This window comes from Myxococcus sp. MxC21-1, assembly GCF_032612255.1.
Taxonomy (GTDB): domain Bacteria; phylum Myxococcota; class Myxococcia; order Myxococcales; family Myxococcaceae; genus Myxococcus; species Myxococcus virescens.
The window spans coordinates 1,883,802-1,940,576 of sequence record NZ_CP123278.1 but is presented as its reverse complement, the minus strand read 5'-3'; the positions used below and the strand labels follow the sequence as shown (position 1 = coordinate 1,940,576).

General features: G+C 69.8%; 48 protein-coding genes and 6 pseudogenes (2 of these 54 running past the window's edge). 17 read left to right on the top strand and 37 right to left on the bottom strand.

What is annotated here, in order from left to right; translation table 11 throughout:
* The 5 genes in view from QEG98_RS09165 to QEG98_RS09145 are tightly spaced (at most 57 nt apart) and all read right to left on the bottom strand, a layout consistent with a single transcriptional unit that may run on beyond the window.
* A protein-coding gene (locus QEG98_RS09165; RefSeq protein ID WP_316566436.1) for an ArnT family glycosyltransferase crosses the window boundary here: on the bottom strand, positions 1-778 show its 5' portion. The gene continues 776 nt to the left of window position 1, outside the view; the window shows 778 of its 1,554 coding nt (coding positions 1-778); its start codon is at positions 776-778; its stop codon lies beyond the left edge, outside the window.
* Between the two features lie 57 nt (positions 779-835).
* Positions 836-2,134 (bottom strand): UDP-glucose/GDP-mannose dehydrogenase family protein, encoded by a 1,299-nt coding sequence (locus QEG98_RS09160; protein ID WP_316566435.1) that lies wholly within the window; start codon positions 2,132-2,134, stop codon positions 836-838.
* 23 nt (positions 2,135-2,157) lie between these two features.
* The gene (locus QEG98_RS09155) at positions 2,158-2,448 is read right to left on the bottom strand and encodes a glycosyltransferase (protein ID WP_316566434.1); all 291 of its coding nucleotides are present in this window, start codon (positions 2,446-2,448) and stop codon (positions 2,158-2,160) included.
* Positions 2,449-2,465: 17 nt separating this feature from the next.
* Entirely contained in the window at positions 2,466-3,230 is a 765-nt protein-coding gene (locus tag QEG98_RS09150) for a hypothetical protein (RefSeq protein WP_316566433.1), read from the bottom strand.
* A 13-nt stretch (positions 3,231-3,243) separates the two neighbouring features.
* The gene (locus QEG98_RS09145; RefSeq protein WP_316566432.1) at positions 3,244-3,957 is read right to left on the bottom strand and encodes a glycosyltransferase; all 714 of its coding nucleotides are present in this window, start codon (positions 3,955-3,957) and stop codon (positions 3,244-3,246) included.
* 26 nt (positions 3,958-3,983) lie between these two features.
* Between QEG98_RS09145 and QEG98_RS09140 the strand changes: the two genes are divergently transcribed.
* Entirely contained in the window at positions 3,984-4,160 is a 177-nt protein-coding gene (locus QEG98_RS09140) for a hypothetical protein (protein WP_316566431.1), read from the top strand.
* Between the two features lie 193 nt (positions 4,161-4,353).
* Here the strand turns inward: QEG98_RS09140 and QEG98_RS09135 are convergent, their stop codons facing one another.
* From QEG98_RS09135 to QEG98_RS09100, 9 genes and pseudogenes are all read right to left on the bottom strand, one after another.
* The gene (locus QEG98_RS09135; RefSeq protein WP_316566430.1) at positions 4,354-5,493 is read right to left on the bottom strand and encodes a glycosyltransferase; all 1,140 of its coding nucleotides are present in this window, start codon (positions 5,491-5,493) and stop codon (positions 4,354-4,356) included.
* Between the two features lie 20 nt (positions 5,494-5,513).
* Positions 5,514-5,648, bottom strand: coding sequence for a hypothetical protein (locus tag QEG98_RS41770; protein WP_410478107.1), 135 nt, complete (start codon positions 5,646-5,648; stop codon positions 5,514-5,516).
* A gap of 27 nt (positions 5,649-5,675) precedes the next feature.
* Positions 5,676-5,867 (bottom strand): annotated as a pseudogene (locus QEG98_RS41765) (glycosyltransferase); the annotation flags it as partial.
* A 290-nt stretch (positions 5,868-6,157) separates the two neighbouring features.
* Positions 6,158-6,613: pseudogene (locus QEG98_RS09125) on the bottom strand (glycosyltransferase family 4 protein); the annotation flags it as partial.
* Positions 6,614-6,638: 25 nt separating this feature from the next.
* Complete coding sequence (locus QEG98_RS09120; RefSeq protein ID WP_316566428.1) at positions 6,639-7,739, bottom strand: NAD-dependent epimerase/dehydratase family protein; 1,101 nt, start codon at positions 7,737-7,739, stop codon at positions 6,639-6,641.
* Positions 7,736-8,857, bottom strand: coding sequence for an NAD-dependent epimerase/dehydratase family protein (locus QEG98_RS09115; RefSeq protein WP_316566427.1), 1,122 nt, complete (start codon positions 8,855-8,857; stop codon positions 7,736-7,738). The genes QEG98_RS09120 and QEG98_RS09115 overlap by 4 nt, the downstream gene beginning before the upstream one ends.
* Positions 8,858-9,063: 206 nt before the next feature.
* Positions 9,064-10,857: an ABC transporter ATP-binding protein gene (locus QEG98_RS09110; RefSeq protein WP_316566426.1), complete on the bottom strand. Its 1,794-nt coding sequence runs from the start codon at positions 10,855-10,857 to the stop codon at positions 9,064-9,066.
* 95 nt (positions 10,858-10,952) lie between these two features.
* On the bottom strand, positions 10,953-11,735 hold the full coding sequence (locus QEG98_RS09105; RefSeq protein WP_316566425.1) for a Gfo/Idh/MocA family oxidoreductase: 783 nt from the start codon (positions 11,733-11,735) through the stop codon (positions 10,953-10,955).
* Between the two features lie 211 nt (positions 11,736-11,946).
* Positions 11,947-12,861 carry an MDR/zinc-dependent alcohol dehydrogenase-like family protein gene (locus QEG98_RS09100; protein ID WP_316566424.1) on the bottom strand — a complete coding sequence of 305 codons (915 nt, stop codon included), beginning with the start codon at positions 12,859-12,861 and terminating at the stop codon, positions 11,947-11,949.
* Positions 12,862-13,244: 383 nt separating this feature from the next.
* Here QEG98_RS09100 and QEG98_RS09095 point away from each other — a divergent pair, with 383 nt between their 5' ends.
* Positions 13,245-13,709, top strand: coding sequence for a dual specificity protein phosphatase family protein (locus QEG98_RS09095; RefSeq protein WP_244171461.1), 465 nt, complete (start codon positions 13,245-13,247; stop codon positions 13,707-13,709).
* Between the two features lie 3 nt (positions 13,710-13,712).
* Positions 13,713-15,476 carry a hypothetical protein gene (locus QEG98_RS09090; protein WP_316566423.1) on the top strand — a complete coding sequence of 588 codons (1,764 nt, stop codon included), beginning with the start codon at positions 13,713-13,715 and terminating at the stop codon, positions 15,474-15,476.
* Positions 15,477-15,482: 6 nt separating this feature from the next.
* Here the strand turns inward: QEG98_RS09090 and QEG98_RS09085 are convergent, their stop codons facing one another.
* Both QEG98_RS09085 and QEG98_RS09080 read right to left on the bottom strand, forming a co-directional pair.
* Positions 15,483-16,370 (bottom strand): beta-xylosidase, encoded by an 888-nt coding sequence (locus QEG98_RS09085; RefSeq protein WP_316566422.1) that lies wholly within the window; start codon positions 16,368-16,370, stop codon positions 15,483-15,485.
* Positions 16,367-17,104: a TIGR04290 family methyltransferase gene (locus QEG98_RS09080; RefSeq protein ID WP_316566421.1), complete on the bottom strand. Its 738-nt coding sequence runs from the start codon at positions 17,102-17,104 to the stop codon at positions 16,367-16,369. The genes QEG98_RS09085 and QEG98_RS09080 overlap by 4 nt, the downstream gene beginning before the upstream one ends.
* Positions 17,105-17,231: 127 nt before the next feature.
* Between QEG98_RS09080 and QEG98_RS09075 the strand changes: the two genes are divergently transcribed.
* Positions 17,232-19,208 carry an APC family permease gene (locus QEG98_RS09075; RefSeq protein ID WP_316566420.1) on the top strand — a complete coding sequence of 659 codons (1,977 nt, stop codon included), beginning with the start codon at positions 17,232-17,234 and terminating at the stop codon, positions 19,206-19,208.
* Between the two features lie 52 nt (positions 19,209-19,260).
* On the opposite strand, the gene QEG98_RS09070 is transcribed toward QEG98_RS09075, so the two are convergent.
* The 3 genes from QEG98_RS09070 to QEG98_RS09060 form a co-directional block, all read right to left on the bottom strand.
* Entirely contained in the window at positions 19,261-19,890 is a 630-nt protein-coding gene (locus QEG98_RS09070) for a GNAT family N-acetyltransferase (RefSeq protein WP_090484158.1), read from the bottom strand.
* Positions 19,891-20,059: 169 nt separating this feature from the next.
* A complete protein-coding gene (locus tag QEG98_RS09065; RefSeq protein ID WP_316564145.1) occupies positions 20,060-21,646 on the bottom strand; it encodes an IS1182 family transposase in 1,587 nt (528 codons plus the stop codon).
* A gap of 96 nt (positions 21,647-21,742) precedes the next feature.
* Entirely contained in the window at positions 21,743-24,343 is a 2,601-nt protein-coding gene (locus QEG98_RS09060) for a right-handed parallel beta-helix repeat-containing protein (protein ID WP_316566419.1), read from the bottom strand.
* Positions 24,344-25,057: 714 nt separating this feature from the next.
* Between QEG98_RS09060 and QEG98_RS09055 the strand changes: the two genes are divergently transcribed.
* From QEG98_RS09055 to QEG98_RS09040, 4 genes and pseudogenes are all read left to right on the top strand, one after another.
* Positions 25,058-26,311, top strand: coding sequence for a right-handed parallel beta-helix repeat-containing protein (locus tag QEG98_RS09055; protein WP_316566418.1), 1,254 nt, complete (start codon positions 25,058-25,060; stop codon positions 26,309-26,311).
* 447 nt (positions 26,312-26,758) lie between these two features.
* Positions 26,759-28,644 (top strand): annotated as a pseudogene (locus QEG98_RS09050) (glycosyl hydrolase family 18 protein).
* A gap of 343 nt (positions 28,645-28,987) precedes the next feature.
* Entirely contained in the window at positions 28,988-29,119 is a 132-nt protein-coding gene (locus tag QEG98_RS09045) for a hypothetical protein (protein WP_316566417.1), read from the top strand.
* A 153-nt stretch (positions 29,120-29,272) separates the two neighbouring features.
* Entirely contained in the window at positions 29,273-29,767 is a 495-nt protein-coding gene (locus QEG98_RS09040) for a hypothetical protein (RefSeq protein ID WP_316566416.1), read from the top strand.
* A gap of 139 nt (positions 29,768-29,906) precedes the next feature.
* On the opposite strand, the gene QEG98_RS09035 is transcribed toward QEG98_RS09040, so the two are convergent.
* Positions 29,907-30,455, bottom strand: coding sequence for an SMI1/KNR4 family protein (locus QEG98_RS09035; protein ID WP_316566415.1), 549 nt, complete (start codon positions 30,453-30,455; stop codon positions 29,907-29,909).
* 75 nt (positions 30,456-30,530) lie between these two features.
* The gene (locus QEG98_RS09030) at positions 30,531-31,142 is read right to left on the bottom strand and encodes a hypothetical protein (RefSeq protein ID WP_316566414.1); all 612 of its coding nucleotides are present in this window, start codon (positions 31,140-31,142) and stop codon (positions 30,531-30,533) included.
* A gap of 61 nt (positions 31,143-31,203) precedes the next feature.
* On the opposite strand from QEG98_RS09030, the gene QEG98_RS09025 reads away from it, so the two are divergent.
* Positions 31,204-31,857 carry a hypothetical protein gene (locus QEG98_RS09025; RefSeq protein WP_316566413.1) on the top strand — a complete coding sequence of 218 codons (654 nt, stop codon included), beginning with the start codon at positions 31,204-31,206 and terminating at the stop codon, positions 31,855-31,857.
* Positions 31,858-31,910: 53 nt separating this feature from the next.
* Here QEG98_RS09025 and QEG98_RS09020 read toward each other — a convergent pair whose 3' ends face one another.
* The 3 genes from QEG98_RS09020 to QEG98_RS09010 form a co-directional block, all read right to left on the bottom strand.
* The gene (locus QEG98_RS09020) at positions 31,911-33,332 is read right to left on the bottom strand and encodes a pitrilysin family protein (RefSeq protein ID WP_316566412.1); all 1,422 of its coding nucleotides are present in this window, start codon (positions 33,330-33,332) and stop codon (positions 31,911-31,913) included.
* A gap of 12 nt (positions 33,333-33,344) precedes the next feature.
* Positions 33,345-34,781: a pitrilysin family protein gene (locus tag QEG98_RS09015; protein WP_316566411.1), complete on the bottom strand. Its 1,437-nt coding sequence runs from the start codon at positions 34,779-34,781 to the stop codon at positions 33,345-33,347.
* A gap of 127 nt (positions 34,782-34,908) precedes the next feature.
* Positions 34,909-35,493: a hypothetical protein gene (locus tag QEG98_RS09010; protein ID WP_316566410.1), complete on the bottom strand. Its 585-nt coding sequence runs from the start codon at positions 35,491-35,493 to the stop codon at positions 34,909-34,911.
* Positions 35,494-35,810: 317 nt separating this feature from the next.
* Here QEG98_RS09010 and QEG98_RS09005 point away from each other — a divergent pair, with 317 nt between their 5' ends.
* Positions 35,811-36,029 carry a hypothetical protein gene (locus QEG98_RS09005; protein ID WP_002639318.1) on the top strand — a complete coding sequence of 73 codons (219 nt, stop codon included), beginning with the start codon at positions 35,811-35,813 and terminating at the stop codon, positions 36,027-36,029.
* 223 nt (positions 36,030-36,252) lie between these two features.
* Positions 36,253-36,918 carry a hypothetical protein gene (locus QEG98_RS09000; RefSeq protein ID WP_316568087.1) on the top strand — a complete coding sequence of 222 codons (666 nt, stop codon included), beginning with the start codon at positions 36,253-36,255 and terminating at the stop codon, positions 36,916-36,918.
* A gap of 22 nt (positions 36,919-36,940) precedes the next feature.
* Here the strand turns inward: QEG98_RS09000 and QEG98_RS08995 are convergent.
* Positions 36,941-39,345, bottom strand: a pseudogene (locus tag QEG98_RS08995) (DNA polymerase domain-containing protein); the annotation flags it as partial.
* A 138-nt stretch (positions 39,346-39,483) separates the two neighbouring features.
* Between QEG98_RS08995 and QEG98_RS08990 the strand changes: the two are divergent.
* Complete coding sequence (locus tag QEG98_RS08990; RefSeq protein ID WP_090486903.1) at positions 39,484-40,128, top strand: helix-turn-helix transcriptional regulator; 645 nt, start codon at positions 39,484-39,486, stop codon at positions 40,126-40,128.
* A 138-nt stretch (positions 40,129-40,266) separates the two neighbouring features.
* Here the strand turns inward: QEG98_RS08990 and QEG98_RS08985 are convergent, their stop codons facing one another.
* The 5 genes and pseudogenes from QEG98_RS08985 to QEG98_RS08965 all read right to left on the bottom strand — a co-directional run bounded on the left by QEG98_RS08985 (position 40,267) and on the right by QEG98_RS08965 (position 43,239).
* Positions 40,267-40,449, bottom strand: coding sequence for a hypothetical protein (locus QEG98_RS08985; RefSeq protein WP_011551729.1), 183 nt, complete (start codon positions 40,447-40,449; stop codon positions 40,267-40,269).
* A gap of 75 nt (positions 40,450-40,524) precedes the next feature.
* Positions 40,525-40,731 (bottom strand): cold-shock protein, encoded by a 207-nt coding sequence (locus QEG98_RS08980; RefSeq protein WP_011551728.1) that lies wholly within the window; start codon positions 40,729-40,731, stop codon positions 40,525-40,527.
* 351 nt (positions 40,732-41,082) lie between these two features.
* Entirely contained in the window at positions 41,083-41,727 is a 645-nt protein-coding gene (locus QEG98_RS08975; protein ID WP_316566409.1) for a hypothetical protein, read from the bottom strand.
* Positions 41,728-41,998: 271 nt separating this feature from the next.
* Positions 41,999-42,532, bottom strand: a pseudogene (locus tag QEG98_RS08970) (metallopeptidase TldD-related protein); the annotation flags it as partial.
* A complete protein-coding gene (locus tag QEG98_RS08965) occupies positions 42,421-43,239 on the bottom strand; it encodes a hypothetical protein (RefSeq protein ID WP_316566408.1) in 819 nt (272 codons plus the stop codon). The pseudogene QEG98_RS08970 and the gene QEG98_RS08965, both read right to left, overlap by 112 nt.
* Before the next feature lie 538 nt (positions 43,240-43,777).
* On the opposite strand from QEG98_RS08965, the gene QEG98_RS08960 reads away from it, so the two are divergent.
* Together QEG98_RS08960 and QEG98_RS08955 are read left to right on the top strand one after the other, a co-directional pair.
* Positions 43,778-44,323, top strand: coding sequence for a hypothetical protein (locus QEG98_RS08960; RefSeq protein ID WP_316566407.1), 546 nt, complete (start codon positions 43,778-43,780; stop codon positions 44,321-44,323).
* Complete coding sequence (locus QEG98_RS08955) at positions 44,224-44,808, top strand: metallopeptidase TldD-related protein (protein WP_316566406.1); 585 nt, start codon at positions 44,224-44,226, stop codon at positions 44,806-44,808. Before QEG98_RS08960 ends, QEG98_RS08955 begins: the two co-directional genes overlap by 100 nt.
* A gap of 22 nt (positions 44,809-44,830) precedes the next feature.
* Here QEG98_RS08955 and QEG98_RS08950 read toward each other — a convergent pair whose 3' ends face one another.
* The 7 genes and pseudogenes from QEG98_RS08950 to QEG98_RS08920 all read right to left on the bottom strand — a co-directional run bounded on the left by QEG98_RS08950 (position 44,831) and on the right by QEG98_RS08920 (position 50,093).
* Entirely contained in the window at positions 44,831-45,091 is a 261-nt protein-coding gene (locus tag QEG98_RS08950) for a hypothetical protein (RefSeq protein WP_316566405.1), read from the bottom strand.
* Positions 45,088-45,927: a hypothetical protein gene (locus QEG98_RS08945; protein ID WP_316566404.1), complete on the bottom strand. Its 840-nt coding sequence runs from the start codon at positions 45,925-45,927 to the stop codon at positions 45,088-45,090. The genes QEG98_RS08950 and QEG98_RS08945 overlap by 4 nt, the downstream gene beginning before the upstream one ends.
* Before the next feature lie 17 nt (positions 45,928-45,944).
* Positions 45,945-47,828, bottom strand: coding sequence for a hypothetical protein (locus QEG98_RS08940; protein ID WP_316566403.1), 1,884 nt, complete (start codon positions 47,826-47,828; stop codon positions 45,945-45,947).
* Positions 47,829-47,933: 105 nt separating this feature from the next.
* Positions 47,934-48,905: a cytochrome c gene (locus QEG98_RS08935; protein ID WP_316566402.1), complete on the bottom strand. Its 972-nt coding sequence runs from the start codon at positions 48,903-48,905 to the stop codon at positions 47,934-47,936.
* 14 nt (positions 48,906-48,919) lie between these two features.
* Complete coding sequence (locus tag QEG98_RS08930; protein WP_316566401.1) at positions 48,920-49,768, bottom strand: Rieske 2Fe-2S domain-containing protein; 849 nt, start codon at positions 49,766-49,768, stop codon at positions 48,920-48,922.
* A 20-nt stretch (positions 49,769-49,788) separates the two neighbouring features.
* Positions 49,789-49,836, bottom strand: a pseudogene (locus QEG98_RS08925) (hypothetical protein); the annotation flags it as partial.
* A gap of 86 nt (positions 49,837-49,922) precedes the next feature.
* Positions 49,923-50,093, bottom strand: a complete 171-nt coding sequence (locus tag QEG98_RS08920; RefSeq protein WP_143043095.1) for a Xan family putative trans-acting RiPP leader peptide — start codon at positions 50,091-50,093, stop codon at positions 49,923-49,925.
* 140 nt (positions 50,094-50,233) lie between these two features.
* Between QEG98_RS08920 and QEG98_RS08915 the strand changes: the two genes are divergently transcribed.
* The 3 genes in view from QEG98_RS08915 to QEG98_RS08905 are tightly spaced (at most 28 nt apart) and all read left to right on the top strand, a layout consistent with a single transcriptional unit that may run on beyond the window.
* On the top strand, positions 50,234-52,183 hold the full coding sequence (locus QEG98_RS08915; protein WP_316566400.1) for a hypothetical protein: 1,950 nt from the start codon (positions 50,234-50,236) through the stop codon (positions 52,181-52,183).
* 28 nt (positions 52,184-52,211) lie between these two features.
* Positions 52,212-53,027, top strand: coding sequence for a condensation domain-containing protein (locus tag QEG98_RS08910; protein ID WP_316566399.1), 816 nt, complete (start codon positions 52,212-52,214; stop codon positions 53,025-53,027).
* Positions 52,937-56,775 carry the beginning of a non-ribosomal peptide synthetase gene (locus QEG98_RS08905; protein ID WP_316567854.1) on the top strand. It continues 4,945 nt past the right edge of the window, so 3,839 of the gene's 8,784 nt are visible here — the first part of the coding sequence; it begins with the start codon at positions 52,937-52,939; its stop codon lies beyond the right edge, outside the window. The genes QEG98_RS08910 and QEG98_RS08905 overlap by 91 nt, the downstream gene beginning before the upstream one ends.

Here is a 56,775-nt window from a genome sequence, read left to right as displayed (position 1 = left end):
AGCGCCATGCGGAGTAGAAGCTCCATGGCGCGGCCAGGAGCACGGCCATGCCCACCATGGCCACCACCGTGCTGAACCTCGGCCCCGGACAGAAGCGCAGCCGGCTGAGCGCCCACAGCGTCGCCGCGATGCCCAGGGGCGTCAGCGCGAGCCCCGTCTTGCAAAGGAAGCCCAGCCCCACGGCCGCCCCTGCCGCCAGCCCCCACCGCCAGGAGTCCTGGCGCGTGGCGTGGAACAGGAGCGCCACCGCGATGGCGTTGCAGCCCGTCAGGGTGCAATCCGTCACATCGCCGAAGATGCGCCCCTGGACGAGCTGCCAGCCAAAGGGCATGGCGAGGAAGCCCGCCGCCCCCAGCACGGCCCAGAAGCGCCCGGCGGGCCTGCGCGCGATGAGATAGATGGACACCGCCGCGGCCAGATGCCCCAGGAGCGAGGCCAACCGCAACGCCAGCGGCGTCACGCCCACCACGTGCATCATCAGCGCGCCGAACCAGAAGGGCCCCGTGGGCTTGTGCATCCACACGTGCGCGGCCCACCAATGGCGCGGGTCCGCGGGGAAGACCGGGTCCTTGTAGATGTGCGGCGTGAAGAAGGTGTCGTGCGTGCCGCGCGCGGCGGCCTGGTGCATCGCCTCGTCCCAGATGTAGATGGCCGGATGCGCCAGGTGAGGCGCCAGTTGGGCCAATCCCCAGACGACGAGCGCCACGATGAGCAGTCCATCGAGACGCTTTTGAAAAGCATCGGGGGGCGCGGCGACAATCGGGGCGTCGGTGCTCATCGGGGCGATGCGCGGGGATAGCACCCCAAGCCCGCCAGAGCCACTCGGAGCCGTGCGTCAGTCGCGCCCGATGCCGATGTAGGTGAAGCCCTCGCTCCGGGCGAGCCGCGGGTCGAGCACGTTGCGTCCGTCGAAGATGATGGGGCGGCGCATCAATGCCCGGAGCCGCTTGAGGTCCGGGCGGCGAAACTCATTCCATTCCGTGACGAGGAAGATGCCATCCGCGCCCTCGGCGGCCTCGTAGCAGGTGGGCGCGTACGCCACCCGGTCACCGAAGTACTGCCGGGCCACCGGGCTGGCCACCGGGTCATGGCATTGCACGCGCGCGCCCTTGCCAAGCAACCCTTCGATGAGCTCCACGGAGGGCGCCTCCCGCATGTCATCCGTCTTCGGTTTGAAGGCCAGGCCCCACACGGCGAAGGTGTGGTCAGCGAGGCTGCCGTAGAGCTTCAACGCCTTGCCGAGCAGACAGCGCTTCTGCCGTGTGTTGGTGGACTCCACGGCCCGCAGCAGGTCCAGCTCCAGGCCCGCTTCACGCGCGGTGGACATCAACGCCCGCACGTCCTTGGGGAAGCAGCTGCCGCCATAGCCGATGCCCGGATAGAGGAACGCATAGCCGATGCGGCGGTCCGCGCCCATGCCCTTGCGCACCAGGTCCACGTTGGCGCCCACGCGCTCGCACAGCAGGGCCATGTCATTCATGAACGAGATGCGCGTGGCCAGCATGGCGTTGGCCGCGTACTTGGTGAGCTCCGCGGAGTGGGGGTCCATGAAGAGGATGGGGTTCTCCGTCCGCACGAAGGGGGCATAGAGGTCGCCCATCAGCTTCCGGGCCCGCTCGGACGTGGTGCCGATGACGACCCGGTCCGGCTTGAGGAAGTCGTCCAGCGCGGCGCCTTCCTTGAGGAACTCCGGGTTGGACACGACGTCGAAGGCCACATCCGTCGTGCGCGCCACCGCGGACCGCACCCGGTCCGACGTCCCGACGGGAACGGTGCTCTTGTTCACGATGACGGTGTAGTGGCGCAGGGACCGGCCAATCTGTTCCACGGCGACGAGCACGTGCTGGAGGTCGGCGTCTCCCCGCTCCGACTGGGGCGTGCCCACCGCGATGAACACCACCTGGGCCGGCGACACCGCCTCCGGCAGGTGTTCGGTGAAGCGGAGGCGCTGTGCGGCGACGTTGCGCCGGACCAGTTCCTCCAGCCCTGGCTCGTAAAGCGGAATCTCCCCGCGCCGCAGCACCTCCACCTTCCGCGCGTCCAGGTCCACGCAGGTGACGTCATGCCCTGACTCCGCGAAGCAGGTCCCCGCTACGAGCCCCACATACCCCGTTCCGATGATGGCGATCCGCATGGTGCTGTCTCTCCCAGACTTCGCTAGCCCCCTCGCTCCGCCTCCAGGACGTAGTCCTCCAACGTCCGCGCCCGGTGCTCCGCGGTGTGCTCCGCCAGCACGCGCTGCCGCGCTCGCTGCCCCATGGCCTGACGTTCCCGCTCGGGGACTTCCCGGAGGTAGCGCAAGGTCTCCGCGCCGGAGCGCGTGACGAAGAGCTCCCTCCCCGGCTCGAAGAAGGTCTCCAGGCCCGCCCAGTCGTCACTGATGATGGGCACGCCGCAGGCGGCGGCCTCGAAGAGGCGCACGCTGGGCGAATGGCCCGCACGCACCATGTCCGCGCGCGTGACGTTCAGGGTGTAGCGCTGGGCGTTGTAGAAGGCCGGGTGCTCCGGGGGCGCCGGTGCTCCACGCGCGTGACGTTCGCCGGCCAGCGGAGGCCTTCGGGATACTGGGGGCCCGCCACGGCGAAGCGCCCCTCGGGCCACGTCCGCGCGGCGTCCAGCATCAGCCGCTCCAGCACCGGCTGGCGGTCCTCGCTGTAGGTCCCCAGGTAGCCCAGCTCCCAGCGCGGCTCGCACGTCGCCGGGACGTGCAGCGCTGGGTCACAACTGCAGTAGAGCGGCCGCGCGGCGGGGGAACCCAGCTCCCGTTCGATGCGCTCCAGCGTGGGGCCGCCCGTGAAGGACAGGTAGAGCTGGTAACCCGGCACCAGCTCCGGCCGCAGGTACTCACAGGCTCCTCGCGCCAGCCGCGCGAGCGTCACCGGCGTGTCGATATCATAGAAGGCGGTGACGCCCCGCGCGGTCCGCTGCACCCACGCGCCTGCCTCCACTCCCTGGGGGACGTAGGAGCCCACCATGACCAGGTCCGCCTCACGCACGTGTGTCGTGAAGCGCTCGGTCAGGTCGTCCAGGCTGGCGTACAGCTCGGTGCGTCCGTGCGGCGGGTTCGGCAGGTCCCGGTTGGCGGCGTACCAAGGGACGTCCCGTTCGAGGAACCACACGTCGTGCCCGCGCCGCACCAGCCCACGCACCAGCCCGCGATAGGTGGTCGCATGGCCGTTGCCCCAGCTGGAGGTGATGGACAGGCCGAGGATGACAACCTTCATTCGCACGCCCTCCCCTTCCTCATGCGACGCACTCCCGCGTCGTGGTGGCGGACCCGGTCCGAAGCCCCAGGGCCGCCTCCACCTGGGAGACGCGATGCAGGTACGTGTGTCCGGCCAGCACGCGCCGGAGCGCGGCCTGACCGATGCGCCGGGCCTCCGCGTCCGTCAGCCGGCGGACATGCTCGGCCACCTCCTCCCCGGAGCGGGCCACGAGCACCTCGCGTCCTGGCTCCAGGAAGAGCTCCACGCCCAGGAAGGCATCGGTGATGAGGCATGCCCCCGCGCCGGCCGCCTCGAAGACACGCGTGGCGGGAGAGAAGCCGAAGCGCGCCATGCTGTCGCGGTGGATGTTGAGCACCGCGCGCGCCGAGCAGTTCAGCGCATTGTGTTCGTGCGTGTAGACGTGCCCCAGGCGCGTCACGTTGGAGGGCAAGGGGCGCGCCTCCCAGCCGCTGCCACCCAGCAGGAAGCGCGCGCCGGGCAAGTGCTCCGCGGCCTTCAGGAAGAAGGCCTCCACGCGGGCTTCGCGGTCCGGCAGCCGGTTGCCCAGGAAGGCCGGTCCCCGTGAAGCGGGCCTCCACCGGCGCCGGGTGGTGCGTGGAGGGGTCCAGCGCGTTGTAGATGGGGACGCACTGGCGCGCGCCCAGCGCCCGGTAGGCGGACACCACCGGCTCGCCCCCGCCGTAGGTGAAGACGTGGTCATACCGGGGCACGAGCGCGCGGAGCGGGTCATCCGGATGATGCTCCAGCCGCTCCAGCGTGGCGGGCGCGTCCACGTCCCAGAACACGACCTGGGTGCCAGGGCGCTTCAGGTCGAGCACCCGGGCCTCCAGCAGCGCATCGAACACGCCCACGCCGCTGGCCTTCACCACCACGTCCGCGTGGCGCGCCTCCTCCAGGCACCGCTCCACGTCGGCCGTTCCCTGCTCGGTGTAGACGACCACGCGCGCCCAGTCCGGGTCCGCCATGTCGCGGTGCTGCTGTCGCCCGAAGGCATCCGGTTCGTAGAAGGTCACCCGGTGCCCCCGCGCATGCAGCGCGCGGATGAGTCCGCGGTAGTAGGTGGCCGCGCCGTTCCAGTAGGCCGAGACGAGGCTGGAACCGAAGAATGCGATGCGAAGTCCCCTGCTCATGCGGTGACCCTCCCCCGTGACAACGCCCCCGCCTGCGTGGCCTGGGGCACCAGTGACGCGTGGATGCGCAGCAATTCGTCCACCCGGTGCGCGCACGTGTGGCGGGCCAGCACCGTGCGGCGCCCCTGCGCGGCGAGCGCACGGCGCAGGTCCGCGTCCGCCAGCAGCGCTCGCAGGTGGTCGCGCATCCGCGCGCCGGTGTCCGCGACCAGGTAGTCGCTTCCCGGTGTGAAGAGTCCTTCCACGTCGCGCCACGGCGCGCTCACCAGCGGAATGCCACAGGCGAGCGCCTCGAACGGACGGATGGTGGGGATGCCCGGCAGGGACGTGGCGTAGGGCCGCCGGGGAACGTGGACCGTCACGCGCGCCCTGGCGAAGGCCTCTGGCACCCGGTGGTTGGTCAGCCACCCCGCGTAGGTGATACCCGCGCGCGCCAGCGCCGCTCGCGCCGCGTCCGGGTAACGCACCCCGTGCACCCGCGCCTTCAAGCCCAGCGTTTGTGCCGGGCCGAGCAGGAACTCATGCAGCTCCGTGGTGCGTTCCTCGTCACCCCAGTTGCCAACCCAGACGACGTCGTCTTCCGGCGAAACCTCGGGCCGTGGGTGGAACACACGCGTGTCCGCGGCCTCGTGCCACGTCCACGCGCGCCGAGCCCAGCCCTGCTCCAGGTAGAGCCGCTGGAGGACGCCGCCAAAGGCGAGCACGCCGTCATAGTGGGCCAACTCGTAGCGGGCCATCTCCTCCCGGGCGCTCACGCCCCGGTGGTGCGTGTCATGGAAGAGCAGGCGGAAGGCGTCGCTCACCTGGCGATGCTCGCCCAGGCGGCGCACCAACGCTGGCGGGTTCCACTCGTGGACGAGGACGAGCTGTGCCCCGTCCAGGGCCCGGTCCAGGTCCAGCGTCGCCAGGTCGTATCGCTCGGGTCGCACATGCGGATAGACGCGTCGTACTTCCTCCAGCATCGCCGGGCCCTCTGCCTCCTGCAGGAGGTTGCGCAGGCTCCAGGCCTCCTCGGGCTCGAAGACGCGGACGTCGTGGCCGCGCAGGGCCAGCTCCGTCACCACGCCGCGCAGGAAGTGCGCATTGCCGTGGTTCCAGTCCGACAGAAGCGAGTGGCAGAAGAAGACGATGCGCATGCGCGGTGAGCCTTCCATCCTCAAGGCGCGCCCAGCGCGAGCCCGGCGGGGTGACGGACCGGCCACGCCCGGAGCGTCGCGTAGAGCCGCAGGTAGTCCTCCGCCATGCGGCGTGGGTTCCAGGTCAGCGCGCGGGCACGCGCTTTCGCGGCCATGCGCTCCCGATGGGCCCCATCCTCGAGGAGTCCTCGCAGCGCGCGGGTCAGCCCATCCAGGTCCTCCGGGTGAACGAACACCGCCGCGTCCGCCCACACCTCTCGGAGGCTGGGAATGTCGCCCAGCACCAGGGCACAGCCGGAGAGCGCGGCCTCCAGCGCGGACAGGCCAAAGGGCTCGTAGCGCACCGGCATGGCGTAGATGGCGGCGCGAGCCATCCAGGCGGCGAGTGCTTCCGGCGAGAGGGGGCCCAGCGGCTCGGTGTTCCGTGCCCGGGCCACCTTCCCGCTCCCCGGGTGCCGCAGCTCGCCCGCCACGCGCACGGGGCAGGCCAGCCGGGGGCCACCGCCTCCAGCGCCGACAGGTTCTTGGCCTCGTCCCACAAGCGGCCCGCCGCGAGGACGAACAGCTCCTTGGGCGCCGCGGTGAAGGAGCCGGCCCGGCGCGCGTTCGGGATGATGCAGGTCGGCGGCAACAGCGGCCCATAGTGCCGTTCGAGCGCGCCGAGCATCGCCGCGCTGGGCGCTACCACGCGGTCCACGGCGCGCAGGCCGCTCTGGACCTCCCGCCGGTAGCGCGCATATCGCGCCGGCGCGGGCTCCCGAAGGACCGCCTCCCACCAGGACAGGACGCACGAGTGGGCCACCACCACCGAAGGTGCCCGCCAGGGCAGCGCGCCATGGGCATAGCCATTGAGGTGGATGACGTCGGGCGCCAATGCATCCTCCAGCGCCAACAGCCATTCCCCGGACGCGCGCACGTCCTTCCAGGGCGCGTCCATCCACTCCAGGCGATAGGTGCTCTCGTGGAGGCGCAGCCCCGGGACGGCCGCGGCTTCACCCGCCTGCGGCACCGTCACGGGCTCGCCCAGGGTCGCCAGCTCCACCTGGACGCCCGCGTCGGCGAAGGCCCGGCAGAGCTCCAGCGCGTAGGTCCACACGCCTCCCACCGTGTCGGTGGTCATCAACACGCGGCGGACGGCGCGCCCTCTAGCCTGCGTGGACTTCACGCGCCCCTCCCTGCCACGCCGCCACCGGCCGCTCGAGCATCAGGGTCCGCAGCCAGTCGTGGAGCCGGTCCACGCCCTCGGCGATTCCCACCTGGGGCGCCCACCCCGTGGCGGTCTGGAACTTGCGAGTGTCGGAGACGTAGTAGCGCTGGTCCCCCGTCCGCCAATCCTCGAACTGGAGCGCGGGACGCAGGCCGGTGCGCTGCGAGATGAGGCCCAGCAACTCCAGCAGGCTCACCGTCCGTGACGGGCCGCCGCCGATGTTGAAGGCCTGCCCCTTGAGCCGTCCGATGTGCTGCTGCGCCAGGCCGAGCGCGCGCACCAGGTCGCCCACGTCGAGGATGTCCCGCACCTGCTTGCCATCCCCGTAGAGCGTGAGGGGCCGGCCTTCGAGCATGCGCAAGAGGAAGTGCGCCACCCAGCCCTGGTCCTCGGTGCCGAACTGCCGGGGGCCGTAGATGCAGCTCATCCGGAACACCACCGTCCTCAACCCGTAGGCCCGCGCGTAGTCGAGCACGTACTGGTCCGCCGCGCCCTTGGAGCAGCCATAGGGGCTCTCGAAGTCCAGCGGGCAGGCCTCCCCCACGCCGTGACCGCGCAGGCCCGCGTCCCGAGGCTCGTAGCGGCTGGGCTTCTGGACGAGCGCCACGCCCGGCATGCCGCCGTAGACCTTGTTGGTGGAGGTGAAGACGAGCGAGGCGGGCCGCTCCATGGCACGCAGCGCCTCCAGCACGTTCAGGGTGCCGCCCGCGTTGACCTCAAAGTCGGTGACGGGCGTCTCCAGGCTGGTGGTGACCGCCACCTGGGCCGCGAAGTGGAAGACATGGCTGGCGCCGATGACGGCCTGCTTCACGGCATAAGCGTCCCGTACGTCCGCCGTCATCACCTCCAGCCGGGCGCCGTGCCGGGCCTGGAGCCAACGCAGGTTGTGCACCACGCCGGGGCGCGTCAGGTTGTCGACGACGCGCACGGTCCGCCCCGCGGACAGGTAGTGGTCCGCCAGGTTGGAGCCGATGAAGCCGGCCCCGCCGAAGATGACCGTCCTGTCCTCTTCCACCTCCCAAGGTTCCGCCGCGCTCATACGGTCAGCCCTCGCGCCTCGAGTTCCGCGCGCGCCTCCGCCACGCGGTCCGTCGCCACCTGGTCTTCGAGCCACGACGACAGTTCCGTGAGCCCGTCGTGGAAGGAGACCTGGGGTGCGTAACCCAGCAGGTCACGCGCCAGGGAGATGTCCGCGAAGCAGTGACGGATGTCGCCCATGCGATAGCGACCCGTCACCGCGGGGCGGAAGCCGGGGCGGCCCATCACCTCCGCGAGCGCCAGGGCCACTTCCTTCACGGTAATGGACTGTCCACTGCCCACGTTGATGACATGCGAGTCCGCCCCCGGCGCGTCGAGCGCCAGCGCGCAGGCGTTCGCTACGTCACGCACGTTGACGAAGTCCCGCTGCTGCAGGCCATCCTCGAAGACGAGTGGCGGACTTCCATTGAGCAACCGCGCGCCGAAGATGGCGAGCACGCCGGTATAGGGATTGGAGAGCGCCTGCCGGGGCCCGTAGACGTTGAAGAACCGCAGCGCCACGGTGGGGATGCCGTAGGCGCGGCCCAGGATGAGACACAGCCGCTCCTGGTCGAACTTCGACAGCGCATACACGGAGGAGAGCTCTGGCGGCTTGGACTCCGGCGTCGGCACGGGCGTGAGGGCTTCGCCTCCGGGGCCTTCCAGCTCCCACTTTCCATCCGCCAGTTGCTCCAGTGGCCTTTGCCCGCCGGGGATGCGCCGGCCATCTGGCGCGCGCGACAGCCCCTCCCCGTAGACACTCATGCTGGAGGCCACGACCAGCCGTTCAATCGGACGCTCGATGAGCGCTTCCATCAACACGGAGGTGCCCAGGTTGTTCACCGCCGTGTAGTGGGCCACCTCGTACATGCTCTGGCCCACGCCCACCGCCGCGGCGAAGTGGTAGACGGCGTCAACGCCCGCCAGGGACTGGCGGACCACGTCCCCGTCACGCACGTCGCCCACCACCAACTCCACATCGGTGGACAGGTACTCCGGGCGTCGTCGCGCTTCACCGTGGACCTGAGGCACCAGCGCATCCAGGACCCTCACGCGGTGGCCGCGCGCCAGCAGCGCGTCCGCCAGATGCGAGCCAATGAAGCCCGCGCCGCCCGTGATGAGAATCTGTCTTTGCCTCATGTCGCCCCCCCGGCGCACGCAGGCAGTCGATGTTCATCACCACCGCCATGCATTGATGAAGGTAGCCACCGCACCTGTTGGTGCTAGCCATCTGCTACCGACGTTCATCCCGGTCAGGCGCCTGCACGCGCCCCAGCATCATTCGGGCTGGCGCCCAGGGGAGCGGCCCCATCACGGCCGCACAAGGGCCGCCGAGGCGACGAGCCCTACGCGGCCACGGGCGTCAGGGGCGAAGGGGGCAATTCCGGGAGCAGGCCGCGCGTCTGCTTGCGCACCAGCGACGCGTAGTAGCCGTCACGGCGCATCAACTCCGCATGCGAGCCCTCCTCGATGATGCGGCCATCCTTGAGCACCAGGATGCGGTCCGCGTTCACCACCGTGGAGAGCCGGTGCGCGATGGCGAAGGTGGTGCGGCCCTTCATCAGCTCGCCCAGTGCGTCCTGCACCAAGGCCTCGCTCTCCGCGTCGAGCGCGCTGGTGGGTTCGTCGAGGATGAGGATGGGCGGGTCTGTCAGGAGCGAGCGGGCAATGGCAATGCGCTGCCGCTCGCCCGCGGACAACCGGTTGCCGCGCTCCCCCACCAGGGTGTCGTAGCCCTGAGGAAGTCCCAGGATGAATTCATGTGCGTGGGCCGCGCGCGCGGCGGCCTCGATTTCCGCGTCCGTGGCCTGGGGCCGCCCATAGGCGATGTTCCCCCGCACGCTCTCGTTGAAGAGCAGCGCGTCCTGGAGCACCACGCCGATGTTGCGCCGCAGCGACAACTGCTTGAGCGTCCGGATGTCGCTTCCGTCAACGCGCACGACGCCCTGGTCCGGGTCATAGAAGCGGCACAGCAGGCTCATCAGCGTCGTCTTGCCCGCGCCGCTGGGGCCCACCAGGGCCACCGTCTCCCCACGCCGGACGTCCAGGGAGATGCCGTTGATGAGCGGCCGGCCCGCGCCGGAGGGATAGGCGAAGTGGACGTCCTCGAACGTCACGTCACCGCGCATGTGCGTGATTTCGTGCGCGTCTGGCGCGTCGCCCAGCGAGTCCTGCGCGTCGAGGATGGAGAACACCTGGCGGATGGACACCGACGCCGTCCGCAGCGTCTTGTACACGCCGCTGAGTCCCTGCACGGGGCCGAAGAGCCCGCCGATGTAGCCCAGGAAGGCCACCAGGGTACCGACGGTGAGCTGCCCCTTCATCACCAGGAGGCCGCCCATGCAGATGGACGCCACACGCGCGACGAGCACGGTGGTGTTCTGCCCCGCCGTCACCGCCGAGTCGAACGCCACACCCCGGGTGACGACGGTATTGGCGTCACGCACGCCATGCAGGAAGCGCTGCTTCTCCCGCTCCTCCATGGCGAAGCTCTTCACGGTGATGATGCCGGAGAGCACCTCGTTGAAGCGGGCGTAGATTTGCGTCCACCGCTCCAGCAGCGACTCCTCGCGCCGGGCCTGCACGGGTGCGGCGCGCCGGGCGATGAGCACCGGCAGCGGCGCGAAGGCCAGGGCCAGCAATGCCAGCCGCCAGTCGAGCTGGAGCATGACGCCCACCGCGATGCACAGGTACACCGCCGCGGGGATGACGTTGAAGGTGAGCTCGGTGATGGCGCCCACGAAGCCCTGGAGCCCGCGGTCCATCCGCGTCATCAGCGCGCCCACGCCCTCCTGCCGGTGAAAGCTCAGCGGCAGCCGGTGCAGCCGCGACACGGTGGCCTCGTTGAGGGCGAAGTGCACCTGGATGCGGGTGCGCCAGGTGAGCCAGTTGGACGCGGCGCCCAGCCCTTCGCGCGCGAGCCCCATGAGCACCAGCAGGCCCACGCCCATCAGCACCGGCTTCGTGGCGTCCTCGCTGCCCAGGTGGTCGAAGATGCTCTTGAGGACCAGGGGCTCCAGGGCGCTCAGGCTCGCGGAGGTCAGGACGAGGAGCAGGATGAAGACAATGGTGCGACGGTAGGGCCGCAAGTAGCCCAGCGCTCGCCACATCGCGCCGCGTGAGACGGGAGGGGTCTGCATGGTCAGGCGAGGAACGGTGTTTCAGTCCCACACCTTCCGGTGTCCAGACAGAGCCCGATGCCTCCGCGTCTCGGGAGACGGGCATGCGAACGCTCTCAGGCGTAGAGCCTGTCGAGCGTCTCCGCGACCTGGATGAGCTGCTCGTTCTCCGGCGTGAAGCGCTCTCCTCGAGCCAGGCGGGTGGCCCAGTCCACGGCGGCCCGTCCGCCCCAGCCATCTGGCGGGTCGGCGAGCCGCTCACGCCCGGTGCCCCGGAAGGCGTCCGCCGTGAAGTCGTAGAACGAGCCATTCACGTTGCGGAACGACACGCCCCCTTCCGTCCCATAGAACGACGCTTCAATCACCGCGTCGCAGCCCGCCGACAGCTTCCAGGAGCAGGCGAGCTGGACGGCGGTGCCTCCCTCCAACTCCAGCAGGGCGGCGGCGTAGTCTTCCACGCCCTCCTCCCGGCCACGCAGCGGCCGTCCCTGGGCGAAGCGTTGGCTGCTCACCCGGCGGACGGCGGGGAAGTCGAGCACCCACAGCGCCAGGTCCACCAGGTGGATGCCCAGGTCCATGACGCAGCCGCCCCCGGCGAGCGACACGTCGTAGAACCACGGTTTGTCCGGGCCGTAGGCATTGTGGAAGACGAGGTTCACCGCATGCACGTGCCCCAGCGCGCCCGACTGGTGGTGCGCGCGGAGCCTGCGCAGCCCTTCCGCGTAGCGGTAGCTGAAGTCCACGCCGAGCAGCACGTCCGACCTCCGGGCCGCCTCCACCACGCGCCGGACTTCGTGGGCCGTGCGGCCCAGCGGCTTCTGGCAGAACACGGCCACGCCACGCTCCAGCGCCTGGATGGACTGCTCCGCGTGGACGGCGCTGGGCGTGGCGATGACCACGCCGTCGGGTGAGAGCGCGAGCAGCGCGTCCAGGAGTCCACCCGCTCACACCCCGGCGCGAGCGCCCGCGCGGCCTCGGCGGCGGCCTCCGAAGGGTCCGCCACGCCGATGACGTCCACCTGGGCCTCCTTCACCAGGGCCTGCATCCGGTGGCGTCCAATCCAGCCCACGCCCAGAAAGCCCAGCCGGGGGCGGCGCGTCACGGGAGCGATCATGGCGTGACCAGGGCCTTGAGGAAGCCGTCCGGCCGGGAGCGCAGGGCGTCGAAGGCGCGGTCGAGTTCCTCCAAGCGGAACTGGTGGGTGAAGAGGGGAAAGGGGTCCAGCGCGCCGGAGGCGACGGCGTCCACGGCGAGCCGGATGCCCTCCACGTACACGCGCGGGTCGCGTTCGTGCGCGTTGATGACGTCCAGGCCGCGCCAGTTCCACAACTGCATGTTCACCTGCCGGGGCCCGTCCTGGTGGTAGCCCGCGATGACGAGCCGGCCCCGCTCCCGCGTGAGTTCGCCCGCGAGGTCGAGCGGCCACTGCGAGCCCACGGCCTCGATGACGCGGTCGCAGAAGGCGCCATCGGTGAGGGCCTTCACGCGGTCGATGATGCGGCCGTGGTCATCCATGGGGATGCACTCGGCGGCGCCGTAGGCCCGCGCCAACTCCAGCGAGAAGGGACGCCGGGAGATGGCGAGGACCCGCGCGCCCGCGTTCGCCGCGAGCCGTGTCACCACCGCGCCCAGGAAGCCGATGCCGATGATGGCCACCGTCTGCCCCGCCTGGATGTCGCCGCGGCGGAAGATGTTCATGGCGCAGCCCAGCGGCTCTCCCGGAAAGGGCTTACCCGCGAGCGAGGGCGGGAGCACCACGGCCGATGACGCCTCCACCACGTCGTACTCCGCGAAGGCCGCCGAGGAGAGCGTGGCCACCCGGTCTCCTACGCGAAGGTCCGTCACCCCGCTCCCCACGGCATCCACCACGCCCCAGCCCTCGTGTCCGGGCGTCCCGGGCTTCATCGGATAGCGGAACCAGTCACGGCCCTCCCAGGTGGGCAGGTTGGAGCCGCACACGCCACAGCCCTCCAGCCGCACGCGTATGGCGCCAGGGCCGGGCTCGGGCCGGGCGATGCGGTCCACCCGTGTCCCTCCAGGCCCAGTAACCACCGCGGCCCTCATCAGTCCGTCCGACATCGCGTCCTCCCGTCCCTGTCCCACTCCGCGTTCTGTGCCCCCAGCGAAGCCGGAGCAACCCGCCCTTTCGGCGCATGCGGGGCGGTCGTGGCCCCGCCAACGCCCGCATCGTTCGAGCGCGGCCAGCCTGGACACCCTGTGTCGAGGGCCCGACGCGCGGAAGGGCCGCTTGCCCGGCCGCGCCGGACGTCGTCGTGGGAGCGCGGACACCTATCTTCCTTCTCGAAGGCTCAGGCGAAGAGGAGGCAGCCGTGCTGGGAAGGACACCGGAGTGGGCGCTCAACCTGGACGCCGTGACACCGTCGCTCGCCGTGGGTGGACGCTATCCCATGGAGGCCGCGGCCTACCTCGCGGGACCGCTTGGCATCCGCTCCGTGGTGGACGTGCGGGTCGAGGACTGCGACGACGAGCGGGTGCTTCGCCAGCACGGCATCACCCTCCTCCACCTGCCTACGCAGGACATGCAGGCCATCCGGTTGCCCATGATTCACGACGGCGTGGCCTGGGTCCGGGCGCGGCTGGCGCGGCGGGAGAAGGTGCTCATCCACTGCGAGCACGGCATCGGTCGCAGCGCGCTGCTGGCGCTGTGCGTCCTCGTGGAGGGTGGCCTGCCCCCCTTGGAGGCGCTGTCGCTCGCCAAGGACCGCCGGAACCTCGTGTCACCGAGCCCCGAGCAGCTCACGGCCTTCATCGCGTACACACAAGCGCTGCGCGCATCACGCGAGGTGCCCTGGGAGGTGCCCGGGTTCGATGCGCTCGCGGCCATCGCCTACCGCCACCTGCGCCAGGGCTGAAGGATGCTCGTCTACGGGAGCGCCGTGAAGGACGCGTCACCCCGGGAGCTCCTGTCCGCGCTCCATGCGCGCCTGCGGCAGTGGGAGGTGATGGCGCCGGGGTTGGACCGACATGCCGCGCTGGTCTCCCTGTTCATCGACTCCGGCTCGCTGGCGCAGGGCGTACTGGACCAAGACTTCGCGGAGCGGCGGCACGACGACCCCGGGCCGCTCGGCGCGGCGTGCGTCGCGCTGCCCTTCGTGCTCGCGCAGGCGCTCCAGCGTTCCTGGGAGACAGGCTTCGCGTCCGTGCCTCCAGTCCCCGCGGCCCCATTCCAAGCGCTGGGCCGGTTGCCGCTGCCGGAGCGCGTGGGCCTCTCCGTGCCCGAAGGCTACGCCTACCACGCGCTCTATCCCGAGCAGTACCTGGAGGCCGCGAAGGCGCTGCATCCTCCAGCGCCGCCCCTGGTGGTGGGCATCCGAGGCATCGGTGCGAGTCTTTCGTGCGCGGTGGCCGCCGCGATGAAGGCGCCGCCGCCCCTCACCGTCCGGCCCACGGGGCACCCGTACCAGCGCGTCTGCAGCCTGGGGCCCGGACTGGAGCGGGAGCTGCTGGCGCGCGCCGCGAACACGGACGTCGCCATCGTGGACGAAGGGCCCGGCCTGTCAGGGAGCTCCTTTGGCGCGGTGGCGGACTTCCTGGAGGACCACGGCGTTTCAGCGCGGAGGCTGTGCTTCTTCCCCAGCCACGCGGGCGCCCCCGGCCCCATGGCCAGCGAGCGGCACCGGACCCGCTGGGCCCAGGCGCGGCGGCACCTGACGGAGTTCGATGCGCTGTTCCTCCAGCCGGGCGACGCCCGGTGCCTCCTGGCCCGTTGGTGCGAGGACCTCACGGGCCGGGCGCACCGCCACCTGGAGGACCTGGGCGCGGGGGCATGGCGGCGCCTGCTGTTTCCAGACGCCCGTGAATGGCCGCCGGTGCACGTCCAGCAGGAGCGGCGCAAATACCGGGTCACCACGCCGCGCGGTGTGTTCCTCCTCAAGTTCGCGGGCCTCGGAGGTTTTGGCGAACACCGGATGCTGCGTGCCCGGCAGCTTGCCCAGGCGGGCTTCACCCCACCGGTGGAGGGGCTGCGGCACGGCTTCCTGGTGCAACGGTGGCTGGAGGACGCACGGCCGCTGTCCCGGGTGCCGGAGTACGGGCGCCAGGCGATGGAGGCCCAGGTGGGCGACTACCTCGGCTTCCGGGCCCGGCACTTCCCTGTGGACACGCTGGAGCGAGGCGCGTCCGTGGCCGCGCTGCTCCACATGGCCCGCTACAACACAGCGCGGGTCCTGGGCGAGGCGTCCTGTGCCCGCGAGTTCGATGGATGGAGCCGGCACCTGGGCACGCTCGCGCGTGAGGTCCGTCGCGTAGAGACGGACAACAAGCTCCAGCCGTGGGAGTGGCTGGTGCTGGCGGACGGGCGGCTGCTCAAGGCGGACGCGGTGGACCACCACGCCGGTCATGACCTGATTGGCTGCCAGGACGTGGCCTGGGACGTGGTGGGCGCCGCGGTGGAGTTGGGGTTCGACGTCCAGGCCGAGGCGCGGCTCGCCGAGCACGTGGCGAGGGCCAGCGGCCATCCCGTCAGCGAAGGGCTGCGGGCGTTCTACAGGCCCTGCTATCTGGCCTTCCAGTTGGGCCACCACCTGCTGGCCGCCACCGCGCTGGCGGAGACAGCCCCCGAAGAAGCCAGCCGCTTGCGGCGCGCGGCGGAGCGCTACGCCGCCCTGCTGCGCGCCTGACGAGCGTCACTGCGCATACCGGCGCGTCATCCGCGCGCAGAAGTCCGCGAACTCCTCCACCTGCTGGGGCGGACTCGTGTGGTGGTCCTTGAGGCCCCGGGAGCCGGGGGTGAAGCAGTACGTCAGCGTCACGTCGAAGCCGTCGAGCGCGCGCATCTGCCGGTCGAACCACGCCTCGGCGCCGGGCCGGTGGCTGTCCGCCCAGCTCAGGCCCGTGCGCAGCTTGCGGACGCCCATCTTCCGCAGCCAGGCCACGGCGTCATCCAGCCGGTGGTCCTCGAAGTGGAACCACTGGCAGATGCCCAATTGGGGCGTGTAGTCCGCGAAGTGGCGCATGGCCCGCTTGGGCGTGCCGTCCTCGCGCAGCAGCCCCATGTAGAAGTGCCGGTAGTACGACGAGCCCTCCGCCTCGCGGTGGCGTGTCGTCGCGGGCCAGGCCCTGGGCAGGTCGTAGAGGCTGTACCAGTGCACGCGGTCCACCTGGTCCAGCAGGAGCTCGGCGGTGCGACGCAGGCCGAACTCCTGCACCTCCTCCGCGCCGAAGGTGGACACACCCACCTCCGTCACCCAGACAGGGTGACGTGACACGGCGCGAATCTCCGCCAGGCGTTCGGGCCATTCGTCGAGCTGCCAGTGGTTCCAGTCGAGCGGGAAGCCATGCACCGCGACGACGTCCACCTCATCCAGGGCGCCCTGCGCGTCCATGCGGCGCAGGAAGGACACGTCGATGGGCGCCATCCCCCCCAGCACGCGCGGCAGCCGGGGGTTCTCCGCGCGCACCGCAGCGCCCGCCAGCCGCACCATCCGGGAGAAGATGGCCCAGTCGGCATCCAGCCCGAAGTCCCAGTGCGACATGTTGTTGGGTTCATTCCACAGCTTCACCGCCTCAATCATTGGAGCACCTCCGGGCGCGTGCTGCGTCGGCACAGGTAGATTTCCCGGGCGGGCCGCTCGAGCAATTCGAAGCCGGCGGAGCGGAGCATGGCCTCCGTGCATGCCGCATTGGGCACCCACCAGTTGGTGGGGTCTCCGGCATAACGGCGTTCAATGAAGTGCAGCTTCGGGAAGTCCGGCCGGTCGAAGACGGCGTGCTCGGAGATGGGGTAGTCCGCCGCCACCGGCCCCACCTGGGCGCTGCCCCGCTCCATCGTCTGGAAGATGAGCAGGTCCCTCACGACGTGTTCATGGAGCAGGTCCAGCGCGAGCAAGGGATGGCGCAGGTGGTAGAGCACGCCCATGAAGAGCACGACATCGAACTTCTCGCCCAGCGCGCCCGCTTCGTACACGTCGAGCTGATGCAGCTCCACGTCCACCCCCAGCACCTGGGTGGCGAAACGGGCCTGGGCCAGGTAGCGCGCGTCGCGGTCGATGCCCACCACGCGGGCCGCGCCCCGCCGCTTCATTTCGATGCTGTAGAAGCCCCCGTTGCAGCCGATGTCGAGCACGGACTTGCCCGTCAAATCCCTGGGGAAGACTCGCTGGAAGGTCCGCCAGAACACGGCGGGGAAGTCTCCCAGGGGATGCCGGGGCGCCGTCTGCACGCCATGCAGGTCCAGGTTGTGGAACCAGTCACCCAACGAATGCACCTGGTGTTGAAGCTGCTCGGCCGTCAACTCGGACGGGGTCATGGCGCCTCCGTCATGCAGGGGGAATCCATGACGAGGGTGCGCAGCACGCAGGAACTTTCCAAGTCAGGCCGGGCGCAAGGCCCGTCGCCTGTCGAAGCCCCCGGAGACGCGGCACTACCTTTCAGGCATGTCTCTGTGGCGGGTCCTGTTCGGCAGGCCCATTCCGAACGAGCGAGCGGAAGAGGAGAGGATTGGTCCGCTGACAGGCATCCCCGTGCTCGGGCTGGACGCGCTGGCCTCCGCGGCCTACGGGCCCGAGGCCGCGCTCACCGCCATGCTCGTGCTGGGCAGCGCCGGGCCGCGGTACATCGGCCTGCTCACCGGCATCATCGTCGCGCTGCTGCTCGTGGTGCAGTTCTCCTACCGGCAGACCATCGCCGCGTATCCCGATGGCGGCGGCTCGTTCTCCGTGGCCCGCGCCAACCTGGGCGTGAAGCCCGCGCTGCTCGCGGCCTCCGCGCTGGCGTTGGATTACGTGCTCAACGTCGCGGTGGCCATTTCCGCCGGCGTGGGCGCGCTCGTCTCCGCCATCCCCAGCCTGTTCCCCCACACCCTGCTCCTGTGCCTGATGCTGCTCGGCTTCATCATGGTGGTGAACCTGCGAGGCGTCCGTACCGCGGGCTCGGCCTTCCTGCTGCCCACCTACCTGTTCGTCGGCTGCCTGGGCATCACCCTGCTCATCGGCATCTGGAAGGTGCTCACGTCCGATGGCAGCCCCGTGCCCGTCGTCGCCCCGCCCCGGCTCCCGGAGAGCACGGCCATGGCGAGCCTCTGGCTGTTGATGCATGCCTTCGCGAACGGCTGCACGGCGATGACGGGCATCGAGGCCGTCAGCAACGGCGTGCCCATCTTCCGCGAACCCCGCGTGCGCAACGCGCACCGGACGTTGCTGGGCATCGTGAGCATCCTGGTGATGCTGCTCTGCGGCGTGGCGTGGATGAGCCACGCCTATGACATTGGCGCGACCGCGCCGGGCCAGGCTGGCTACCAGAGCGTGCTGTCCCAGGTCGTGGCCGCCGTCACCGGGCGCGGCGTATTCTATTACGTGACGCTGGCGGCCATCGTCTGCGTGCTCTGCCTGTCCGCCAACACGAGCTTCGCGGACTTCCCCCGCCTGTGCCGCGCGCTGGCGCTCGACAGCAACCTGCCTCCGGCCTTCGCCCACGTGGGCCAGCGCCTCGTGTATTCCACGGGCATCGTCACCCTGTCCCTGCTGGCCGCCGTGCTGCTGGTGGTGTTCAACGGCGTGACGGACCACCTCATCCCGCTGTTCGCGGTAGGGGCGCTGTCCGCCTTCACCCTGTCCCAGCTCGGCATGGTCATGCACTGGCGGCGCATGCGCGGACGCGGCACGCGGCGGTTCCAGTGGGTGAATGGCGTGGGCGCGGCCTGCACCGCCCTGGCGCTGGCCGTGGTGGCGACGGCCAAGTTCGAAGAGGGCGCCTGGATGACCGTCGTCTTCATTCCCCTGGCCTACGCGCTGCTCCGGACCTCCCGGCGCCACGCCGAGCGCATCCACGCCGCCACCGAGACGCCCCACCCCATCCCCGTGCAGCCGCTCGCCGCGCCCGTGGTGGTGGTGCCCCTCCGGCGTCTGGACCGGGTGGCGCAGAAGGGCCTGCGGCTGGCCCTGTCCATGTCCCCGGATGTGTACGCCGTGCAGGTCCGAGGACAACCGGACGCCCCGGAGCAGTTGGTGCAGCGCTGGGAGTGGCAGGTGGCCGCGCCTTTTCGGAAGGCGGGGCGGCCCGTGCCACGGCTGGACGTGCTCGTGCCGACCTACCGCCAGGTCGTGGACCCGTTGCTGGGCTACGTCCACAAGCTCGCCGCGGAGCATCCGGGCCGGTTCATCGCGGTGCTGGTGCCAGAGCTCGTCGAGCGCCGCTGGCACCACTTCATCATCCCCAGTCACACCGCCACGCTGTTGAAGATGATGCTCCTGGTTCGCGGAGGGCCCCGCATCGTCGTCATCAACACGCCCTGGTACCTGCGCGAGCCGTCGAGCCGGAAGAGACGCCTCAGACGAGGTTCTTCATGCGGACAGCCAGGTTCTGGTCGCGGCTCCCCAGCGGGTGGGCGCCTTGATTCGCCAGCCCGCGAATGAACCGCTGGAAGGCGAGCCGGAGCGCGAGGACCAGGCCCCCTGAGCAGAGGGACTACAGCAGCTTCTGCCCCAGCACGTCGAACGCTTCCAGGTCGCTCGCGGCGGCGGGGCTGGCCCGGTAGTCCTCCGCCAGGAGGGTCCAGAGCATGACGTCGCGCCACGAGCCGTCAGCGGCCTGGAGGCGCTGTCGCAAGGTGCCTTCGTGGGTGAAACCCAGCTTGCGGGCCACCGCGACGCTCGGCACGTTGAGCGGGTCGCAGTGAATCTCCACCCGGCGCAGGCCATCCAGTTCGAACGCGACCCGGACGAGCGCCGCCGCCACTTCGGTCGCGAGCCCCTGACCGGTGTGCTGGGCCGCAATCCAATACCCTATCTCCCGGCCCCCCTCGCCCACACGAGGATGCAGCCCGCAGCCGCCCAGGACCTCCGTCCCACCCCGGTCGAACACGGCATAGGTGAAGTCCTGTCCCAGGTCGAAGGTTCCGCGAAAGCGCCGCAGGACGGCGGCCTGCTGCTCCACGCTGATGGGGTAGTGCCGCGCCCAGTCCAACCAGGGGCGCAGGTGGTCGAGGCTGGCGTCGATGGCGCGGAGCGCACGCGCGGCGTCAGCGGGTGACCAGCAGCGGAGCAGGGTTCGTGCTGTCTGGAGGGTGTACGCAGGCCCAAAGGGAGTCGGAGTCATGACGAACCAGTGGAAGTAGAAGTGACTTTGGCCCCTTCCATCCCACGGAGTCTACGACAGAGACCGAAGCAAGACAGACCCAGAGCCACGGACTACGCGACGGCCATGGCAATGGCTCATTCAATGCCTCGACGCACTTCGCCCCGTCTAGAGCGTCGAACAGTTTGGGTCACGCCGCGCGCAGGTAGCGCGCGGCGACCTCAAGGTTTTGGACGGCCGCGAGGCGCCTGAGATCAAAGAGGTTGCGGCGCGTGCCTCGATAACGGGCCTTCGGCCCCTGGCGGTTGGCGAGATGCGCCAGGCGATGCTCGACACCGACACGCTCGCGGAGTTGTGCGCGGCCCGCGCGCGACTGCAGACGTGAGCGAAGGCGCTTCTGGAGCCGCTCGTCGTCGCCCATCGTGACGCTGCGCCCTCTGCCGGACGCCGCCTGGGTACAACTCGCGCGCAGCTTGCACGGCCCGCAGGCTTCCGGGTCGAATTGCACGACGGCGCCGGGCTCGAAGGGCTCCACCTCGCCAGCAGGGCACGTGAGGGTGCCGTCGCGGATGTTCACTTTGAAGTCACGCTTGCCGAAGAGTCCGGGCTTCGCGCTGACTCCTCGCCACGGACGGCAGACGACGTCGCCACCGCTGGTCAGCACGTCTTCGGTCATTGAGCTGTTGAGGTACGCCCTGTCGATGAGGAGGACGTCGGGGAAGAGCTCTTGGTGGGCCATGTCTTCCTGCAGTGCGCCCGTCGCCTCCTCTTCGGGGCGGTTGGCTGGCGTCACGGCGCAGGCAACCACGAGCTCAGTGTCGAGGTCGGTGCCGATGTGCTGCTTGTAGCCATTGAAGCGTTTGCTCTTGCTCTTGCGCCCGTGGCGCATGTCCGGGTCCTCGATGGAGATGCGCCTGTCGGCCGCCACACCCTGTCGAATCCGCACGCCGCCCTCGGGGCGCGGCTCGAGGTCCTGTGCCTTCACCTGCGCGAGCGCTTCGATGTAGCGCGTCAGCGGAGCAGCGGCGCACGACTTCGACTGCCTGGCCACCCAGGCCATGAGGCGGTCGAGCTGTCGGCAGAGCCGATTGAGTGCGTCGACCTTCGCGTCGGGCGCGCTCCAGTCGATGTCGAGGCCGGCCTTGATGCTGCTGGCCATCAGCAATGGCGCAGCGGCCTGCTGACACACCTCCTCAACGTCGGTGCCGAGCACGAGCGCCATGCTCTCGGCCACCTTGCGGCCTGCGTGGCCGAGCAGGTTGATGGTGTCCTCAACCCGCCCGGCCCCTTCCAGAGGGCGGCTGTCGACCCCCACTCGCAGCGTCTTCGGCGTCTTCTTCGGGTCGAAGCCCTTGGTTCGCTTCGCCACCTCGACGGTGCGCTCCAGCAGCCGACGGTCCATCTCGGTCGCGATGAGTCGCTCCCTGAATTGCTGCAGCCCGCCCTGGGAGAAGGCGGGCTCGTCCTCATCCGCGCCGAGTCGGTCCAACACCATCCGCCACCGGCTGTCCGTGCCCGACAGGCACACGGCTTCGGCGTCCGAGGCCTGCGTGTAGGCCTGCACCAGCAGCGCCATGCACATCATCGCGGGCGGCTGCGGCTCTTGGCCCTGGCCCGTCTGTCGGTACATCGCTTCGAGCTCGTCCTGAAAGGCCTCGTCGAACAACTCGTGCCGATGCTCGCGCAGGAAGACGAAAAGCTTCCTGCTCTTCCCCGCCAGCCTCAGCAGGCGCTGCTCCCGTGCGCTCTGCTCCACAGCCGGCTTCCAGCGTTCCATGCGCCACCTCCAAAGGTGGCGACCTGACCACGCGACGACAGCCCGCGTCGATCTCCTGCCGCTTGCCTGCTCCCTCGCCGTAACCTGATCGGCGCTCTAGCGCACCACGTGCATCTGGGAGGCACTCACCCCGTCGCCTCTCACCCGCACCTCCAGGGCCCCTGACTGTTCCGCACGGAAATAGAACACCGCTTCCTGCTGCGGTCCCTCCAAGGCCATGGCGCCGCTGCCATTCAGAGGCACCAGGGCCTGCGTACACGCCGCGTCCCGGAAGAAGGTCACCCCGCCAACGTTCCCCTGCGCCTCCACCACCAGCAGGGATGAAGCCAGGGCGGACAGATTGCCCATGGCATCCTGGCTCTGCACCACCAACGCCTCGGAGCACGCGCCCGCCGCCACGTCTTGCGGGGGTGTCAGGAAGGCCACCTGCGCCGCCGCGTCCGCCACCACGTCCACGTCGAAGGTGGCGCCCGGCAGGGTCTCCCTGGCATAGCCCGCGCCGCTGATGCGGTTGCGACTGATGACGTTGGCCCCGCCCAGGTCCGAGATGGCCGCCTGGTACGGCACGCCGTTCGCCACCACGTCGTGGCTCAACGTGTTCTCCACCACGAGCAACCGTGAGGATTGCGCCAGCGGACCACCATCCGCCTCCGCTTGCGACAGGTCGATGCCAATGTCGTTCGCCTCCAGCGTGTTGTCCTGGATGAGGATGTCCTCGCACACCGGGCCGCCGTAGTAGGCCCCACCCGCGACGAGGATTCCGGCCGCCACATAGCCAGTCCCCGTATAGATGTTGCCGGTGACGCGGTTGCCCAGCACCTGTCCCGTGGCGCCGAAGCTCAACTGGATGCCATTCCTGGCGATGACGGCCGACGGACCGCCGCCCTCCACCACGTTGTCCTCCACGGCCACGTCCACCCGGCCCGAGGCCACGATGCCCCCCTTCTGGTAGCCCACGGCGTGGTTGCGCAGGACCTCCACCTGGACCACGCGGGACGCGTCCTGGGCGTTTCGTACCTCGATGGCCACGCCCTCCTGGCAGCTGCCCTCGCCCGCGTCCTGGTGCAGCGCGCGCACCTCGCTATCGGTGATGGAACCACTCGCCCCGGTGAAGCGGATGCCACTCAAGCCGGCCTCGCCCGCATCACACAGCAGGTCCGACAGGCCGCGTGCCGCCACCGTCACGTCGTGGACGTGGGCCGTGTCTCCTCGGTTGCGGAGCACGGCGCCCTGGAAGCGGCCGCCTTCGGGGTCCACCGCAGTCACCACGTGCCCGGCGCCGTCGAAGGTGACTCCGTCCGGGATGTACAGCGTGCCCTCCGTCGTGCAGTCCGCCGTCAACGTCACACGGCCGTTCTCCCACCGGGCGGAGCAGGGAGGAAACGCCCCACAGCGCCGGTCGTCCCAACGAATCCGGAATACGTGCGCCGCGCTCATCCCCGAGACATTCGTGACGGTGAGCCGCACGGAGGGCTCCACGCCCGCCGGGACACAGGACAGCGCGGACCAGGGCACCTCGCTCCGCGTCCCGTCCTGGGTGGCGGCTCCCAGGAGGCCGGTGTTCGCGGACCACTGGAAGGTGAGAGCCTCGCCGCGCGGATCCTCCGCCACCGCCTGGAGCAGGACGGGCTCCGCGCTCACGGCCTCCGTCCGCGACTGGGCCGTGGAGACGATGATGGGCGGCAGCCGCTGCACCACGCACACGGCGACCGAGCCCACGTGCTCACCGCCTCGGCCATCCCGCATCGTGACGTGGAACTGGCACGCGCCGCAGGCTCCCGAGGGCGGAGTGGACGGCGTGAAGCGAGGCGACCGCGCGCTCGCGTCATCGAAGGTGCCTTCGCAACTGGCCGTCCATGCGTAGGTGAGCGTGTCTCCGTCTTCGTCCCAACCTTCCGCCTGCAGTTGCAGGGAGTCGCCATACTGGACCTCACCAGAAGGGAGGGAGCCCAACTCCACCATCAACGGCCAGCGATTGAAGGCGGCCACGCTGTCCGCTCCGAAGCCATGGTCCCGGGCCACTCGCACGGGGAAGTCCAGCGTGGCCCCCTGGCCCACCGCGTTCGTCACCTGGAGCGTCAAGGTCACGAAGCCGGACGCATCTGGCGCCGTCCAGACCGGCGCCACGGCGCTGGCGTCGCTGAAGCTTCCAGCCGAGGCCCGCCAGGCATACGTGAGCGCCCCATCCCCGGACGCGGCCTCCGCCACCGCGCGCAGCGCCACCTGCCCTTCGGGCCGGACCTCCGCCAGCGAGCCCACCACCGCGTCGATGAAAGGCGCTCCGGGCACGCCGGAACTGGGGGCTCGCGGGACCAGGACGACCAGCGCCGTCCGGTGCGCGCCTATCACCAGGTTCGGGATGTCGATGTGCGCCAGGACCTCACCGCCATCACCTCGGACGGTCGCACTCGCCTCAGTCGCTCGTCCGGAGGCAATCCGCCGCACCAGCCCCTGCCACAGGCCGTCTCCGCCAGAGAGCACCGCGCCCGCTTCTTCTCCTTCCACGGGCGTGAGCGTGGCACGGACCTCCGTGACGGGCCCGGGCGTCAGCGTGCGCGGCAGCACCACCATCACCCGCGCCGACGCGGAGGGCTCCAGTTGGATAGGCAGCGGGTCCTCCAGGTGACACCCCGCGGTGACGAGCAGCAACAACACGCCCGCGAGGCGCCAGGGGTTCTGCGTGTCCAAGAACGTCATGACGGCATCCTCCGGCGGGAAAGGAATTCGAAACGTTACCGGGAGCCTCCCGGCGGCGCGAGGCCCCTGCCTCCCATGCAACGCGTCAGCCGACGTTCCGGGGAGCCCCCCTGCGGGGCACCCTCCCGTCAACTGCGCGACGTGGACACTGACGTCACCGCGTCAAGCGTTGCCAGGGCCTGTCCCCCATGCTCAAGCGGCCCGACTGAAGGCCCGCGCCCAGCGCCACGCCCTGGCCCGGCTCGCGGTTCCCGGGGCGCCATCCTACCTTTGCCCCTCCCGCGTTCCGTCGCGCGCCAATCACATCCACCCCCTTCTGGACATCTCACCTGGACCCGAGCAGCGGCGACTGTCCACATCCAGCGCCATCGCCATCCGTGGAGTCCATATGACGCTGCACGACTTCACACTATCGAGTCCCTCTCACTGAGCACCCGCTCAGAGAGAGGAGCGTTCATGAGTCGAAATCGATGGCGATGTTTCGGAAGCCTTCTGGTTGGAACCCTGTCACTGCCAGTCGTGGGGTGCTCGGGCGAGGAACCCAGTCACGAAGAGCTCCACAGCAGCCCCAGTGAAGACCTCCACACGGCAGCGCTGAGCACGGAGTCCCCCCAAGAGGGCTTCCAGGACCCCACATGCGGGTACATTCCCTGCCCTGTCATCCAGAATGGAAACGTTCTGACGCTGGCGGGCAACTGCGCCACCTACTCCACCTTGCTCATTCCGGATGGGTACGTCCTGGATGGGGCAGGGCACTTCGTCATGGCGCTGGACCCTCCGGGAGACAGCTTCAAGGGCGCCATCGCGCGCAACTGCGGCAGCAGCGCGTCCTACGTCAATCTCAGGCTCATGATGGTGAATCTTTCAAACGTCTGCGACACGGGCGACGACGCACTCGCCGGGATCCGGTTCGACAATGCTTCCGGCTCCGTCATCAGCACCCAGATCTTCAACATCCGGCAGGGAGACGGAACCGGAGGCTGCCAGGAGGGTGTTGGCGTCTTGATTCGCAATCAGGACACCCTGGGCCCGATTCAGTTCGTCGGTGTGCAGAACAGCCTCCTGCTGGGCTACCAGAAGGCCGGAGTCGTCGCGACTGGCAACGTCTCGGTGAACATCACCGCGAACCGGTTCGTGGGCTCGGGGCCCATTGGCAATATCGCCCAGTCAGGGGTCCAGGTCGGGCTGGGCGCCACCGGCCAGATCGTCAACAACTCCATCTCCGGGCATTCCTACACCGGCGACGGCGTGGCAAGCGGCATCCTCGTCTACGGGGGGGCGCTGTACGGAGGCCCGTTGTCCTCGAACATCATCATTCAAGGCAACCAACTGTTCAACAACGACATCGGCGTCTACCTGTCCCAGGGCGACGAGAATGAAAACCCTCCGGCGGTGCAGACGAACATCCAGGTCGTGGACAACCTGATCCACTTCGACGGTGTGACGAATGGCTACGTCTACCAGGCCGGTATCTCGGACCTGGGCACGGCCAATGTCATTCACTCCAACATCATCACCGGCTCGGGGTATGACCCGGCCACCCTCCCCGGCTCCACCTTCGCCGTGGATGTGCTCGCGGGTCCGGCAGCAAGCCTCGCCTTCCGCAATCCGCCTCGGCAGGTCCCCGTGGGCCTCTGCTCCGGCCCGCTCATCGTCCAGACCCAGGACGTGAGCGGGAACCTGGCCGTGCCCGCCATGACGGGCTTCAACATCACCTCAGCGGGCCCGGCCTCCCCCGGCATCCAGTTCTACGCCGACCCCGCCTGTGCGGGCCCCGCGGTGACGACGCTCGACCTGGGGAACCCCCAGGCCCAGGGCCGCTTCTACTTCCGAGCCACCACGCCGGGCAGCGTCACCGTCTTCGTCTGGAATTCGGACTGGACACAAGGCCAGACGCAGCAGGTCTTCATCCCCCTGGAATCGGCGCCACCGCCCGCCGGCGCCCTGCGGCTGGAGCCGCAACACTGACGTGATGCCCGGGTGGCCAGACGGCTCGCTCACGCGCTGGCCACCCGGGCCGCCAGCAGCAATAGACATACAAATACAACTCACCATCAAGACATCCCGGAACGAGGCGACCGCGCCTGGCCCTGTTCGAAAGCAGTGGCTGCGCTGGGCCGACTGAGGGAATGTCACCGCATCCCTGACCCCGCGAGGCGCCTGTCCGGCGCCCGGATGCGGAATCCGAGACACCTCCCAGATAAATAAATTCCCACTGTCACATTGACAGTGATTGAGGCGACCTTGGGGAGGGCTTTGCCATGAAGGGCTCCTCCCCCAGGTTGCCCGAGGCCCGTCAATCTCAGTCAGGCAACGAGACCGTGTAGCACGGCTCACCGCGAGTGAGCGAGGAATTCCGACGGGCCTCGACAGGAGAAGCGAATGAACCGGTTGGTCGTATGGTTGGTTTCATGGATGGCCATGGTCCTGGCTTCTGGCGGCAGCGCGGCGTGGGCCGCCCAGGCGGAAGCAAGGCCTCCCGCGGCAGTGGTTGACGGGAACGAAGGCGAGCCCCCCGAGCTGGTCCCCGTCACGACGAGTTGGATCTACCGCGATGCCATGGAAGCACCGTGGCAGGACTACTCCTGGGCCCCCCACTCACTCACCAACACCTCCCCTGTCGCGGCGGGGCGCTACTCCATCTCCGTGACGATGCGCGCCTGGGAGGCGCTGTATTTCAATACATCGCCGCTCACCTCGAACGCGGGCATGACGCTCACCCTGCGCGTGCATGGCGGGACGGGCGGCAACAACGCGGTGGTGTTGACCCGGGCCGTGGTGAATGGCGCCTTCACGCCTGGCACCGAGCTGGGGCCGTACTGCACCGGAGGCCGCATCCGCGCCAACACCTGGGTGACGTGCACCGTTCCCATCTCCCTCCTGGCGCCGCAGGGGGCACGGCTGACGGGCCTGGTTCTCCAGGAAGGCCGGGGACTGAGCCTGCCCACGCTCTACTTCGACGAGCTGGGCGTGCGTGGCATGGCCGCGCCGCCTCCACCCGTGGAGGTGGCCATCACCCCCACCTCCGCCACGGTTCCGGCCGGGGGACGCAGGCCTTCACGGCCACGGTGACGGGCAGCACCAACACGGCGGTGACGTGGTCCGTGCAGGAGGGCGCGGCGGGAGGCACCGTCACGCAGGCGGGCCTGTACACCGCTCCGGCCATCGCGGGCACCTACCACGTGGTCGCGACGAGCCAGGCCGACCCCACGAAGTCGGCGGTGGCCACCGTCACCGTCCCGAACACGCCCCCGCCGCCGAGCGGCACGTGGGTGTCGGGTTACTACACCGGCTGGAACGCCGACATGTACCCGCCGGAGAAGGTGGACTTCTCCGCGCTCACGCACATCCTCGTCGGCCGCGTCACTCCCAATCCGGATGGGACGGTGAACACCCAGTTCGACAACTCGAATGGCCCGGCCATCGCGCGGACGCTGTCCACGCGGGCGCACGCGGCCGGACGCAAGGCCATCATCATGGTGGGCGGCGCGGGTGAGCACGACGGCTGGGTGGGCGCGGCGTCCAACGCGAACCGCGCCCAGTTCGTCCAGAACCTGCTCAACGCGATGGATACCTTTGGCTATGACGGCCTGGATATCGACTGGGAGCCGGTGGAACAGGCGGACAAGCCGGCGTTGCTCGCGCTGATACAGGCGCTGCGCACGGCCCGGCCGCAGATGCTGCTCACCATGCCCATCGGCTGGGTCAACAGCAACTTCCCCGAGGATGCGGACCCGTGGTTCACCAACCTGGTCCCCTACCTGGACCAGATGAACGTGATGACCTACGAGATGACGGGCCCCTGGGGCGGCTGGCTGTCCTGGTACACCTCCGCGCTCACGGGCGAGTCGGGCAACCACCCCACGTCCGTATCCTCCAGCCTCAGCGCCTGGGCCAACGCGGGCATCCCCAAGAGCAAGCTGGGCATGGGCATCCCGTTCTATGGCATGGCGTGGCGGAACATCACCGGCCCGTATCAGCCGTACACGGACTGGTCCGACTACGTGGGCAGCGACAATTCCTTCACATACAGCAAGATTCTCCAGCTGTCGGCGACGGGCGTCTACCACTGGGACGAGGCGGCGAAGGCCAGCTACGTCACCTTCGACGTCCCCGTGGAGGACGGCACGGTGCGGTGGATTTCGTATGACTCACCCCAAACCATTGCCGCCAAGGGCGCCTTCGCCCATGACAACGGATATGGAGGCACCATCATCTGGACCATCAACCAGGGATGCACCGACCCACAGACTGGCGCCAATCCGCTGCTCGACGCGGTGAAGGACGCCTTCCTGCCATGACCCGGCGAGGGCAAGGGACCGCGCTGTGCACGCAGCGTGGCCCATGACTCCACAAGAAATGCCCTCCCTGGGGTGTCAAAACGCCCCCCGTGTGAAGCAACGGCCACTGCCGACACGCGCGGGCATTGACCAGACACCATGGCACCTGTTCCCGGGGGCGCGAGCGCCGTGCTCGCCTGCCCCCGCGACGGGGACACGAATCTTCCCACCGACACCCTTGGAACGGCACCCCGATTGCTTATGGCTGCCCACGATGGATGCGTGACTGTCTACAGCGGGCATCGCGAGCGCCAGGGCAGCACATGGGGGCAGAAAGAGCGCGGTGGCGGAGTCGCTGAGGGGCTTGGGCAACGACACGAATGACGGCGTTCGCACGCTGGTGAGCGACAGGAAGGCGCTCTACGTCGGCACCGCGAACCCGATGAATCTCCATCCGGACGGCGGCTGGGAGCTCCTCCAGCTGAAGAAGGACTGAGGCGGCCCTCCCCGGCCGAGGCCCAGGCCCACAAAGCCTGGGCTTCGGCCGGGGTGCCAGGAATGGAGAATTCCTATCGGAGTGCAGTCAAAACTCCGTGTCAACTCATGGGGGGTGGATTCACAAACGTGGAGGACGGACTAAATAGGCCGCATGACCCTCTCCTCCCCGCTTTCCATTGCCGCCCTGAGTCTGTCTTTTCTTGCGCCGATGTCTGCCCTGGCGTCCGGGAACACGGTCACCAGCCAGTATGTGGACGTCTCCGCCTACCTGACGTCGGAGGCGGACATCGAGGCGTGGTACCAGCTCCGCGCCTCCCTCAAGCAGAACTTCGATGACATCTGTGGCGACACGTTCTGCGAGGGCGAATACAGCAACATCGAGTCGCTGCGCTTCCGCTGCTCCGTGAATGCCCTGACGGGCCGGATGGGCCAGTGCGTCTGGGTGTTCGCCGCCAGCAACGAGGAAGTCGACCCGGCGACGGGCGCGGTGACGGTGGATGCGCGGACCTGGGCCTGCCAGGTGCCTGTCGCCCCGCGCACCACGATTCAGGAGTTCCTGACGGCGCTCGCGGGCCCGGCGCCGCTCTACGCCACGCTGCCGCGCACCCAGACCACCCTCTACGAAGGTCTGGGCAACTGCCTCTGAGTCACGGCGACGCGGAGTCCAAGGGCGCCCCCTTACAAAAGGAGGCGCTCACCGGTGCGTCGGTCAAGACGCAGCGCTTGCGGACGATTCAGCCTGTCCGGTCTTCCCGCGCTGCCAGGCGCGTCCGCCCGGCGCGGGATTACTCGTTCGCGTAGGTCTCGATGAAATCGTCGATGACGGTGACGATGTGCGTCGAGAAGTCCCGGAAGTGCTCGGCGTGCTTCGTGCCCAGCAACTGAGGAAGCCCGAAGGTCTCGTCGTGGTTGTAGGCGACGACACCGAGCTCGCCTTCCGGCGTGCGGTCACGCGGATTGAAGCACCAGAAGTTCTCCACCGCGTCGTCATCCTTGCGCTGGAAGAACAGCGCCTCGTTGATGGCGTCCGCCACATCGGAGTCGTCGCCATCCACCGCGTCCGACGGGTCCGGCGCGGCCGCGCGCAGGAAGCCCGGCTCCTCCATGCCAATGAGCTCCTGTCCGCCGTACAGCACCTTGAACGTGCCGTGCGTGCGGATGAAACGCACGTAGCTGGGAGGCAGTGGCAGCTTGTACGTCTCCTCCAGCTCCGCCACCTCCTCGGCGGTCACGGGCTCGGAGAACTCCACGGACATGTCTTCCTTCTCCTCCACGAAGGACTTGAGCCGTTCCACCGCTTCCGCCACCGTGCTCTCACTCGACGTCTTCGCCATGCGAACTCCAACCACGGACCAGGACGAGCCCTGGTGCGCGCACGGTAGCGCGTTGCCGCGCGCAGTCCATGGCGCTCAACGCAGCAGCGACCGCTTGCGACGAAGCCGCTTCGCGACATCTTCGTAGGACCAGCCTCCGTCCTGGCTCACCACGTCCGCGCTCAGCAGCTTCGCCAGCTCCGGACCAATGACACTGCTGTGTCCGACCAGGCATTGGTCCGCCCGCACGTCATCCACGGCATCGAAGCGGTCATCCGCCACGACGATTCTCGCCTTCAGAGAATCCGCGTAGGTCGAATAGTCGTTGTAGTAGGTCCACGCCACCTCCTGCACGGTGATGGCGCCCAGCGACACCAGTTCGCCGTGGAAGAGCAGGTTCTTCGCGGAGAGCGCGCCGCCCGTGAAGAGCAGCGCGTAGTCGAAGCCCTCGTGGATGATGTTGCCCTCCACCACCAGGTCGCCCGCGACGAGCAGCCGGGACTGGTCCTCCAGGACGAGATTGCCCTTCACCACGACGCGTGACGCTTCCAGGACGCGGTCATCGCCCTCGGAGAGCTTCAGGTCTTTGGACACCACCTCCGTGGCACCGGAGTTCGTCAGCTTCGCCTTGAGCGCGGCCCGCTTCGCCATGGTGCCGCAGCGCGTGTGGAGCGAGCTTTTCTTGAGCAAGTCATCGAGCAGGGACATGGCCACGTATCAAGGCACGGTGAATCTGGACTCTCAATGCTCCAGACGTAGGCTGCGGCCCATGCACGAGCAGGCGCTGCAATCGCGTTACCGGGAGTTGCTGGAGAGCGTGGAAGCCTGGGCGAAGGGGTTTGGCGGAAGGCTCGTCCTGGGCCCTCCCGTACCGGACGAAGACATCGACCTGGTGCCGGAGCTGCTCGGCATCCCGTCGTCCAACGGAAGGCCCGTGCTGCCCGCGGGGCTCCGCGAATTCTGGCGGCGCTGCGCCTTCGCGCGCGTCGAGTTCCGCGACTGGGATGATGGCGGCGCCTGGACGCCCCTGCCCGCCAACTTCCGGGTGTACTCACCGGACGAGGTGCTGGAAGAAACGCGCTGGGTCCGCATTCCCGCGGACGTGACGCTGGGCAACCGCCCCCTGTCCACCACGCACCTCTACGCCCTCGCGACGTGCGACGTGCTGCCCCGGGACGCGCAGTGGTGTGTCGCGGCGAGCGGAGGTGCGTTGACGGCGCCCGCCATCGTCCTCAACCACATGGGCGACCTGACATGGGCCCAGCTCCAGGACTCGGGGCAGTTCGTCTGGGCCGAACAGCAGACGGCCCACGTCGCCACCTTCACGACGTTCCTGGACTGGTTCGAGCACTACGTCCGGCACACGTGCCAGCTCGCCCCCGAGTCACTCTACCCGGACGGCGTCACGGCCCGCCCCGAGTAGGGACACCATGGGAGGAAGGCGGAGGCCCACGATGGCCTCCGCCCTCCCGGGACCTACTTCAGCGCGGGGGACACGACCTTCAGCTGCGGCGCCACCACCTTCTGGTCGCCCACGACGATGAAGGTCATCGCCTCACGCGTCAGCATCTTCGCGGCCAGCTGCTGCACCTGCTCCGGCGTGACGGCCATCACCGCCTGCACGTAGTTCTGCAGGTACGAATCCGGCAGGCCGTGCAGGTCCACGAAGCGGAGCTGGTTGATGATGCCGCTGCGCGACGAGTTCTGGAGCAGGAAGGAGCCCGCCAGGTAGCTCTGGACGGCGCTCAGCTCGTCCACGGGCGGCGGCGTCTTGCGCAGGGTGGCCACCTCCTTGAGGATCTCCTTCAGCGACTCACCGGTGACGGCCGTCGTCACGTCCGCGTTCTGCACCCAGTAGGCGTCCTCCAGGTGCGTGGACACCTCGCTGTAGGGCGAATACGTGTAGCCCTTCGCCTCGCGGATGTTCGCGGTGATGCGCGAGCTGAAGTAGCCGCCGAGCAGCGTGTTCATCACCGTCTGCTTGACGTAGTCCGGGCTGGAGGGCGGCAGACCCTTCACCGCCACGCGCACCGTGGACTGCACCGAGCCGGGGCGGTCGATGAACTGGACCGCCTTCGCCACCTTCTGCTTGGGCACGTTCTGGAGCCGCGCCGCGCCGGCCTTCCAGCCGGTGAACGCGGCCCGGATGGCCTGCTCCACCGGCGCCGGCTCGAACCGGCCGACGACGTACAGCCGCGCCCGGGCCGCGCCGATGTTGGCGTCGTAGTGCGCGCGGACGGCCTCCGGCGTGTAGCCCTTGAGCTGGGCCTCCGGCGGGAAGTAGCGGCCATACGGGTGGTCACCGTAGAGCGACTGGAGCAGCCGCTCGTCGGCGAGCGTGCCCGGCCGGCTCTTGTAGATGGCCATCTCCCGCACGAGGTCGCCCTTGACGCGCTCGACCTCCGCCGGCGGGAAGGCCGGGTTCTGGATGACGTCCGCGATGAGGGCCACGGCGTCCGGCGCCGACTCGGAGAGGACCTCCAGACCGACGTAGGTCTGGTCCATCGTCGTGCCGATGTTGAGCGAACCACCCAGCTGCGCGGCCGCCTGGGCAATCTGCTCCGCGGAACGGGTGGTGGTGCCCTCCGACAGCAGCTTGCCCGTCAGGTCCGCCAGCCACGTCTCCGTGGCTTTCTCGTGGATGTTGCCGGTGTCGATGGCCAACTGGATGGCGACCTTCGGCATGTCGCCATAGGGCAGCAGCGAGACTTCCAGCCCGTTGTCGAGCTTGAACTCCGTGCGGACGGGGACCTTGAAGGGCTTGGGCGCGGCGGCGGCCGGAGGCACTTCCTTGGTGGGCGCCGAGGCGGGAGCGGCCGCGAAGGCAGGCGCGGACAGCATCCCGAGCACCATCAGCGCGGGCGCGACAAGGCGGGTGCGAATTGAGTGCGTGGTCATGGGTGCGTGTCCTCAGGGGGCCTGCGTCTGGGTGGCGGTCGCCGCGGCGGGCGTCACCGTCAGCACGGTGCGGTTCTCACGGCGCAGATACTCCTTCGCCGTCTTCTGGATGAGCTCCGGCGTCACCTTCATCAGCTCCGACTCCAGCCGGTTGATGCGCGCCGGGTCGTCGAAGAAGAGCGCGAAGGACGCCAGCAGGTCCGCGCGGCCGAAGCCGAGGAAGCCCTCCAACTGGCCATACAGCCGCGAGCGTGCCTTCACCCGCGCCCGCTCCAGGGTCGCCGCGTCGATGGGCTGATTCTGCAGCTGCGCCACCACGGCGTCGAACTCCGCGAGGATGGTGTCCGTCGTCGTGTCCGCGTCATGGAACAGGTACGCGGTCCACTGCATGGGGCCGTTGTAGTTCCAGTGGTTGCCCAGCTGGTTCACCCCGCCGGAGACCTCGCCCGTCAGGCCCTTCTTCTGCACGAGCTGCTGGTAGAGCGCGCTGTCGTTGCCGCGCAGGAGGACCTCGTCGACCAGCGCCATGGCGAAGTACTCGGGCGTCCCCACGTCGGGCATGTGGTAGCCCACCGCGAGCGCCGGACGCTGCGCCAGCTTGTCCTGCTTGTCGTGGCGCTTCTCCTTCGTCTGGCGAGGCTCGGAGATGTCCGGCTTCGACGGCTGCGCCACGGTGGGCAGCGGCCCGAAGTACTTTTGAATCCAGCCCTTCACCTGGTCCGGCTCGAAGTCACCGACGATGACCAGCGCCGCGTTGCTGGGCGCGTAGTACGTCTTGAAGAAGGCGCGCACGTCCTCCAGCGAGGCGGCCTCCAGGTCCTTCAAGTCGCCGTAGAAGTTGTGGGCGTTGTACCAGTTGGTGTTCGCCACCTGCGGCATGTCCAGCCACGGGAAGCCGCCATAAGGCTGGTTGAGGACGTTGACCTTCACCTCGTTCGTCACCACGCCCTGCTGGTTCTTCAGGTTCTCCTCCGTCACATCGAGCCCGCGCATGCGATCGGCCTCGGCCCAGAGGATGGGCTCCAGCGCGTTGGAGGGGATGACTTCAAAGTAGTTGGTGAAGTCGAAGCGGGTGGAGCCGTTGAGCACGCCGCCGTTCTTCTGGATGAGGCGGATGAACTCCATCTTCCCGAGGTTCGTCGAGCCCTGGAACATCATGTGCTCGAACAGGTGCGCGAACCCGGTGCGGTCCTTCGGCTCGATGCGGAAGCCGATGTTGTAATAGACGGCGACGACGGCCTTGGGCGCCGAGCTGTCGCGCGAGAGGACCACCTTCAAGCCGTTGTCGAGCTTGTAGTAGTCCACGGGGACCTGAAGCTTCGGCTGTTCGGCGGGCGCTTCCACCTTCGCCGCTTCGACGGCGGGCGGTGTCTCCGGCTTCTGGGCTTCCTGCGTGGTCGCGCAGCCGGTGAACGCGGCCAGTGCTACCGCTCCGAATACTTTCCTCATCGGACCTCCCCTGGATGACCTGGCATCTCGTCGAATGACGGAGCCACTACGGCGCTGTGCGCCTTCCGATTGCCAAAGATTCAGGGTCCCGGCAACCCGAACGCACCGCAAGGGGAGGTCTGTTGTCCTACGCCACGAGGAACGGCGCGGCGCAGTAGGCGCAAACCACCTTGTCCCCCGGCTGGACGGCCTCCGCGCTCACGGGGGCATCACACGAGGGACAACGCCGGGCGACGTTCTTCCCCCGCTCCAAAGCTTCGCGGTGAAGGTAAACGCGCGAGTCGGCGAGGTAGACGAGGTCCACCTCGTGACGGGCGATGAGCGTGGTGAGCATCGCCGCGACCTCCTCCTCCGGGAACCGGAGCTGCTCGGCCACGTCACTGACGCGGATGCGCGTCTGCGCGCGGATGAAGCCCAGCAGCTGCTCGCGGCGGCGCGCGGTCCGGAAGGGAGACAGCCCCTTCTTCCACGCGAAGCGGCCCACGGCGAAGAACACCGCCGCGACCAGCAGGATGCCCACGCCATCCGCGGTCGTCTTCCCCTCGTCCGGAGAGACGCTTTGCACGGCGCCCACCATCACGCCCAGCGCGCCGACGAAGACGAGGTTCGCCCCCCACAGGGCCAGCAGGGCCCCCAGCCCCATCTTGAGCCAGTCCCAGTACCTCCGCGGCGCAGGCGCTCGAACGGCATGCGGACGGGGGACGGCTGTCACGGAGGGCGGCGGGGCATCACGAAGATGTGGGGCGTTCATGGGTTCTCACGGAACGAGCCGGCGCATTCTAGGGGGCGCCCCCGGCGCGTCACCTCCGGGAAAAACTGTCAGCACCGCAGCTCCCGCCCGCCGGGCCCGGCTCAGGTCCATGTTCTCAAAGAAAAACCTGTATAACGAGAGGGATTCCGCATGGCCAGACAGGGTGTGCCCCTCGTGTGCGGGCTGGAATCTGCCTACGCTCCAGGTTTCCACCAGGAGGTGGCGCGATTCTCCCTTCGACCTCCCAGACCTCCCCCGCCGGCTGGCACGACACGCTCGTGCGGCACCTGGAACCACTCCTCGGCGGGTTCACCGCGAAGATGGCCATCCAGACCGCCGCCCTGCGGACCCTCAAGCGGCCCCCCGAGCAGCTCAAGCGAGAAGACCTCCCGCAGTTGCTCGAAGGCCTCAAGCCCATGCTGAACACCTTCATCGGCGCCCTGCACGCGAAGGTCATCCTGGCGGAGATTTCCGCCTCCTTGGAGAAGCTGCGATGAGCACTCAGTCGACGGGCCGCGCGGCCGGAAGCATCGTGCCCTGGTTCGGCGCGGTGCTCGTGCTCCAGTTGGCGCACGCCTTCGCGGCGGCCTCCGCGCTGGACGCGCCGCATTCGCTCGCGCTCGTGCATGACGTCGCGGGCTGGGGCAGCGGCGTGCTGGCCGTACTCGGGACGCTGGCGGCGGCCTGTTCGTTCGCGCAGGGTGACTACCTGCGCAAGGTGTGGAGCGGCCGGCCGCGGGCGCGCTCCTGTCGCTGGTCAGCACCGCGCTGCGCAGCTACTGGCTCCACGCAGTGCCGGACGTGCCCTTCACCCAGTCACCGCTGCTGCCCGTCCGAATGCTCGTCGTCGTGCTCGCGAACGTCAGCACGACGTACGCGCTCATCCTGCTGGCGATGACGTACCGACAGTCCGGACTCCAGCCGCCGTCCAGCGTCCGCTCCAACGCGCTGTGGGTGGGGACGGCCGTGGCCGCGCTGGCCGTGGGCGTGCCCGTGCTGGCCACCGAGGTCCGCCACCTGGGCACGGACGCCATCAGCACCATGTCCGCCGTCATCAGCCTGGCGTCGACGCTGGCCGACATGACGACCATCCTGCTGGTGGCCCCCATCCTGGGCGTCGCGTACATGCTGCGCGGCGGACGGCTGGCCTGGGTGTGGTGGGCCATGGGCATCTCCGGCGCCATGTGGCTCTTCTACGACGCCCGCATGTGGCTGGGGCCCCTGCTGCCCGGAGACGCGGCGCAGAACGCGGAGCTGCTCCGTACGCTGCGCACCTCGGGCCTGGTGCTCCTGGGACTCGCGGGCTGGCTGCAGCGCACCGCGCTGGCGCCGCAGCAGTCCCCCGCGGCCGAGTCCTCCGCCCAGACGCACGCCGGGGTGTCCTGAGCCGTCCCGCGCGGCTACGCCCCTCCGGCGCGGCTGGCGGCTCCGTCAGCACCGTGAGAATGGGCTTCGCGTCCTCGAGCGAGGGCGCGAAGAGGAGGGCTGGCCAGGGTCGTCGAACACCGTCCGGAAGTCCTCCGGCGTCAGCGCGCGCACCAGCCGCGCGGCGAACGTCTCGCGCAGGAGCCGCACGTAGTACTCCACGTCGTAGTCGCGCGGGTCCTCCTCGCGTGACAGGGGCCGCGTCGTGCCCGGGTCATCCGCCTCCGGAATGGGGAGCAGACCCGCCCGGCCTCCCACGGCGCGGTAGACGCGGACCTGCTCACCCAAGGGCCATTCCTTCCGGCCGCTGGCCAGCATGGCCTCGTAGGGGAGCTCGCGCCGGCGGGGCCGGAGGGCGAGGTACTGGGCGCTCGTCTTCGTCAGGCGGACGTGCGCGCAGACCTCCGGCGTGGGCAGCTCCCGGCGGCGCAGGGCCATCACCGTCGCGACGTACACCTCACGCACGCCCGGGATGTCTCCCGCCAGGAGGCAGCGCAGCGCGCGGCGCAGGAAGGCCTCGCCGAAGGGCTCCGCGCGGCTGGAGCGGAAGGCCACGCCCCGGAGCACCAACGGTGCGTCATACGGCTGGAGCGCGTAGTTCTTCGGTTCGTGCGACAACATCGCGGCGTAGCGCCCGTCGAACTCCAACTGCACGCGGGGCGGGAGCAGCGCGGCGACCTCCGAGACGACCCGGCGCTCGTCGGCCTCCCGCCAGTCCTCCGGGACGGCGAAGTACACGCCGTCCGTGTCCGCCTCCAGCAGCGTGACGCCCCGGCGAGCCAGCTCCCGGCAGAGGAGGCCCAGCACCTCGCGGCCCTGGCGCGTCACCTCGTTGGCCGCGTGCACGTCCGAGAAGCGCGTGAGCCCCACCGCGCCCAGATAGCCGTAGGCGGAGTTGACGACGATTTTCATCGCCGCCGACAGCGCCTCGTTCGTGAAGCGCTCCTGCGAGCCAGGCGCCGCGGCACGCGCCCTGCCCTTCGCCGCCAACCGCTGGTCCACCAGGCGGTCCACCAACGCCAGCAACACGCCCAGCCTGTCCCGCTTGGGGCCAATCCGGTACTGGCGCATCAGGGAGGGATAGAGGCTGGCGACGTCCGCCTTCACGATGCGCCGGGCCACGCCCGTGGCGAACAGGTGGAGCGCCGCGCCGCTGTGCGACGTGCCATCCCCCTCCTGATGCGCGGGCAGCGCCGCGCCCTCCCGGAGATAGGCGCGGACGAGCAGCGGGTCCAACACGCCGGTGGCCGGCCCCGCGTCCGCCAGCCGCTCGTAGCGGCGGGGAGCCATGCGCGCGAGCGCGAAGGCCGCGCCCCCGAGCATCCTCGCGAGGCCGCCCGCCTCCGTCACGTCATCACGCGCATAGCGCCGCACGCGCGCCGGGTCCGTGCGGAAGACGTCGTACACGCGGGCACCGGGGATGTGCTCGCGCTCGGGCCCCGCCGTGCCCAGGTGCTTCGCGACGGCCTTGAGGCCATGGCCCGGCAAATCCCTCGTGGAGAAGTCATGCCGCAGCACCGCGTCCAGCGTGTCGATGAACTCACGGCCGGGCACGGTGTAGCGTGCGCGGCGCATCGCATCCGGAGGCGCACCGGGCACGGGCCGACCCAGCGCGGCTCCCCTGGCGGACGGACGGTGCCGCAAGCCCGGTGCCCCCGCGCGGCCCAGCGCCAATGACACCCCCAGATGTCTGGCTCGCCGCGCGAGGAACGGCAGGTCGAAGCCGTGCAGGTTGTGGTTCTCGATGACGTCGGGGTCCCAGGCGCGCACGCGCTCCGCCAGGTGGTAGAGCAGGTCCGCCTCCGCCGAGTCGTCATCCCCCTGGGCTTCGAGTGTCTCCGTCGCGCCGTCCGGGCCTCGCAGCGCCACCAGGAAGACGCGGTGGTGCGCCGGGTCCAACCCGGTGGTCTCCAGGTCGAACTGCATGCGGCGCAGCGCATCGAAGGCGAGGTCGCGGAAATACGTGCGGCCCGACATCGTGAGGTACTGCTCCTCCGGAGGCAGCGCGAGCACCGTGTTCGCGCCCAGCTCCTTCAGGTGACTCACCGGCTGGCCCAGGCGACGTGACGCGCCTTCCAGCACCGCGCTGGTGAGCGCGCGGCCGTCATCTCCGCGGACCAGGTAGCGCAACGCCCCGGGCCCTTCGAGCTCCTGCCACGTCACCCGGTAGCGCGCGGGGCCATCCGACTCCGGACGCAGCCGAGGCCCCAGGTGCGCCAGGTCCTCCAGGGACGCGAGCAGCAGCCACGGACGGAAGCGCACGTCCTCGCGAAGCAGCTCCCCCGTCTTCGGGACGCGGCGCCAGACGAAGGCGCGGCCGTCGGGCTCCGCCCACACGGAGACGATGCCCGGCGTGGGGTCCCAGCCCCAGAGCCACTCGTCCTCCATGGAGTCCCTCCGGGCGGAAGTGCCGCGAACGCGCGCGATGCAAGCCGCTCGCGGCGTGGGATGCAAGGCACGTTGCTCCAGGGACATCACGTCAGCTTGAGGGAGGGGTGTGACAGTGGTATGTCAGGTTTCCTCTCCATGCAGCGCACCGAGCGTCTCTTCGCCCTCGCCGAATACCTCCGGGGCCGCCGTACCGGTGTCACGGCGGAAGTGCTCGCCGAGCGGTTCGGCGTCACGGTGCGAACCATCTACCGGGACCTGGATTCGCTGCGCGCCTCGTCGATGCCGGTGTCCGCCGAGCGCGGCCGTGGCGGTGGCTACGCGTTGGATCGCAGCTACAGCCTGCCGCCGGTAAACTTCACCGCGCGCGAGGCGGCGCTCATCGTCGCGCTGGGGCGCTTCGCCATCGACATGCGGCTGATGCCCTTCGCGGGCACGCTGGAGTCGGCGCTGGACAAGGTGCGCGCGGCGCTCTCCACCTCCGCCCAGCGCGAGCTGCTCACCCGGCTGAGGGAGTTGGCGTTCATCGGCGTGCCGTCACTGCCGAGCAAGAAGCCCGTCCGGGAAGCATTGGAGCGGGCGTGGTTCGAGCAGCAGCCGTTGCGCATCACCTACGTCGACAGCAACTTCCTGGAGACGGTCCGCGACGTGCGGGTGATGTCCGTCATCATGAACCGGCATGAGACACGCGTCGACGGGGAGGACCTCACCACCGGGGAGCGCCGCCACTTCCGCCTGGACCACATCACCCGCGCCGAGGTGCTGCGCGCCGCCGGACCGTGAAGGCGGCCCAGGAGCGCTGGCTGCGTTGACGTGAGGGGAAGTGGATACTGCGTCCTCCCGGGGGCGGAGGCGCCGTCCCGGAAGGTTGCCCTGGGCACCACTGACGACGTGGCAAGCCCAGGCGGCACGATACTGGGCTCAAATCTCCAGCGGCGGCTGGGGACCGGGGATGATGTCCGCGATATCGGGGTCGACCTCACCCGGCTGGCGCGGCCCGCGCTCGGACTTGACCTTCTTGCGCTCCTCGCGCTTCGCGTTCTTCTCCTGCTGGTGCTGCTTGCGCGCCTGCTCTTTCTGGCGCTTCGTGGATCTGCCTTGCATTGAGCCTCCCTCGCTGAAAACAAAAGCCCGGCCTCGCAGTGAGGAGACCGGGCTGATGGTGCTGAGCCTGAGCTCTCAGCCGACGACGCGGACGTTCTCGGCCTGGAGGCCCTTGGGGCCCTTCCGGGTCTCGAACTCCACCTTCTGGCCTTCGGCCAGGGTACGAAAGCCATCCGTCTGGATGGCGGTGTGGTGGCAGAACACGTCGGCCCCACCGTCGTCCTGGGCGATAAAGCCAAAGCCCTTCGCGTCGTTGAACCATTTCACGGTGCCAGTTGCCATGTTTCTTCTTCTTTCTGCGTGCGGCGCGAGACCGCAGCCCGTCCCATAGAGCGAGACAGGCAGCCTCTAGCCTGTCGAGGGGCCAATGTCGAATGTGGAAGGCCCCGAATCTCCACCGGCTGTTCGCCGCGTGAAGGAAACGTGGCGTAGAACCGAAGAATTCCAGCCCCTTGACTCGTGGCACCACGCCCCGAAAATCGTCTGACGCCCCTTCATCGCCGGACGTTCCTTCAATGTGGGGGCGCCCGAGGCCCCTGGGGAGCGCCCTGGAGGGCACATTCCTGGACACCACTGGCCCCCCGCCCTCCCGGAACGAGGAGCAGCCAGGCGCTGATTTCCTGGCCTGGCCCGCTAGGCGCCGGGGGGCGTGCGCGGAAGTTCCGTGCCAAACACCACCTGGAGCAGGTCCATGAGCCCGGGCCAGGCCTCGGCGGCCAGCCACAAGCCCTCGGACTGATGCTCGGCGGCCATGGCCAGGGAGGCCGAGTCGAACAGCCGGGCGGGCAGTACGCCTTCTTCGGGCAACGGCCCTTCCACTTGTAACACCTGACCATCCCAACGAATGCCGGGCGGCAGCAGCCGCTCCGCCAACACCCGCATCGCGGCCCGGCCCGCCCCCGCGCGAAGCACGCCCATCATCAGCGACGACGCCGTGCGGGACTCCTCCAGCTCCACCACTCCCGGCGTCTTCAACCACAGCCGGTAGCGCCCGGAGGCCAGCTCCACGCGCTCCAGCGCCGTCTCCACGCGCAGCTTCCAGCCGTGCACGGAGAAGCGGATGTCATAGACGTTCTCCCGCGAGGACCACTCCCGCAACTCGAAGTTCTTCAGCCGGGCCAGCAGCTGACTCACCACGGTCTCCACGCGCGCATGCGACAGGCGCACCCGCCTGCGGCTCACGTCCACCGCCATGTCGTTGGAGAGCGCATTCGGCAATCGCTTTGCCCACTCCCGCGCCCCTTCCAGCATCTTCGCCGCCAGCGACTGACCCGACATCCGTGTCCTCCCGTGACGCCGCCTCCCTGGGCCCGGGGGCCTCGTACCGGCGGCCCAGCGTCGTGCGCGCAGCATGCACCGGATTCGGAGGCCGCGCGCGTCCTGCTCGCAGGGCGGGCGGGCGGGCGTCTCCTGGCTGGCCCCGCGCCACCCCCAGGGACGTGGGCATCACCGCCGCCTGCCCTCCCTGGACACCCGACAGCAGGGGCGGGAAGACGAGCGTCGGCGTGCCACAGCCCTCGGCGGTGGGGAAGAAGGTCAGGTCCGTCCCCACGCCGCGCAGCGCGCGGAAGGTCTCCAGCACGGGGAGCTCCAGTTCCACCGGAGCGATGCGGCGCACACGACGGCCGTCGCGGACCTCCCAGCCGCCCGCCACCACCGTGACGGTGCCGGGACGCGGCATGGTGGTGAAGGTCTCCACGCGCGCGACGAGTTCCGTGTAGTGCGCGGGGAGCACGGCAATCTCCCCGGGCACGAGGGAGGGATTCACGGCTTCGGGCGTGGGGGGTGACAGGGTGGTGCGGAAGCCGCGCCCGTTGAGCGGCGCGCCGAGCCGCGATGCGGTGTCGGAGGCGTGAAGGAAGCCTCGCAGCACGCCCGCGTCGACCAGCGACAGCGTGTCCGTGGAGAGTCCTTCGTCATCCATGGATACGCGCCGCGTGCCCGTGGGGTGGTTCGGGTCGTCCACCACGCTCAGGACCGAGGGGAACACCTTGCGCCCCACGGCCCGGGCCAGCGCGGGCGTGGCGGCGGCCACGTCGCCCCGTAGCAACCAGATGAGCCCCGCCGCGAGAGGCGCGGCCACGGCCGGCCGCAGCACCAGGGGAGGTCGCGGTCCAGCGACTCCGCGGGGCCCGTGAGGGCATCTACGGCCTCCGCGAGTCGATGGCGCAGCGGAACGATGACCGTGTCGTCCGCCGCTGTTTCGGGAAACGCCACCGCGTCCACCACGGCGCCTCGCGGCGTCTCACAACGCACGAACAGTTCCTCGCGCCATTCCGTGCGAGCACGGCGCGCGCCATTGGCGCGCACCAGGGCGCGCCACGTGGACACCTGGGTGAGCAGCGCGGCCTGCACGACGCTGCCAGGGGGCACGGCGGTCTCGATGAAGTGTTTCATCCGGCGCGCCGCGCGCTCCGGCTGGAGCGGAGGAGGACTCGAGACACTCGGGGAATCGCTCTGAGCTGGCAGCGCGGGCAGCGGACTCGCACGTCCTGAAGTGGCCTGCCTCGCGGTGCGCTCCAGGAGCAACGGCAGCGCGCCTGCCTCACCCACCGGCGCGGTCAGCATGCCCTGCCGCGCGTCCCAGCTCACGCGCGCCATGGCATCCAGGGTCTCCCCCTGGTTGACGATGGAGCGCCCCGTCCCCGCGTCGTATTCGAACGACAGCCTGCGCTCCGCGGCGAGGAACAGCTCGGCCTGCGAGGGAGCGTGGTGCCGCGTGAAGGCCTCCAGCGCTTCGCCAGCGGACGTCAGCCATTCGCGAGGCTGAAGGCCCGCGCATGCCGCCACCCCACTGTCCTCCTCGGAACCGGAACCGCCCCGCATCCACTGCCTCCGCCGACACACACTGGGACTGCTCGCGAGGATACCGGTCTCCGTCCTCGCGTGGGGGCGCTCCGCGTTGTCGCGCGGAATCCGTATCGGAGGTTCAACCGTCCGTCCGTGCGTGCACGCAATCCAGGCGCGTGCATGGGTCCGCCTCGCCGTCTGGCGTATGCTCCTGAACCTGTGCCCGCCGTTTCACGGTGGGCGTCACCGACGCCACGGCCAGCCCGCGTGGTGCCCGGCCGGAGGACACTCGCTTGGATTGGTTCGTGGAGCGGCGCGAAGTCACCGAGGTCCTCCACCAGCGTTCCGGGCTCCGCGTCATCCCCCCCGTGCTCGACCAGGGCTGGTCCATGGGACAGGCCACCCCGGACAGCATGACCTGGCAATGGGCCCAGGTGGCCAGCGCCCGATGGAAGCGCGGCCTCATGCCGGAGGCGCTGGCACACCAGGCCCGCCCCTGCTCGACGCCGAGCCCCGGCTCGCGAGCGACACGGAGGCCATGGTGTCGCTCGTCCGCCAACTGGAGGCGACAGCGCGGGCCGCGGGCGCCCAGCACCTGGACGTGCTGCTGCGCGAAGTGGAGCGGCGCACGCTGTCCGCCAGCGACGCGCACCAGAGAGAAGACCACCAGCGCCATGCCCTGCTCGAAGTAAAGGCCTTCCACGACACCGGCGCGGGAATGGCGGAGCTGTGGCGCTGCGCCGCCTGGCCGGACGTCACCGGGGCACGCACCGCGCTGCCCGCGTTGGAAGCGCTCGTGGAGAACATGGCGCGGGAGCTGCGGGACACGACGCCCATGGTGCCCTGCCCCCGCGACGTGCTGCCCATCGTCTTTCCACCGGGCGCCGCCTCCGGCTGCTTCTTCCACGAGGTGTGCGGGCATCCCCTGGAGGGAGACGTCGTCGCGCGCGGCGGCTCATACCGGCGCGGCGGCTGGGGCAGCAGGTGGCCGGCGCGCACCTCAGCGTCTCGGACGACCCGACGGACGGCCACGGCGCGCTCGGCTTCGCCTGGGACGATGAAGGCCACGCCGCGCTCCCGGTGACACTCATCCGCGAGGGCCGGGTGGACGCGCCCCTGCTGGATGCACGCAGCGCCGCCGCGCTGGGCCGCCTGCCCAACGGACACGGACGGCGCGTCAGCTACCGGCACCCGCCCCTGCCTCGCATGGCCCACACGCGCGTGGACGCGCACCAGGGCCACCTGGAGGCGCTGATGGCGGACATTCCGCACGGGCTGCTGGTGCAGCACCTCACGCCCCGGCAGATGGACCTGCTGTCGGGCGACTTCAGCTTCTACATCGTGGAGGCGCGGGAGATTCGAAACGGACGGCCTGGGCGCCGCGTGGGCCCCGGCATCCTCCGAGGCAACGGGCTGGAGGCGCTGGCCGCCATCGACGCGGTGGGCGCGGACACGAAGAACCTCTTCGCCACGCGCGGTTGCCGGAAGCTGGACCACGGCCCGCTTCCGGTGTCTTTCGGGCAGCCCACGGTGCGCTTCCGCGGGCTCGCGGTGGAGCCCTCGCGGTGAGCGCCGTGGGCGCCTGGGTGCGTCACCCCTCCGGGTAGCAGAGGAAGCCGAAGTCCGGCGGCGGCGCGGGCTCCTCGTAGGGGTTCTCCTCCACGGGCTGCGAGGCCTCCATGGCGAACAGGCGCGTGAAGGACACGCCCGGCGGCAGGCCCTCGACGAAGAAGGGAGGCACCTCCCAGGGCCGGCCCTCTTCCTCGTCCTCCAGGGTGTCCACGAAGCTCACCGTCAGCGCGCTCGGGGCGCCCGGCTGCACCACCAGGGCGTAGTAGCCCAGGCTGCTCATGCCGTCGGGAACCGCGAAGTAGCCCATCTCCGTCTGGCCCGGGAACGAGCCCGGCGGCGCCCAGTCGATGGCGTACAGCGTGCCCGCCGTCGTCTCCGCCGCGATGTCACCGCTGGGGAACAGGAACGCGTCCAGCACCGGGCTGGGCGAGTAGACCCACAGCAGCGCCACCGAGCGGCCCGACGAGGCATCCGCCGGCTGGCCGGGGAGACGGACGTCCCCGTCTCCTCGGAAATGACCTGCGCCAGCGCGCCGAGCGCGCCCGCCTCGCCCACGATGGCCGGCGACTGGATGAGGCACTGCGTCCCGGTGGCCGCGATGGGCCGCAGGCTGGTGGTGGCGTAGTACGGCACCGCGGGGATGGGCGCGTGGCCCTCCTCCTCCGGGAACATGTCGGCGGCTCCCACGGAGAGCCCGGGCGCGGGCTCGGCGCGCATGAGGTACGGCACCGTCGGGTCGGAGGGAATGCCTTCCGTCTGGAAGTTGCCCCAGGGCGGCATCGCGGGGCCGCTGGTGTCGACCACCTCGCCGGTGGGCCCCACCATGCTGACCTGCGCGCCCCACACGGACGCGCGCATCACCGTGGGCATGCCATACAGCAGCGCCGGCAGCGGCGGCCCGGCATCCGGGTCCTCCGGGTCGGGCGGCCACATGACGAAGGTATAGAACATCGCCTCCGGATCGAAGACGACGCCGGAGACGGGCACCCGCCGGGCGGGCAGGTCGGTGTAGGGCGCCTCGGCGTCCAGCTTGGGCGGAGGCGGTGCGCTGCTATCAGCGCACGCGCTCAGCACGGCGGCGGACAGGGTCGAGGCAATGAGAGAGCGAACCTTCATGGCGTTCCTCTGAGGGCTCAGCGGGGCGGGAGGATGTGCTCGGCCGGCGGCGTGGTGACGTGGCACGACTCGGCGCAGTTGCCGTAGCCGTTGGGCGTGTTCTGCATGGGCTCGAAGCGAAGGTCGAAGTACTCCGTGCCGTGCGACGCCACGTGGCAGCCATTGCAGCTCATCAGGCTGGGCCACAGCGTGCTCTCCCGCGTCAGGTGACACATGGTGCAGTCACCCTTGTTCTGGTTGTACTTGCGCGAGCTGTTGTGGATGCGGTGGATGACGTCCGGCAGGTAGCCGTAGCCCTCCTCGATGTGGCACGTCTTGCACGCCTCCACGTGGTCCACGGACATGCCGTGGTGCACGTTGGAGAGCGAGTTCACCCCGTTGTGGCACACTTGGCAGTTGCCGACGCGGCCCGGGTACGTGGTGGGCTGGGCCTGGCCCACCTGGAAGAAGAAGGGGTCCAGCCGGTTGAGGCGCTCGCCCATGAAGGTGCGGTGCCCCTTGAGGAGGATGGCGTAAGTGCCCGCCTTCGCGTTCGGCGGCAGCGTCACGGTGTAGTGCGTGGGCGGCTGGGCATCACCGCCGCCCGCGAGCTGGTTGGAGCCGGGCGGCAGGTAGAAGTGCGGCTCGCTGAAGAGCGGGAAGGAGAAGTACGGCAGCGTGTAGGAGCCGCGCGACACCTGCAGGTCCTGCAACGGGCCCACCACCTTGAAGCCGGACTCCGAGGAGCTGGCCTCGCGGTAGGTCAGCAGCATCTCCTCGTTGAAGTACGCGAGGCCGTTGGAGGACTCGCTCATGTACTGGTTGTAGCTGGGCATCCGGTTGCGCGGATGCAGGCCGTTGCCGTCCCCGTCGCGCAGCGACACCATGAAGTCCACCGAGTCACCGGGCATGAAGTAGCTGCCGTTGGCCGGGCGGTTGACGCGCACCGCCTGCGTCAGGCCGAAGCCACAAGGCACCTGTTCGTCGGTGGCCAGCCCGCTCTCATCCAGCCGGTAGCAGGTGGCCGGACGCTCCGCCTCGGGGGTGAAGACGATGGGGAAGAGGAAGGGCTTGAGGGGCAGCAGGCTCCAGGTGACGCGGATGAGTCCCTCGCCGGAGAGCTGCGGCATGGTCAGCGTCTTGAACGGGTTGGTGGCGCCGGAGAAGGACGCCTTCACCATCGTCTTGTAGGTGGGCTCGGTGCCGTCCGGCAGCAGGCTCACCTCCGGGTCTCCCGGGAAGCGAGGCCGCGCCAGGTCCGCCACCAGCCAGCTGGCGCGCGTGCGGCCCGTGGTGGCGCTCTCACCCATGAAGTCACGGCGGCTGTAGGTGATGGAGGTGCGCACGGCGCCGTCCGCGTCGAGCACCTCGATGAGGAAGGTATCGTCCAGCGAGCGCATCCACGCGGCGTTCTCGTAGTACGTCTCGCGCTGGAAGGTGGAGTCGAAGTCGTTCGTCCACTCGTCCCGGCCGACCGTCACGCCCGACCAGTCCAGGTCCTTGAAGCGCGACTCCTTGCGCATCCAGAAGGACGGGGCGTGCTGGTTCTTGAAGTCGGTGTGGACGTCGGTGACGGCGTCCACCGCGGTGAACTCGCGGATGAAGTAGCTGACGCCCGGCGTCACCTCGAACCGCGCCGAGGGCGGCACCTGCTGGCCCATCCTGTTCATGGCCTCGCAGGTGGCCGGATAGTCCGGCAGGTCCAGCGAGCCGGCCGACACCGGCTCACCGGTGGGCAGGATGGCGCAGCCATTGAAGTACAGCAGGGACAGGGAGATGGCGCCGGAGGCCGAGCTCGAATACGGGTCGAACGCCCTCGCGCCGCGGCCACGGGTCCCTTCGGCGTCGCCGATGTTGAAGACGTCGCAGCCGGCGGAGCACGCCAGCACGGACAGGAGCAGTCGCTTGAAAAGAGATTTCATGGGGGCACGCGTCACGCGCGACCATGGGGGAAGGGCGCGCAACGATGGGCTTTCAGGGGACGCGCTGGGAGTCTACCGGACGCTCCCAGGTGGCGCCAGAATGGGTCATTTGCCAGACGCGGTCGGCGCGGCGGGGGCCACGGCGGGCACCGTGCGCAGGTAACGGTAGAGGGCCTTGAGGTCCGCCTCCGCCAGTCCGGCGAAGAAGCCCCAGGGCATGGTGAGCTTGTTCACCGGCCCGCCCGCGCGGGCGCGGGTGCCAGTCCTTGAAGGCGGTGAAGCGGGCGACGAAGGCCGCTTCGTCCACGGCGCCCAGTCCGCGTGCATGCGGCGTGAGATTGGAAACGACTTCCGGGCCGTGCGGCGTGGGCAGCGGACGTCCTCCCACGAAGGGCGTGCCCGCCTCGTCCATGCCCGCGTGACACGCGGCGCACTGCGCCATGGTGGCCGGTAGCGACCGCGAGAGACGTCATCCGCGGCGGGCTCCGGCACGGCCGTCTTCATGGGCGCGGCCATGTCCTTGTACTGCGCGTACACCTCGTCCGGGATGACCGAGCGGGCCGAAGCGCGCGGGGCGGCCGGGGCCTGACGCAGCCAGGCAATCACGGCCTGGGCGTCCGCGTCCGACAACTCGCGGTAGAGGAGGAACGGCATGAGCGGGAAGAGCGTCTTCCCGTCGCGCCCGGTGCCATCGCGCAGCGCGCGCATCAGCTCCTCATCCGTCCAGCGGCCGATGCCGTGCTCGGGATCGGAGGTGATGTTGGGCGCGCAGACGCGACCGGGCAGCTCCCAGGCCGGGTCGTCCCAGCAGGCGCCGGAGAGCGAGGGCCCGGAGGCGGGGCCTCCATACCGAGCCCAGTCGCGCGGCGTGTGGCAGGAGCCACAGGCGAGCACGTTCTCCACGAGGTAGCGGCCCCGCTCCAGCTTCGCCGCGTCCGCGGACGCTGTGACGGGCGGGACGGCGGGAGCACGAGGTGCTGGCGCTGATGCGGCCGGAGCCTTCGCGGGTGGCGGCGGCGATTCGTTGCGCTGACAGGCGCTCAGCGCCAGCAGCAGGAACAGGAGATGGGAGCGCATGGGGGTGTGGGTCCTCATTCCGGGGCGGGTCCGTCCACGGGCTTGCCCAGCCGCAGGGCGATGACGCCCCGGCGGTATTCGATGGGCAGGCGGTCCGCGGGCGTGTGGACCTCACTGGCGAAGTCCAGGGGCTGGGCCCGGGGACGCACGCCCTCCAGCGTGCGCCGGTCCTGCTCCAGGATGGCCAGCTCACTCTTCACGAACATGTCCGGGAAGTGGTTGCGCAGCCGGGGGTGGTACGAGGCGAAGTAGAAGCACCGCATCTTCTCCTCGGAGAGCGGAGAGGCGATGGCGTAGACGGTGTGGACGTAGAAGAGCGTGGGCTTGAAGGCCAGCCTCGCGGCGAAGGGCAGCGTCACGTCGTAGGTGAGCGTGGTGCGATCCACCCGGGGCGGCAGGCCATCCGTCGCCGGAGCCAGCGCCGGGTAGACGATGCGCGCGCCGACGCCGGTGGCGCGCCGCTCCACTTCATAGGGAGGTACTTCCGGCTGCTCCGGGTTGCCGAAGGTGCCCTCGTGCACGAAGGACAGGTGCGCCACGTCCAGGACGACCTCAATCATCCGGCCCGCGGCGACGTCCCACTCCAGCACCGGCAGGGGCACGGTGGCCAGGGCACCGTCCTCCAGCTCCGGCCACTCCGGCAGCGGCGCGGCGGGCTCCGGGGACAGGCAGACCCAGACGAGGCCGTACCGCTCCGTGGCCTGGAAGGCGGGGACGCGTGCCCGGGCGGGAATGGGCGCGGCGGGCTGTGACGGCACCCGCACACAGCGTCCGTCCGTGCCGTAGGTCCAGCCATGGAAGCCGCAGCGCAGCCCTCCGGGGTGACGACGCCCAGGCTGAGGTCGGCGCCCCGGTGCGCACACCGCCGGTGCGTCACGGCCACGCCCGAGCCCGTCCGCCACAGCACCAGCTCCGTCCCCAGCAACTGCACGGCGAGCGGAACGGCCGTCAGCGCGCTGGAGAAGGCGACCGGGTGCCAGTACGGAGAGAAGGCGTCAACGTAGGAACGCACGACCCTTAAGCCAGCGCGAGCGGAGCAATCTTGCTCTCGATCTCCTCGAGCAGGAAGTCGATCTCCTCGATCTCATCCAGCTTCTCGGGCGCGGTGGAGACCTCGTTGTGCGCCGCCTCGGAAGTGGCGGGCTCGGAGTGGGCGGGCGCTGCGGACAGGGTCTCTTCCGAAGCCATGAGGCCTCCTGGGTCGGGGGGTGGGGGCGCGATTGTGTCCGGCTGTCTGGGGGGCCTGTCAATCCGGAGTCCCCTTTCTTAAGAAATTTTCGACACATGTATCGCTGATTGAGACTCGTATACGCTCAGGGGCCCCTGTGATGATGCCCCCCCTGCCCGTTCGAGCCCTGGCCGCGGCCATCCTGCTCTGGAGTCTTGCCGCGTCCGCCGAACCCTGGAACGGCACGGAGCCGGGCACGACGACGCTCCAGCAGGTCCTGCTCTCCTTTGGCCCGCCCACCCGGCAGGTCCACGAGGACGGCGCGGTGGTGCTGACGTACCAGCGCAAGGCCGCGCCGGGAGGCACCCGGAGCACGCGCTTCCACTTCGACGCCCGGCAGGGCGTGCTGCGCCGCATCGAGGTGGTGCCCACGAAGCCGCCGACGCTGGCGGGGCTCGTCGCGCTGTACGGCCCCGCGTGTGGCGCGGCGAAGGCCTCGGAGGCAGGCCCGGACTGTCACGAGGAAGAAGCCGCGCCCGCGCGCCAGCGCTGGTGGCACTACCGCGCGCGCGGGCTGAGCGTGCTCCTCGACAAGCAGCGGCGCGTGAAGTCGATGCGCTACACCGAGCCCCTGGCCTCCGAGAGCCCGGCCCCGGCACGAGGCGCCATGGCTTCGGCCGGGAGTGAAGGCGCCACCGTGCCGGCCGCGGCGGCGGCGCTGGATGTCCCGAGGGCGGCGCCCGCCACGGGGACGCTGCCGCCCGACACGGACTCCGCCTCCGGGCTCGCCACCGCCGCCGTGGACCCGAGCGGGGCCGGTGCGCCCGACGGTTTCGAGGACCTGCTGGACGCTCCCGCTCCCGCGCCTCGGCCGGCCGGTCCATCGGGCGCCATCGTGGAGGGCTGGCAGGGCCCGGAAGGCGAGGCCGCGGACCCCTGGCATGAGACGGCGCAGGAGCGTCAGCAGGACGTGCTCGCGGTGGGCGGCATCTACTTCCAGCGCGCGGAGGTGACGGGGCTGCGCTCCCAGGGGAAGACGTCGTACCAGCCCGTCCTGCCCGCGCTCGCGGACATCTACCTGGACGCGACGCCGTCGAAGCACGTGCGCGGCTTCATGATGGGCCGGTTGGCGTATGACCCGCTGTCCACGGAGGCGAACGGACCCGCCGCCGTGCTGGGCCAGATGTGGCTGAAGTTCGACGTCGCCCAGCGGCTGTTCGTCACCGCCGGGCGCCAGGAGATTCGCTGGGGCAGCTCGCAAATCTGGAACCCGACCGACTTCCTGCAGGCGCCCAACCCGGATCCGCTCAACATCTTCGACCTGCGCACGGGCGTCGACATGGTCCGCCTCACGGTGCCGTGGGAGGCCATGGCCGCCAACCTGTCGCTCCTGGGCACGGCCAACGTGGAGGACGTCAGCGAGGACCTCCGGCGGGTGCGCTACGGCGGTGGCGTGCGCGCGGAGATGGCGGTGGGCACGGGCGAAATCGCCGCGACGGCGGTGTTCGACCAGTCGCGCCGGCCCCGGTACGGCCTGGACGCGACGATGGCGCTGGGCCTGCTGGACTTCAACGCCGAGGTGGCCTGGGTGGGCGACGGCAACACGCGGCTCTGGGCCCGTGATGGCGACAGCTTCGTGGAGCGCACGCTGGAGGGACGCAAGTTGCTGGTCAGCGCGGGCGTTTCGGCCACGTTCAACTTCGCCGAGCTCTACCGCGCCGTCATCCGGGTGGAGGGCTTCCACAACCCGCTGGGCTACGACGACCGCGCCTTCCTGCCCTGGCTGAGTTCGCAGGGGGACTTCCGGCCGCTCTTCCATGGCCGCTACTACGCCATGGGGCAGGTCAACATCGGCCGGCGTGGCGTGTCCCAGCTGTCGCTCATCTTCACCACCATCGCCAACGTGCAGGATGCGTCGTACCTGTCACGGCTGGCCTTCAACTCCTCGCCCTTCGACATCCGGGACATCTTCGTCCAGACCTTCGTCGAGGTGCCCTACGGCGAGCGTGGCAGCGAGTTCCGCTTCGAGAGCATCCCCGCGGACCCCACCGTTTCCGGTTCGGGGCTGGGCGTCTTCCGCGCGGGCGTGAGCCTCTACGTTCGCATCTAGCCCACCGGGCCTTCCGGAATCCGACTTCATGACCTCGCGATCCGACTCCGACTCCCTCGCCGCCGCGAAGCGCGAGCAATTGCGCAAGTTGCTGGAGCAGCGCAAGAACCCCGGCACGGGGAGCGCCGCGCCCTCCTCGCCACAGCGGAACGTGGTGGGCCCCTCGCGCCGCCCGGCGGGGACGGCCGACGTGCTGTCGCCCGCGCAGGAGCGCATGTGGTTCCTGCACCAGCTCCGCCCGGACACCGCGACCTACGTGGTGCCGTGGGCCGCGATGCTGGAGTCCCCCGTGGACGCGGGCGCGCTCGACGCGGCGCTGCGAGCCCTGCTGTCGCGCCATCCCCTGCTCCGAGCCCGCTTCCCCGCCGAGGGCGGCCGTCCCCAGGTGCGCTACCTGGACCTGCCCGAGCGCGTCCTCGACGTGGAGGATGCGACGGGCGCGAGCGAGGCCCTGCTGTCGCGCAGGCTGCGCGAAGAAGCCTCCCGGCCATTCGACCTGGAGCAGGGGCCGCTGTACCGCTTCCGGCTGCTGAAGCTCTCCAGCCAGCGGCAGGTGCTGGTCCTGGTGTTCCACCACCTGGTCACCGACGGCGCGTCCATCAACGTGTTGATGCGCGAGCTGGGTGTGCTCCATGCCGCGCACGCCCGGGGTGAAGTCCCCGCGCTGGCGGCGCTCCCGCTGGAGTACGCGGATGCCGCCGCCTGGCAGCACACGCCCGACGCCGCCGCGAATGAACCAGAGCTGATGGCCTTCTGGAAGCGGCAGCTCGAAGGCGCCGTGCAGGGGCTGGAGCTGCCCACCGACAAGCCTCGGCCCGTGCGGCGGTCGGACCGGGGGCGCTGACGGAGCGCATCGCCCTCCCCGCCTCGCTCACGGGCGCGCTGCGCGCCTTCAGCCGGGAACGGCAGGTGTCGCCGTTCATGACGCTGTACGCGGCCTTCGCGGCGCTGCTGTACCGGTACTCGCGGCAGGACGACTTCTGCGTTGGCACGCCGGTCTCCGGGCGCACGCACCCGTCCCTGGAGGGGCTGGTCGGCCTGTTCGTCAACACGGTGGTGCTGCGCACGCGCGTCACCGCGGCGGGTGCCTTCACCGCGCTGCTCGACCAGGTTCGCGCCACCACGCTGGATGCGCTGGGCCACCAAGCCCTCCCCTTCGAGCGGTTGGTGCAGGCCCTGGGCGTGGAGCGGAGCCTCAGCCACTCCCCGCTGTTCCAGGTGATGTTCGACCTGTACCGCGTGGAGCATTCCCTGGCGGGCGCCTTCCCGGAGGCCCGCGACCTCCCCATGGACACGGGCGCGTGCGAGTTCGACCTGCACGTCACGCTCTTCGAGAGCGCATCCGGCTTCGAGCTGTTCGCCCGCTACAGCACCGACCTCTTCGAGGCCGCCACGGTGCGGCGGATGCTGGGGCACTATCTCCACCTCCTCACGCATGCGCTGCGCGCGCCGGACACGCGCGTGGATGCGCTGTCGTTGCTGCCTGATGCGGAGCGCGCCCGCGTGCTGGCGGACTCGAACCCGCCGCGCCGGCCCTTCCCGCTGGAAGCCGCCTTCCCCGAGCACTTCTCCGCCCAGGCCGCGCGCACGCCGAACCAGGTGGCCCTGGCGTCCTCCAGCGCTCGGTGGACCTATGCGGAGCTGGAAGCCCACACCAACCGCGCCGCGCGACGGCTGGTGTCCCAGGGAGTCGGCCTGGAGTCCGTGGTGGCCGTGCTCGGGCGCCGCAGCGAAGCCACCGTGCGCGCGCTGCTGTCGATTCACAAGGCGGGCGGCGCGTACCTTCCGCTGGACGCGCAGCTCCCCGCGGCGCGGCTGGCCCGACTCCTGGAGGAGAGCCGCGCGCCGTTCGTGCTTCCGCTGGGCACGGACGAGGCCCTGCTGTCGGAGGTGCTCGCGGGCGTGCCCGAAGCCCGGCGGCCTCGGGTGCTGTCGCTGGAGGGACTCGAGTCGCAGAGCGCGGAGCGGCTGTCGCCGCGTGCCACGCCGGACTCGCTGGCCTACGTCCTCTTCACCTCCGGCTCCACCGGCACGCCCAAGGGCGTCATGGTGGACCACCGCGGCATGCTCAACCACCTGTTGGGCATGCGCGAGGCGCTGGGCCTGGACGGGTTTGACGTCGTGGCCCAGATTGCCGCGCTCAGCTTCGACATCTCCATCTGGCAGATGTTGGGCGCGCTGCCCGGTGGCGGCACCACGTACCTCATCGAAGACGACGTGATGAGGGATCCGCCCCGGCTCGCCGACGCGCTGGAGCAGGGCCGCGCCACCGTCATGGAGATGGTGCCCTCCGTCCTCCAGGCCATCCTGGAGGGCGCTCGTCCGGAGCAGGACTTCCCGGACATGCGATGGGTGGTGCTCGGCGGCGAGCCCGTGCCGCCCGCGCTGTGCCGGACCTGGCTGGAGCGCTGCCCGGGCTGCCGGATGGCGGACGCCTACGGCCCGACGGAGAGCTCGGACGTCGCCAGCCTCCACTTCATCAACGAGGCCCCTGAAGGCAGCTTCACCCCCATCGGCACGCCCAAGGCCAACATGGAGGTGTACGTCCTGGACGACGCCCTCCAGCCTGTTCCGGTCGGCGTCGTGGGCGAGCTGTACCTGGGCGGCCTGGGCGTGGCCCGTGGGTACGTGGGACGCGCGGACCTCACCGCCGAGCGCTTCGTTCCGCACCCTTTCAGCGCCACGCCGGGCGCGCGACTCTACCGGACGGGAGACCTGGGGCGCTGGTTGCCGGACGGCGTGCTCCAGTTCGTCTCTCGCGCCGACCTCCAGGTGAAGGTGCGCGGCATGCGCATCGAGCTGGGCGAAGTCGAAGCCGCCCTCGCCTCGCTCCCCGGCGTTCGCTCCGCCGCCGTCACCGTCCAGCGACGCGGGCCCTCCGACTCATGGCTCGTCGCCTGGGTCGTCCCCGCTTCTCCCGACGCCGACGTCCACTCCCTTCAGGCCGCCCTCGCTCGTCTCCTCCCGGCCTTCATGCTTCCCTCTCGCTGGGTCCTTCGGGCCCAGCTTCCTCTCACCTCCACCGGCAAGCTCGACCGCAAGGCCCTCGCCGCGCTTCCTCTCGACGAGGCCCCTTCCCTCTCCGAAGGCGGGCCTCCTCGCGGGCCCCTGGAGGAGCTGCTTGCTCAGCTCTTCTGCCAGGTCCTCGGCCTCGAGCGCATCGAGCGGGAGGCCAGCTTCTTCCACCTCGGTGGCCATTCGCTCTCCGCCACCCGGCTGGTGGCTCGCGTCCGCCACTCCCTGGGCGTCCAGCTTCCCCTCTCCGCCCTCTTCACCTCCCCTTCCGTCGCGGGCCTCGCGCTGGAAGTCGCTTCGCTTCAGCGCTCCTCGTCCTCGCTTCCGCCTCCGGCGCCTTCTGACTCGGCGCCTTCGCTCTCCCAGGCTCAGGAGCGGCTCTGGTTCATCCATCAGCTCCAGCCGGGCTCGGGCGCCTACCACATCCCCCAGGCCGTCGAGCTTCGCGGCACGGTGAGCGCCGACGCGCTGGATGCGGCGGTGCGGTGGCTGCTGGAGCGCCATCCCGTGCTGCGCACCACCGTGGTGTCACAGCAGGGACAGGCGCGCGTCGAGGTGTCCTCTATTCCCGCGCGTGTGCTTCAAGTCGAAGCCCTGCGCGCGGCCCCCGAGGCACTGGAGCTTCGGCTTCAGCAGGAATCATGGCGGCCCTTCTCGCTGGAGCAGGGACCGCTGTACCGCTTTCTGCTGCTCGACGTAGGGGAGGACCGGCACGTGCTGCTGGCCGTGTTCCATCACCTGGTGGTGGACGGCCTCTCGCTGGACATCCTGCTGCGCGAGCTGGGTGAAGCGTATGCCGCCTTCCAGCAGGGTCATGCGCCCACGCTGGCCCCGGTGGCGCTGCACTACGCGGACGTGGCCAACTGGCAGCGCTCCGAGCCTGTCCATGCGCGCGACACGGCCCAGCTCGACTACTGGAAGCAGCGGCTCTCCGGCACGCCGGAGCTGCTCCAACTGCCCACCGACAAGCCGCGCCCCGCCGTCCTCACACACCAGGGTGCCTCCACGGGGACCCAGGCACTGCCTGCCGCGCTGACGGACACTGTGCAGCGCGCTTGCCGTGAACACGAAGCCACGCCGTTCATGGTGCTGTACGCCGCGTTCGCCGCGCTGCTGTACCGCTACTCCCAACAGGACGATTTCTGCGTCGGCACGCCCGTCTCCGGCCGCACCCACCCTTCGCTCGAAGGTGTCGTCGGTCTGCTCGCCAACACCGTGCCTCTGCGCACGCAGGTGGATGCATCCACCTCCTTCGCCTCGCTCCTTGCCCAGGTCCGCTCCACCACGCTGGATGCGCTCTCGCATCAGGACGTGCCCTTCGAGCAACTGGTCCATGCGCTCGGCGTGGAGCGCAGCCTCAGTCATGCGCCCCTGTACCAGGTGATGTTCGACCTGCACCGGGTGCAGGGTTCACTCGAGGATGCATTCGCGGAGCTGGATGCGCGCCCAGTCGCCGTTGACATTCGCGCCAGCCCGTTCGACCTCGCGTTGAGTGTCATCGAGCAGGCAGGGAGCTTCGAGCTCTTCCTCCGCTACAGCGGCGAGCTGTTCGAGCCGGAGACCGCTCGACGGATGAT

Coding starts and splice junctions, on each gene's coding strand:
- QEG98_RS09160 (WP_316566435.1), bottom strand. CDS start 2,134: ATGCGGATCGCCATCATCGGAACGGGGTATGTGGGGCTCGTAGCGGGG.
- QEG98_RS09155 (WP_316566434.1), bottom strand. CDS start 2,448: ATGGTGCGTGCGGGCCATTCGCCCAGCGTGCGCCTCTTCGAGGCCGCC.
- QEG98_RS09145 (WP_316566432.1), bottom strand. CDS start 3,957: ATGACCCGCTCCGCGCGCTCGTGCCCCGGTATGACCACGTCTTCACCT.
- QEG98_RS09135 (WP_316566430.1), bottom strand. CDS start 5,493: ATGCGCATCGTCTTCTTCTGCCACTCGCTTCTGTCGGACTGGAACCAC.
- QEG98_RS41770 (WP_410478107.1), bottom strand. CDS start 5,648: ATGGCCGCGAAAGCGCGTGCCCGCGCGCTGACCTGGAACCCACGCCGC.
- QEG98_RS09120 (WP_316566428.1), bottom strand. CDS start 7,739: ATGAGCGCGGCGGAACCTTGGGAGGTGGAAGAGGACAGGACGGTCATC.
- QEG98_RS09115 (WP_316566427.1), bottom strand. CDS start 8,857: ATGAGGCAAAGACAGATTCTCATCACGGGCGGCGCGGGCTTCATTGGC.
- QEG98_RS09110 (WP_316566426.1), bottom strand. CDS start 10,857: ATGCAGACCCCTCCCGTCTCACGCGGCGCGATGTGGCGAGCGCTGGGC.
- QEG98_RS09095 (WP_244171461.1), top strand. CDS start 13,245: ATGGAGGCCGCGGCCTACCTCGCGGGACCGCTTGGCATCCGCTCCGTG.
- QEG98_RS09090 (WP_316566423.1), top strand. CDS start 13,713: ATGCTCGTCTACGGGAGCGCCGTGAAGGACGCGTCACCCCGGGAGCTC.
- QEG98_RS09085 (WP_316566422.1), bottom strand. CDS start 16,370: ATGATTGAGGCGGTGAAGCTGTGGAATGAACCCAACAACATGTCGCAC.
- QEG98_RS09080 (WP_316566421.1), bottom strand. CDS start 17,104: ATGACCCCGTCCGAGTTGACGGCCGAGCAGCTTCAACACCAGGTGCAT.
- QEG98_RS09075 (WP_316566420.1), top strand. CDS start 17,232: ATGTCTCTGTGGCGGGTCCTGTTCGGCAGGCCCATTCCGAACGAGCGA.
- QEG98_RS09070 (WP_090484158.1), bottom strand. CDS start 19,890: ATGACTCCGACTCCCTTTGGGCCTGCGTACACCCTCCAGACAGCACGA.
- QEG98_RS09065 (WP_316564145.1), bottom strand. CDS start 21,646: ATGGAACGCTGGAAGCCGGCTGTGGAGCAGAGCGCACGGGAGCAGCGC.
- QEG98_RS09060 (WP_316566419.1), bottom strand. CDS start 24,343: ATGACGTTCTTGGACACGCAGAACCCCTGGCGCCTCGCGGGCGTGTTG.
- QEG98_RS09040 (WP_316566416.1), top strand. CDS start 29,273: ATGACCCTCTCCTCCCCGCTTTCCATTGCCGCCCTGAGTCTGTCTTTT.
- QEG98_RS09035 (WP_316566415.1), bottom strand. CDS start 30,455: ATGGCGAAGACGTCGAGTGAGAGCACGGTGGCGGAAGCGGTGGAACGG.
- QEG98_RS09030 (WP_316566414.1), bottom strand. CDS start 31,142: ATGTCCCTGCTCGATGACTTGCTCAAGAAAAGCTCGCTCCACACGCGC.
- QEG98_RS09025 (WP_316566413.1), top strand. CDS start 31,204: ATGCACGAGCAGGCGCTGCAATCGCGTTACCGGGAGTTGCTGGAGAGC.
- QEG98_RS09020 (WP_316566412.1), bottom strand. CDS start 33,332: ATGACCACGCACTCAATTCGCACCCGCCTTGTCGCGCCCGCGCTGATG.
- QEG98_RS09015 (WP_316566411.1), bottom strand. CDS start 34,781: ATGAGGAAAGTATTCGGAGCGGTAGCACTGGCCGCGTTCACCGGCTGC.
- QEG98_RS08990 (WP_090486903.1), top strand. CDS start 39,484: ATGCAGCGCACCGAGCGTCTCTTCGCCCTCGCCGAATACCTCCGGGGC.
- QEG98_RS08985 (WP_011551729.1), bottom strand. CDS start 40,449: ATGCAAGGCAGATCCACGAAGCGCCAGAAAGAGCAGGCGCGCAAGCAG.
- QEG98_RS08980 (WP_011551728.1), bottom strand. CDS start 40,731: ATGGCAACTGGCACCGTGAAATGGTTCAACGACGCGAAGGGCTTTGGC.
- QEG98_RS08975 (WP_316566409.1), bottom strand. CDS start 41,727: ATGTCGGGTCAGTCGCTGGCGGCGAAGATGCTGGAAGGGGCGCGGGAG.
- QEG98_RS08960 (WP_316566407.1), top strand. CDS start 43,778: ATGGTGTCGCTCGTCCGCCAACTGGAGGCGACAGCGCGGGCCGCGGGC.
- QEG98_RS08950 (WP_316566405.1), bottom strand. CDS start 45,091: ATGAGCAGCCTGGGCTACTACGCCCTGGTGGTGCAGCCGGGCGCCCCG.
- QEG98_RS08945 (WP_316566404.1), bottom strand. CDS start 45,927: ATGAAGGTTCGCTCTCTCATTGCCTCGACCCTGTCCGCCGCCGTGCTG.
- QEG98_RS08940 (WP_316566403.1), bottom strand. CDS start 47,828: ATGAAATCTCTTTTCAAGCGACTGCTCCTGTCCGTGCTGGCGTGCTCC.
- QEG98_RS08935 (WP_316566402.1), bottom strand. CDS start 48,905: ATGCGCTCCCATCTCCTGTTCCTGCTGCTGGCGCTGAGCGCCTGTCAG.
- QEG98_RS08920 (WP_143043095.1), bottom strand. CDS start 50,093: ATGGCTTCGGAAGAGACCCTGTCCGCAGCGCCCGCCCACTCCGAGCCC.
- QEG98_RS08915 (WP_316566400.1), top strand. CDS start 50,234: ATGATGCCCCCCCTGCCCGTTCGAGCCCTGGCCGCGGCCATCCTGCTC.
- QEG98_RS08910 (WP_316566399.1), top strand. CDS start 52,212: ATGACCTCGCGATCCGACTCCGACTCCCTCGCCGCCGCGAAGCGCGAG.